General features: G+C 54.2%; 52 protein-coding genes, 4 tRNA genes, 1 rRNA gene and 1 pseudogene. 26 read left to right on the top strand and 32 right to left on the bottom strand.

Annotated elements, in window-relative coordinates; translation table 11 throughout:
• Positions 1-93: 93 nt before the first annotated feature.
• From PUZ33_RS17325 to nnr, 10 genes are all read right to left on the bottom strand, one after another.
• Positions 94-291 carry a DUF2065 domain-containing protein gene (locus tag PUZ33_RS17325; RefSeq protein ID WP_013095291.1) on the bottom strand — a complete coding sequence of 66 codons (198 nt, stop codon included), beginning with the start codon at positions 289-291 and terminating at the stop codon, positions 94-96.
• A gap of 71 nt (positions 292-362) precedes the next feature.
• On the bottom strand, positions 363-1367 hold the full coding sequence (gene hflC / locus PUZ33_RS17320; RefSeq protein WP_013095290.1) for a protease modulator HflC: 1005 nt from the start codon (positions 1365-1367) through the stop codon (positions 363-365).
• A gap of 2 nt (positions 1368-1369) precedes the next feature.
• The gene (gene hflK / locus PUZ33_RS17315; RefSeq protein WP_013095289.1) at positions 1370-2629 is read right to left on the bottom strand and encodes an FtsH protease activity modulator HflK; all 1260 of its coding nucleotides are present in this window, start codon (positions 2627-2629) and stop codon (positions 1370-1372) included.
• Between the two features lie 56 nt (positions 2630-2685).
• Complete coding sequence (gene hflX, locus PUZ33_RS17310) at positions 2686-3966, bottom strand: ribosome rescue GTPase HflX (protein WP_013095288.1); 1281 nt, start codon at positions 3964-3966, stop codon at positions 2686-2688.
• Positions 3967-4040: 74 nt separating this feature from the next.
• Positions 4041-4352 (bottom strand): RNA chaperone Hfq, encoded by a 312-nt coding sequence (gene hfq, locus PUZ33_RS17305; RefSeq protein ID WP_013095287.1) that lies wholly within the window; start codon positions 4350-4352, stop codon positions 4041-4043.
• An 85-nt stretch (positions 4353-4437) separates the two neighbouring features.
• Positions 4438-5388: a tRNA (adenosine(37)-N6)-dimethylallyltransferase MiaA gene (miaA, locus tag PUZ33_RS17300; RefSeq protein WP_020688973.1), complete on the bottom strand. Its 951-nt coding sequence runs from the start codon at positions 5386-5388 to the stop codon at positions 4438-4440.
• Positions 5381-7225, bottom strand: coding sequence for a DNA mismatch repair endonuclease MutL (mutL, locus tag PUZ33_RS17295; protein ID WP_045295644.1), 1845 nt, complete (start codon positions 7223-7225; stop codon positions 5381-5383). Before mutL ends, miaA begins: the two co-directional genes overlap by 8 nt.
• Before the next feature lie 9 nt (positions 7226-7234).
• On the bottom strand, positions 7235-8572 hold the full coding sequence (gene amiB, locus PUZ33_RS17290; RefSeq protein ID WP_023619489.1) for an N-acetylmuramoyl-L-alanine amidase AmiB: 1338 nt from the start codon (positions 8570-8572) through the stop codon (positions 7235-7237).
• Positions 8573-8588: 16 nt separating this feature from the next.
• Positions 8589-9050 carry a tRNA (adenosine(37)-N6)-threonylcarbamoyltransferase complex ATPase subunit type 1 TsaE gene (gene tsaE / locus PUZ33_RS17285; RefSeq protein WP_013095283.1) on the bottom strand — a complete coding sequence of 154 codons (462 nt, stop codon included), beginning with the start codon at positions 9048-9050 and terminating at the stop codon, positions 8589-8591.
• Positions 9043-10566 carry a bifunctional ADP-dependent NAD(P)H-hydrate dehydratase/NAD(P)H-hydrate epimerase gene (gene nnr / locus PUZ33_RS17280; protein ID WP_023619488.1) on the bottom strand — a complete coding sequence of 508 codons (1524 nt, stop codon included), beginning with the start codon at positions 10564-10566 and terminating at the stop codon, positions 9043-9045. Before nnr ends, tsaE begins: the two co-directional genes overlap by 8 nt.
• Here nnr and queG point away from each other — a divergent pair.
• A complete protein-coding gene (gene queG, locus PUZ33_RS17275) occupies positions 10565-11704 on the top strand; it encodes a tRNA epoxyqueuosine(34) reductase QueG (RefSeq protein WP_013095281.1) in 1140 nt (379 codons plus the stop codon). The two genes, nnr and queG, sit on opposite strands and share 2 nt — an antisense overlap.
• A gap of 270 nt (positions 11705-11974) precedes the next feature.
• On the opposite strand, the gene PUZ33_RS17270 is transcribed toward queG, so the two are convergent.
• The 4 genes from PUZ33_RS17270 to orn form a co-directional block, all read right to left on the bottom strand.
• Positions 11975-12050, bottom strand: a tRNA-Gly gene (locus tag PUZ33_RS17270).
• 45 nt (positions 12051-12095) lie between these two features.
• Positions 12096-12171, bottom strand: a tRNA-Gly gene (locus PUZ33_RS17265).
• A gap of 45 nt (positions 12172-12216) precedes the next feature.
• Positions 12217-12292, bottom strand: a tRNA-Gly gene (locus tag PUZ33_RS17260).
• Positions 12293-12488: 196 nt separating this feature from the next.
• Positions 12489-13034: an oligoribonuclease gene (orn, locus tag PUZ33_RS17255; protein WP_013095280.1), complete on the bottom strand. Its 546-nt coding sequence runs from the start codon at positions 13032-13034 to the stop codon at positions 12489-12491.
• Positions 13035-13141: 107 nt separating this feature from the next.
• Between orn and rsgA the strand changes: the two genes are divergently transcribed.
• The 3 genes from rsgA to mscM all read left to right on the top strand — a co-directional run bounded on the left by rsgA (position 13142) and on the right by mscM (position 18602).
• Positions 13142-14194 carry a small ribosomal subunit biogenesis GTPase RsgA gene (gene rsgA / locus PUZ33_RS17250; protein WP_013095279.1) on the top strand — a complete coding sequence of 351 codons (1053 nt, stop codon included), beginning with the start codon at positions 13142-13144 and terminating at the stop codon, positions 14192-14194.
• Between the two features lie 96 nt (positions 14195-14290).
• Positions 14291-15259, top strand: coding sequence for an archaetidylserine decarboxylase (gene asd / locus PUZ33_RS17245; protein WP_013095278.1), 969 nt, complete (start codon positions 14291-14293; stop codon positions 15257-15259).
• 19 nt (positions 15260-15278) lie between these two features.
• Positions 15279-18602, top strand: coding sequence for a miniconductance mechanosensitive channel MscM (mscM, locus tag PUZ33_RS17240; RefSeq protein WP_029883866.1), 3324 nt, complete (start codon positions 15279-15281; stop codon positions 18600-18602).
• Positions 18603-18645: 43 nt separating this feature from the next.
• Here mscM and epmA read toward each other — a convergent pair whose 3' ends face one another.
• Positions 18646-19623 carry an elongation factor P--(R)-beta-lysine ligase gene (gene epmA / locus PUZ33_RS17235; RefSeq protein WP_014830371.1) on the bottom strand — a complete coding sequence of 326 codons (978 nt, stop codon included), beginning with the start codon at positions 19621-19623 and terminating at the stop codon, positions 18646-18648.
• A 309-nt stretch (positions 19624-19932) separates the two neighbouring features.
• Here epmA and frdA point away from each other — a divergent pair, with 309 nt between their 5' ends.
• From frdA to frdD, 4 genes are read left to right on the top strand one after another with little or no spacing between them, the layout of a single operon-like run.
• Complete coding sequence (frdA, locus tag PUZ33_RS17230; protein ID WP_013095275.1) at positions 19933-21723, top strand: fumarate reductase (quinol) flavoprotein subunit; 1791 nt, start codon at positions 19933-19935, stop codon at positions 21721-21723.
• A complete protein-coding gene (gene frdB / locus PUZ33_RS17225) occupies positions 21716-22450 on the top strand; it encodes a fumarate reductase iron-sulfur protein (RefSeq protein ID WP_013095274.1) in 735 nt (244 codons plus the stop codon). The genes frdA and frdB overlap by 8 nt, the downstream gene beginning before the upstream one ends.
• Positions 22451-22460: 10 nt before the next feature.
• On the top strand, positions 22461-22856 hold the full coding sequence (gene frdC / locus PUZ33_RS17220; protein WP_013095273.1) for a fumarate reductase subunit FrdC: 396 nt from the start codon (positions 22461-22463) through the stop codon (positions 22854-22856).
• 10 nt (positions 22857-22866) lie between these two features.
• A complete protein-coding gene (gene frdD / locus PUZ33_RS17215) occupies positions 22867-23226 on the top strand; it encodes a fumarate reductase subunit FrdD (RefSeq protein WP_013095272.1) in 360 nt (119 codons plus the stop codon).
• Positions 23227-23255: 29 nt separating this feature from the next.
• Here the strand turns inward: frdD and ampR are convergent, their stop codons facing one another.
• Entirely contained in the window at positions 23256-24131 is an 876-nt protein-coding gene (ampR, locus tag PUZ33_RS17210; protein ID WP_058680759.1) for a LysR family transcriptional regulator AmpR, read from the bottom strand.
• A gap of 132 nt (positions 24132-24263) precedes the next feature.
• On the opposite strand from ampR, the gene PUZ33_RS17205 reads away from it, so the two are divergent.
• Both PUZ33_RS17205 and PUZ33_RS17200 read left to right on the top strand, forming a co-directional pair.
• A complete protein-coding gene (locus PUZ33_RS17205) occupies positions 24264-25409 on the top strand; it encodes a class C beta-lactamase CMH-20 (RefSeq protein ID WP_058680758.1) in 1146 nt (381 codons plus the stop codon).
• 107 nt (positions 25410-25516) lie between these two features.
• Positions 25517-26047 carry a lipocalin family protein gene (locus PUZ33_RS17200; RefSeq protein WP_013095269.1) on the top strand — a complete coding sequence of 177 codons (531 nt, stop codon included), beginning with the start codon at positions 25517-25519 and terminating at the stop codon, positions 26045-26047.
• Here PUZ33_RS17200 and sugE read toward each other — a convergent pair.
• On the bottom strand, positions 26044-26361 hold the full coding sequence (sugE, locus tag PUZ33_RS17195; protein WP_013095268.1) for a quaternary ammonium compound efflux SMR transporter SugE: 318 nt from the start codon (positions 26359-26361) through the stop codon (positions 26044-26046). The two genes, PUZ33_RS17200 and sugE, sit on opposite strands and share 4 nt — an antisense overlap.
• A gap of 262 nt (positions 26362-26623) precedes the next feature.
• Between sugE and PUZ33_RS17190 the strand changes: the two genes are divergently transcribed.
• A complete protein-coding gene (locus PUZ33_RS17190) occupies positions 26624-27223 on the top strand; it encodes a LuxR C-terminal-related transcriptional regulator (protein WP_058680757.1) in 600 nt (199 codons plus the stop codon).
• Positions 27224-27260: 37 nt separating this feature from the next.
• Here the strand turns inward: PUZ33_RS17190 and ecnB are convergent, their stop codons facing one another.
• The 3 genes from ecnB to efp all read right to left on the bottom strand — a co-directional run bounded on the left by ecnB (position 27261) and on the right by efp (position 28261).
• A complete protein-coding gene (ecnB, locus tag PUZ33_RS17185; RefSeq protein ID WP_003025482.1) occupies positions 27261-27407 on the bottom strand; it encodes a lipoprotein toxin entericidin B in 147 nt (48 codons plus the stop codon).
• A 108-nt stretch (positions 27408-27515) separates the two neighbouring features.
• A complete protein-coding gene (locus PUZ33_RS17180; RefSeq protein WP_013095266.1) occupies positions 27516-27647 on the bottom strand; it encodes an entericidin A/B family lipoprotein in 132 nt (43 codons plus the stop codon).
• Between the two features lie 47 nt (positions 27648-27694).
• A complete protein-coding gene (gene efp / locus PUZ33_RS17175) occupies positions 27695-28261 on the bottom strand; it encodes an elongation factor P (protein WP_014830362.1) in 567 nt (188 codons plus the stop codon).
• Between the two features lie 40 nt (positions 28262-28301).
• Between efp and epmB the strand changes: the two genes are divergently transcribed.
• Positions 28302-29330, top strand: a complete 1029-nt coding sequence (gene epmB, locus PUZ33_RS17170; protein WP_020688987.1) for an EF-P beta-lysylation protein EpmB — start codon at positions 28302-28304, stop codon at positions 29328-29330.
• Between the two features lie 47 nt (positions 29331-29377).
• Here the strand turns inward: epmB and PUZ33_RS17165 are convergent, their stop codons facing one another.
• Positions 29378-29731, bottom strand: coding sequence for a DUF4156 domain-containing protein (locus PUZ33_RS17165; protein WP_013095263.1), 354 nt, complete (start codon positions 29729-29731; stop codon positions 29378-29380).
• Between the two features lie 254 nt (positions 29732-29985).
• On the opposite strand from PUZ33_RS17165, the gene PUZ33_RS17160 reads away from it, so the two are divergent.
• Entirely contained in the window at positions 29986-30663 is a 678-nt protein-coding gene (locus PUZ33_RS17160) for a nucleoside recognition domain-containing protein (RefSeq protein WP_058683206.1), read from the top strand.
• Complete coding sequence (locus PUZ33_RS17155; RefSeq protein ID WP_023622425.1) at positions 30644-31105, top strand: YjiG family protein; 462 nt, start codon at positions 30644-30646, stop codon at positions 31103-31105. Before PUZ33_RS17160 ends, PUZ33_RS17155 begins: the two co-directional genes overlap by 20 nt.
• Before the next feature lie 86 nt (positions 31106-31191).
• Here the strand turns inward: PUZ33_RS17155 and groL are convergent, their stop codons facing one another.
• On the bottom strand, positions 31192-32838 hold the full coding sequence (groL, locus tag PUZ33_RS17150; protein WP_013095260.1) for a chaperonin GroEL: 1647 nt from the start codon (positions 32836-32838) through the stop codon (positions 31192-31194).
• Positions 32839-32877: 39 nt separating this feature from the next.
• Positions 32878-33171 carry a co-chaperone GroES gene (locus tag PUZ33_RS17145; RefSeq protein ID WP_003855929.1) on the bottom strand — a complete coding sequence of 98 codons (294 nt, stop codon included), beginning with the start codon at positions 33169-33171 and terminating at the stop codon, positions 32878-32880.
• Positions 33172-33349: 178 nt separating this feature from the next.
• On the opposite strand from PUZ33_RS17145, the gene yjeH reads away from it, so the two are divergent.
• The gene (yjeH, locus tag PUZ33_RS17140; RefSeq protein ID WP_058680770.1) at positions 33350-34570 is read left to right on the top strand and encodes an L-methionine/branched-chain amino acid transporter; all 1221 of its coding nucleotides are present in this window, start codon (positions 33350-33352) and stop codon (positions 34568-34570) included.
• A gap of 37 nt (positions 34571-34607) precedes the next feature.
• Here the strand turns inward: yjeH and PUZ33_RS17135 are convergent, their stop codons facing one another.
• Positions 34608-35072 carry an FxsA family protein gene (locus tag PUZ33_RS17135; RefSeq protein WP_013095258.1) on the bottom strand — a complete coding sequence of 155 codons (465 nt, stop codon included), beginning with the start codon at positions 35070-35072 and terminating at the stop codon, positions 34608-34610.
• Positions 35073-35407: 335 nt separating this feature from the next.
• Here PUZ33_RS17135 and aspA point away from each other — a divergent pair, with 335 nt between their 5' ends.
• From aspA to PUZ33_RS17110, 5 genes are all read left to right on the top strand, one after another.
• Complete coding sequence (gene aspA / locus PUZ33_RS17130) at positions 35408-36844, top strand: aspartate ammonia-lyase (RefSeq protein ID WP_003855923.1); 1437 nt, start codon at positions 35408-35410, stop codon at positions 36842-36844.
• Between the two features lie 116 nt (positions 36845-36960).
• A complete protein-coding gene (locus PUZ33_RS17125; RefSeq protein ID WP_013095257.1) occupies positions 36961-38262 on the top strand; it encodes an anaerobic C4-dicarboxylate transporter in 1302 nt (433 codons plus the stop codon).
• A gap of 113 nt (positions 38263-38375) precedes the next feature.
• Entirely contained in the window at positions 38376-38699 is a 324-nt protein-coding gene (cutA, locus tag PUZ33_RS17120; RefSeq protein ID WP_023622433.1) for a divalent cation tolerance protein CutA, read from the top strand.
• Positions 38675-40375 (top strand): protein-disulfide reductase DsbD, encoded by a 1701-nt coding sequence (locus PUZ33_RS17115; RefSeq protein WP_058680755.1) that lies wholly within the window; start codon positions 38675-38677, stop codon positions 40373-40375. Before cutA ends, PUZ33_RS17115 begins: the two co-directional genes overlap by 25 nt.
• Positions 40376-40423: 48 nt before the next feature.
• Positions 40424-40999, top strand: a complete 576-nt coding sequence (locus PUZ33_RS17110) for a transcriptional regulator (protein ID WP_013095254.1) — start codon at positions 40424-40426, stop codon at positions 40997-40999.
• Here the strand turns inward: PUZ33_RS17110 and PUZ33_RS17105 are convergent.
• Together PUZ33_RS17105 and PUZ33_RS17100 are read right to left on the bottom strand one after the other, a co-directional pair.
• Positions 40996-41586, bottom strand: a complete 591-nt coding sequence (locus tag PUZ33_RS17105; RefSeq protein WP_020688994.1) for a LysE family translocator — start codon at positions 41584-41586, stop codon at positions 40996-40998. The two genes, PUZ33_RS17110 and PUZ33_RS17105, sit on opposite strands and share 4 nt — an antisense overlap.
• A gap of 36 nt (positions 41587-41622) precedes the next feature.
• Positions 41623-42468: an AraC family transcriptional regulator gene (locus tag PUZ33_RS17100; RefSeq protein WP_040020545.1), complete on the bottom strand. Its 846-nt coding sequence runs from the start codon at positions 42466-42468 to the stop codon at positions 41623-41625.
• Between the two features lie 169 nt (positions 42469-42637).
• On the opposite strand from PUZ33_RS17100, the gene PUZ33_RS17095 reads away from it, so the two are divergent.
• The 3 genes and pseudogenes from PUZ33_RS17095 to PUZ33_RS17090 all read left to right on the top strand — a co-directional run bounded on the left by PUZ33_RS17095 (position 42638) and on the right by PUZ33_RS17090 (position 44497).
• Positions 42638-42713, top strand: a tRNA-Phe gene (locus PUZ33_RS17095).
• A gap of 128 nt (positions 42714-42841) precedes the next feature.
• Positions 42842-43006 (top strand): annotated as a pseudogene (locus PUZ33_RS25275) (DUF6538 domain-containing protein); the annotation flags it as partial.
• Between the two features lie 9 nt (positions 43007-43015).
• Positions 43016-44497: a site-specific integrase gene (locus tag PUZ33_RS17090; RefSeq protein ID WP_274205349.1), complete on the top strand. Its 1482-nt coding sequence runs from the start codon at positions 43016-43018 to the stop codon at positions 44495-44497.
• Positions 44498-44538: 41 nt separating this feature from the next.
• Here PUZ33_RS17090 and PUZ33_RS17085 read toward each other — a convergent pair whose 3' ends face one another.
• Both PUZ33_RS17085 and PUZ33_RS17080 read right to left on the bottom strand, forming a co-directional pair.
• Positions 44539-44796 (bottom strand): hypothetical protein, encoded by a 258-nt coding sequence (locus PUZ33_RS17085; RefSeq protein WP_047363943.1) that lies wholly within the window; start codon positions 44794-44796, stop codon positions 44539-44541.
• 250 nt (positions 44797-45046) lie between these two features.
• Positions 45047-47494 carry a phage/plasmid primase, P4 family gene (locus PUZ33_RS17080; protein WP_052953606.1) on the bottom strand — a complete coding sequence of 816 codons (2448 nt, stop codon included), beginning with the start codon at positions 47492-47494 and terminating at the stop codon, positions 45047-45049.
• 536 nt (positions 47495-48030) lie between these two features.
• On the opposite strand from PUZ33_RS17080, the gene radC reads away from it, so the two are divergent.
• The 3 genes from radC to PUZ33_RS17065 all read left to right on the top strand — a co-directional run bounded on the left by radC (position 48031) and on the right by PUZ33_RS17065 (position 49443).
• Positions 48031-48462, top strand: a complete 432-nt coding sequence (radC, locus tag PUZ33_RS17075) for a RadC family protein (protein WP_063613564.1) — start codon at positions 48031-48033, stop codon at positions 48460-48462.
• Positions 48459-48656 carry a DUF2787 family protein gene (locus PUZ33_RS17070; protein ID WP_047363938.1) on the top strand — a complete coding sequence of 66 codons (198 nt, stop codon included), beginning with the start codon at positions 48459-48461 and terminating at the stop codon, positions 48654-48656. Before radC ends, PUZ33_RS17070 begins: the two co-directional genes overlap by 4 nt.
• Positions 48657-48903: 247 nt before the next feature.
• Entirely contained in the window at positions 48904-49443 is a 540-nt protein-coding gene (locus PUZ33_RS17065; protein ID WP_038624167.1) for a recombinase family protein, read from the top strand.
• A 393-nt stretch (positions 49444-49836) separates the two neighbouring features.
• Here the strand turns inward: PUZ33_RS17065 and PUZ33_RS17060 are convergent, their stop codons facing one another.
• The 4 genes from PUZ33_RS17060 to rrf all read right to left on the bottom strand — a co-directional run.
• Entirely contained in the window at positions 49837-52968 is a 3132-nt protein-coding gene (locus PUZ33_RS17060) for a type I restriction endonuclease subunit R (protein ID WP_047363936.1), read from the bottom strand.
• 74 nt (positions 52969-53042) lie between these two features.
• Positions 53043-54353 (bottom strand): restriction endonuclease subunit S, encoded by a 1311-nt coding sequence (locus PUZ33_RS17055; RefSeq protein ID WP_047363934.1) that lies wholly within the window; start codon positions 54351-54353, stop codon positions 53043-53045.
• The gene (locus PUZ33_RS17050; RefSeq protein ID WP_047363932.1) at positions 54350-56326 is read right to left on the bottom strand and encodes a type I restriction-modification system subunit M; all 1977 of its coding nucleotides are present in this window, start codon (positions 56324-56326) and stop codon (positions 54350-54352) included. The genes PUZ33_RS17055 and PUZ33_RS17050 overlap by 4 nt, the downstream gene beginning before the upstream one ends.
• 482 nt (positions 56327-56808) lie before the next feature.
• A 5S ribosomal RNA gene (gene rrf, locus PUZ33_RS25270) occupies positions 56809-56887 on the bottom strand; the annotation flags it as partial.

Genomic DNA, 56887 nt, shown 5'->3' with positions numbered 1-56887 from the left:
TCACCGTTTGCTTAAAAATGGATTCTACCATCGCTTTTTCAGATATACAGCACTTTTTGACCCCAAAATATGCCAAAACCGATCACTTTTTGATCAGCCAATCGTTTTCCTCAACATGTAGTAGATAACAATGCCAGCAACCACAAGACCGCCGCCGAATCGGCGCAAAATATTATCCGGCAACTGGCTCAGGGTGGCGATCATGCGACGCCAGGCGCGCGGATAGAGCATCGGGCCCAGGCCTTCCAGGACTAAAACCAGCGCCAGTGCCAGCCAGATCGTTGAATTCATTTTTAATCCTTATAAAAGAAAACCACCGCTCCGTTAAGAGCGGTGGTTTGAATACTCAAACGAGACTGAGTTTATCGCGTTGCGTTAGTCGGCGTCTTCATATAACGGAAGAAATCGCTGTCCGGGCTGAGCACCATCACATCCTGGTTGCTCTGGAAGCTATTCTCGTAAGCACGCAGGCTACGGATAAAGGCGTAGAAGTCTGGATCCTGGCTAAACGCATCGGCGAACAGTTTCGCGGCTTCCGCATCACCTTCACCACGCAGGATACGGCCCTGACGCTCAGATTCCGCCAGCGTCTTGGTCACTTCGTAATCCGCGGCTGCACGCAGTTTCTCTGCCTCTTCCTGACCCTGTGAACGGTGACGACGGGCTACCGCTTCACGTTCTGCACGCATACGGTTGTAGATCGCCTCAGACACTTCTGCCGGCAGGTTGATCTGCTTAATACGCACATCCACCACTTCGATACCCAGTGCAGCCATACTGTTCGGGTTGATCACCGGTACCTTGCCATTGGTTTCAGCCTGAACACGTTCAGCCGCCTTGGCAATCGCATCGTCCGCCGCTGGCGTTTCCACTTCGTCTTCCGTACCTGCAGTACCGGAGTTCAGCGCATCGCGTACTTCCAGGGTCAGACGACCACGAGAGTCGGTCACGATGTCTTTCACATCCAGACGACCAATCTCAGAACGCAGACGGTCAGAGAATTTACGTTTCAACAGCACTTCCGCCTGAGAAACATCACCACCGCCTGTTGCCAGGAAGTAACGGCTGAAATCACTGATACGCCACTTAATGTAGGAGTCAACGATCAGGTCTTTCTTCTCTTTGGTCACGAAACGATCAGCCTGGTTATCCATGGTCTGGATACGCGCATCAAGCGTCTTCACAGACTGGATAAAAGGCACCTTGAAGTGCAGACCCGGCTCATAAATCACCGGACGCTTGTCACTGTCACGGACGACGCTGCTGAACTGGAACTTAATCCCGCGCTCGCCCTCTTTCACTACAAAGATAGAGGTATAAAGTACGACCAGTACGATGACGATGATCGCAATAACTGACTTACGCATCCTTATTCCCCCTGACGCTGGTAGTCGTTACGCTGCGCGTTAGCACGGCGTTGGTCCATAATGTCACCATCGTTCGAAGAAGGCGTGGTTGTTGCGCTGGAGCTACCGGACGATGCAGGTGGCAGACGCAGCAGGTTATTCGCACCGCTGTTGTCTTTTGCTGCCGGTGCAGAACCGCCTTTCAGCATCTGATCCAGCGGCAGTACCATCAGGTTTCCACCTTTGCTGTCGTTAACCAGCACTTTACGTGTATGGCTCAGCACTTTTTCCATGGTTTCGATATAGAGACGCTCGCGGGTAATTTCCGGAGCCGCTTTATATTCCGGCAGGATTTTCGCGAAACGTGCCACTTCACCCTGCGCTTCCAGGATGGTCTGGGTCTTATACGCGCGTGCTTCTTCAAGAATACGCTGCGCCTGACCGTTAGCACGTGGCTGAACTTCGTTGGCGTATGCTTCCGCTTCACGGATGTACTGCTGTTCGTTCTCACGCGCGGCAATCGCGTCATCAAACGCGGCTTTCACCTCTTCCGGCGGACGAGCAGCCTGGAAGTTGACGTCCAGCAGGGTGATACCCATGTTGTACGGACGAATGGTCTCTTCCAGCTCACGCTGGGTATCGCTACGAATAACGGTACGACCTTCAGTCAGAATGCGGTCCATGGTGTATTTACCGATCACGCCACGCAAGGCGCTGTCGGTCGCCTGACGCAGGCTGTCATCGGCACTGGTCACGCTAAACAGATAACGTTCTGGGTCCGTAACACGATATTGCACGTTCATCTCAACGCGCACTACGTTCTCATCAGAGGTCAGCATCACGCCGGAAGCGGCCAGCTCACGCACCGACTCCACGTTCACTGCAGTGACGTCGTCAATGAAGGTCGGTTTCCAGTTCAGGCCCGGCTCAACCAGATGGCTGAACTTACCAAAACGGGTGACCACGCCGCGCTCGGCTTCTTTAATGGTGTAGAACCCGCTGGCAGCCCAGATGATGACCACGGCAGCGGCCACAATGCCCACGATGCGACCACCCATTTGCGGGCGCGGGCCCTGGGTAGAATTGCCCCCCGAGCCAGACCCTTTTCCTCCACCAAGCCCACCAAGCTTCTTGCTTAGCTTGCGGAAGATATCATCCAGATCCGGCGGCCCCTGATCGCGACCACCTTTGTTGCCATTTCCCCCAGAGTTGCCGCCTTGATTATTGCTGCTTCCCCACGGGTCGCGGTCCTGTCCGTTATTACCGGGCTGATTCCACGCCATGTATATGCTCCATATTTGTTATGCAAGGGCGAATTATTCAGGCATCCCCTTTCCGATCAGACGATATAGTCGACCAGCGCAGGTTCTTGTTTACAGAGGCGACGCCAGTCAACGATCGGCATACGCACCTGCATCCCCACGCTGCCGTCATCCTCCATCCACTCTTTTTCTATCGCCTGAAGCTGATAAAACCGGCTGCGCAGCCTGCCTTCCTGTGGTGGCAGTCGCAGCGTGTGCTGGGCTACCTCACCGGAAAGACGTTCTGTCAAAGCCTGGAAAAGCAGTGGCACGCCAATACCGGTCTGGGCGGAAAGCCAGACCCGAATTGGTTTGTTCTCTTCATCACGATCGATACGCGGCTCAAAATCATCCAGCATGTCGATCTTGTTCATCACCAACAGCGTTGGGATCTCGTGGGCCTCGATCTCTTCGAGCACCACATTCACCGCGTCGATGTTTTCCTGCACGCGGACATCTGCAGCATCAATCACGTGCAGCAGCAGGGTCGCCTGACGCGTCTCCTGCAGGGTGGCTTTAAACGCGGCCACCAGATCATGCGGCAGGTGGCGGATAAACCCTACGGTATCCGCCAGCACGGTTTCACCCACATCCGCCACGTCGATACGACGCAACGTCGGGTCCAGGGTCGCAAACAGCTGGTCTGCGGCATAGACCTGGGCCTCGGTAATCTGGTTAAACAGGGTGGATTTACCGGCGTTGGTATACCCCACCAGCGACACCGTCGGGATGTCGGCTTTCGTACGCGCCCGACGTCCCTGCTCACGCTGTTTCTCGACTCTTTCCAGACGCGAGAGGATCTGAGTAATACGGCCGCGCAGCAAACGGCGGTCGGTTTCGAGCTGGGTTTCACCCGGACCGCGCAAACCAATCCCGCCTTTTTGTCGTTCAAGGTGGGTCCAGCCACGTACAAGACGCGTGGCCAGATGGCGCAACTGCGCCAGCTCAACCTGCAGCTTACCCTCGTGGGTACGTGCACGCTGAGCAAAAATATCTAAAATCAACCCCGTGCGATCGATAACACGGCATTCGCAAAGCGCTTCCAGGTTACGCTCCTGAGCCGGAGACAGCGCATGATCAAACAACACGACTGACGCACCGGTTGCTTTTACGGCATCCGCAATTTCTACTGCTTTACCTTCACCAACAAAATACTTTGGGTGCGGCGCTTTACGGCTACCGGTAATCACCTGCATTGCTTCGACACCGGCGGAAGAGACCAGAGATTCAAACTCCTGGAGGTCTTCCATATCTTTGTCTTGCGAAAAATAGATGTGTACCAGCACCGCCTGCTCACCGGCATCATAACGGTCAAACAAGCGTAAAACCCTCTAAAAATATCAGCGGGGAACGCAGGATCCCTGGCTCCCCGTGTGGATAACAGTGCGAAACCTTATTCGGTCTCGTCGCTGTCCTGCGCAGGAGCAGAAGAACCCTGCGCGTTGCTGCCATGATGGTAGTTACTACCAGTGCCGCCGCCAGCGTTATTGCTGTGATGAGATACCGGACGGGACGGAACAACAGTAGAAATAGCGTGCTTGTAGACCATCTGGCTGACCGTGTTTTTCAACAGGATCACGAACTGATCGAAAGACTCAATCTGACCTTGCAGCTTAATACCATTCACCAAATAAATAGAAACTGGAACACGTTCCCGACGCAATGCGTTCAGGAACGGATCTTGTAAAGATTGCCCCTTAGCCATTCTATCTTTTCCTTATATGCTTGTTTTGTACTTAGAACCTTGCGATTCTGAAAAATTGCGCACGATACGTCTCAATTGTACACATTCAGTGAGCGATATCACCAATAACCTCAATCACTTCGTTTAGCGCCTGTTGCGGTTTTTCGCTGTCTAACCAGTGAACCCCTTCCCAACCGCGCAACCAGGTGATCTGGCGCTTCGCTAACTGTCTCGTGGCGCAAACACCTCTATAAACCATTTCATCATATGAAATCTCGCCTTCAAGATATGACCACATCTGGCGGTATCCCACACAACGAACGGAAGGCATGTCCGTATGCAAATCTCCACGGGCAAATAACGCCCGCACTTCTGCTTCAAAATCTGAAGCCAACATCTGATGAAAACGCTGCTCAATTCGTTGATGGAGCAGTTCACGGCTCGCCGGGGCGATAGCGAACTGATGCACCTGATACGGCAGAGCGTCTCCTGACGTTTGCGTCAGTTCCGTTAAAGTTTTACCCGAAATGAAAAAAACTTCCAGTGCCCGGGAAAGCCTTTGCGGATCATTTGGATGGATCCGTGCTGCGGCAACCGGGTCAATCTCTGCCAGTTGCTGATGCAAAACGTCCCATCCCTGCTCTGCCGCCTGCTGTTCAATTTTTGCTCTTATTTCAGGGTCCGCCGATGGCAGAGGAGAGAGCCCCTCCAGCAACGCCTTGAAATAGAGCATGGTGCCGCCAACCAACAGCGGTATACGTCCCGCCGCCGTTATCTCGGCCATCTCGGCTAAGGCATCGCGGCGAAAATCCGCTGCGGAGTAGGCCTGCGCCGGGTCGAGAATGTCCAGCAAACGATGCGGAGCCGCGCGCAGTTCGGCTGCGTCGGGCTTCGCCGTGCCAATGTCCATTCCTCGGTAGATGAGGGCAGAATCGACACTAATCAACTCTACGGGCAAAACTTTACGTAGCTCAATGGCTAACGCCGTTTTGCCGGAGGCCGTAGGGCCCATCAAAAAAATCGCCTTAGGCAGGCTCGCCTTACTGACATCAATCATCTTTAAGGGCAGTCATCGCCGTTTGTAAATCAACAGGTTGTAATAATCCACCCGGCGGTGCTTTCACCAGATGCGGGCAAAGGCGTTCCACCTCTGCCAGCACGCTAATCGCCTGCGCCATACTCCACGGCGTATGTTCGCTGGCCAAATGGCGGGCGATCCACTGCGCGGTGTTGGCGGCATCAAACATTGTTTGTTGCGCCAGGTAGCCTATCAGTTCAGGAATCAAGTTTTGTAAATTTTGTTGGCGTAAGGGTAAAGGCACTGCGCGAATTGTCACATGCTGTGATTCCAGTACCATTTCAATCCCCATCTGCGCCAGTTGGGCCTCTGCGCGCTGCAGTACCCTTGTTTCTTCAGTGGATATTTTTAGTCGAACCGGGATCAAAAGTGGTTGCGCACAAGCCGCGTTTTCTCCTGGGGTCAGTTGCACCTGTTTTAGCCAGCGTTCAGCAACCGGCAGGGCCAGGAGCATGAGCTTGCCCTCGCGTTCGAGTAACGCCATATCCGGCGCAATAATCGTCAGTACCCGGCCAAAGCTCTGACTATGCCCTTCCAGCGAAGGCGCTTGTACCTCACTGTGCTCTTTACGCGTGACTGCGGGGGTTTCGAGCAGTTTACGGTACAACGCCCCCTGCTGCTTTTGATAGCCGGGCTGGGCGTTGGGATAGTTCGCACCGGTGGGTCGCGGCGCGCTTCCTGCCGACGAGAAACGTGGCGCTTCCGGTTCACGCGCGACAGCGGGCTCGGCAAAATGGTTACGCCCCGCCGCAACACGGTTTTCCGGTATTGGACGCGGAGCGGGCTCTTCTTTTTCCAGCGGCAGCGTGGGTTCAACCTGCTGCTGCAAAACGCTCAGCACGCCCTGATAGATGAAATCGTGCACCAGCCGCGACTGATGGAACCGAACTTCATGCTTGGCAGGATGGACGTTAACATCAACCTGATGCGGGTCGATTTCCAGATAAAGCACAAACGCAGGCTGCTGATCCGCGCCGAGCTTATCTTCACAGGCCTGACGAATGGCGTGGTTGATCAGACGGTCGCGCATCATGCGGCCGTTTACGTAGCAATACTGGATCTCCGCGAAGGCGGCGCTGCTGGCGTTCGGGTCGGCAACCCAACCGCGTAAGGCCAAATCACCGTGCTGCCATTCAATGGCCAGCGCCTGTTCCAGAAACGGCGTACCGCAGATTGCCCCCAGACGACGCTCTTTCTGCCCGCCCTCCGCTACTGCGCGGTACTGGCGCATCACCTTGCCGTTGTGGCTGAGGTTGATGGTGACATCGAAACGCGCCAGCGCGATACGGCGGATAATCTCATCGATATGACCGAATTCGGTCTTCTCGGTGCGCATAAACTTACGGCGGGCGGGAGTGTTGTAGAAAAGATCCAATACTTCGAGCGTCGTGCCAACAGGATGCGCCGCAGGTTTAATCGTGACGTCCATATCGCGCCCTTCGGCATAGGCCTGCCAGGCTTCTTGCTGTTCGGCCGTTCGGGAGGTTAGCGTTAAACGGGAAACCGAGCTGATACTGGCCAGCGCCTCGCCGCGAAACCCGAGGCTGATGATCGCTTCCAGGTCGTCCAGAGAGGCGATTTTACTGGTCGCGTGACGCGCCAGCGCCAGCGCCAGCTCCTCTTTTTTGATACCGCATCCGTTGTCCCGAATGCGAATCAGCTTTGCGCCACCACGTTCGATATCAATATCGATGCGGGTAGCTCCCGCATCGAGACTGTTTTCGACCAGCTCCTTCACCACCGACGCAGGGCGCTCCACCACCTCACCGGCGGCGATTTGGTTCGCAAGCTGCGGCGGTAGAACCTGAATCGGCATGAATTCTCCTTAGTTGGTCGCAGTCATCTCACCCGGCAGCACGGCGCTGGCCGTCTGGGCTGCACCGCCCTGCGGCGCAGACTGCAGCGGATGAGCCTCAAAATATTTACGCAGACCGTTATAAATCGCTTCGGCAATTTGCTGCTGATAGCTGTCGCTGCCCAGCAAACGCTCTTCGCTGTTATTACTGATAAAGCCCGTTTCCACGAGGATCGATGGAATGTCCGGCGAACGCAGAACCCCAAGGCTCGCATGCTCCGGACGGCGTTTATGCAATGCCCCGATGCCTTGCAGCTGATTCAGTACGTTGGTGGCGACATCATACCCGACGCGCTGAGAATGACCGAACTGTAAATCGAGCACCGCCTGGCTGAGATACGGGTCAGACTGGCTGTTGGCCAGCACATCGCCCGCCCCACCCAACAGTTCGGACTGCTTCTCATGCTCTTCAAGCCAGTTAGCCATTTCACTGTTCGCCCGACGGTTTGACAGCACCCACACCGATGCCCCCGTGGCGTTACGGTTTGGTGCGGCATCCGCATGAATGGAGACCAGGAAGTTAGCATTTTGTTTACGCGCCACGTCTGAGCGTCCCATCACGGAGATAAAGTAATCGCCGTCACGGGTCAATACGCCTTTAAACATCGGGTCATCGTTCAACAGCGTCCGAAGCTTACGGGCAATAGCGATGGTCACGTTTTTCTCGCGCGTACCACCTGGACCAATTGCACCAGGATCCTGCCCGCCATGACCGGCATCAATGGCGATAATCACTTTATCACCGCTGACCACCCGACGCGCGCTGGCCGCCGGGCGCGTCACGGTATTACTGCTGGTGACGCCGGTGATGCGATCGTTGTCGGTTTTAAACGGATTACGCGCAGGTTCAGACGGGCGCGGGGTATAAACCGGCTCTTCCACCCGTTTCGCCACAACCGGCGGCGGTGGCGGTGGCGGAGGCGCATCGGCATTGATGGTAAAGACCACCGTATAATTCGCGCCGTTTTGCTGCTTCACCGCCCGCGTTTTACCCTTTTCGGTCAGATCGACCACCAGGCGCAATGACTGACTGTCTTTTGGCGTGCCGGAACGAATACTTTTGACCAGGTTGTTACCGCTGAACTGCAAGGGCAACCCCTGGATCACACCCGTCTGTTTGATATCCAGCGCCACGCTGCGGCTGTCTGGTTGAGAAAAAGCATATTCAGGGTCGCCCATAAAACTGAACGTGATCCGGGCCTGACTCTCCCCGTTCGACACCTGAATATCCGAGAGGCTTGCCGCACCAGCCTGCGCGCACAGCAGCACTGTGGCAGCCAATAACCAACCTTTAACGCGATTTATCATCCCGTCATCCCTACGCTCAACCGGCTAAACGCGCCAGTAAGGAACTGCCTGATGAGGAAACAGCACTGATGCGCGCCTCACGCCCTTGTGCCTGGTAATCTAAGTGAATTTCGACATCCGGGTCAGGCAACACACCCGCACCTTGTTGCGGCCACTCCACCAGGCAGATGGCATCATTGGCAAAATAATCACGGATCCCCATAAATTCCAGCTCCTCAGGATCCGCAAGTCGGTATAAATCGAAGTGATACACCATGAGATTTTCAAGAGTGTACGGTTCTACCAGTGTGTAGGTTGGGCTTTTCACATTCCCGTTATGGCCTAACGCCTGCAAAAAACCCCGGCTGAAGGTGGTTTTACCCGCACCTAAATCACCATAAAGATAAATGACAGTCGCCCCCTGACAGGCCTGCGCCACGCGCTTGCCGAGTTCTAAAGTGGCTTGTTCATCAGGTAAAGGAATCGCTCGATTAGTCATTTTCTACGTCAATCACATCCGGGTTAACAACACGCCGCAGCGTGCAAAAAAGATCGGTGGCCAGCATACCGCGTGTGCCATACCGTGCAGCCAGGCTGTCAGCCGCCGCACCGTGAGCCACGCAGCCGGCACAGGCTGCATCATAAAGGGGAAGTTTCTGCCCGAGCAATGCGCCGATGATGCCTGAAAGCACATCGCCCATTCCGCCACTCGCCATGCCCGCATTTCCGGCATCAATAATGCCCAGTGCCTCATCGCTTGCGATGACGGTTCCCGCCCCTTTGAGAACGGCAACACCTCCGTAACGTTTTACCAGACGGCGAGCAGAAAGTAAGCGATCGCTTTCAATTTCTGCCACGCTGCAGTTAAGCAGCCGCGCGGCTTCGCCGGGGTGTGGCGTCAGGATGCGATTGTGACGCTTATCCGGGTTGATTGCCAGAAGGTTCAGCGCATCGGCATCCCAGAGCATCGGTTTACGAAAATTCTCGACCTTTTGCAGAGCCTGCTTACCCCAGGCCTGTTGCCCGAGTCCCGGGCCAATCACCACCACATCCGCCCACTCAAGACTCTCTTCAAGGGTCTGCGGCGTAAGCTCATGCACCATCAGCTCTGGTCGGGCCGTAATAATGGGCGGGATATTTTCACTGCGCGTCAGCACCCGGACCAGCCCCGCGCCGCTGCGCAACGCAGCTTCCCCCGTCATCCGGATTGCGCCAGCCGTACCGTGATCGCCGCCAATGATGACCAGCCTGCCGTGGTCGCCTTTGTGCGACGTTGGCCGACGCGGCGGCAACCAGTGGCTAAGTTGAGTAGCATCAAAGCGGGAAAGGTGTGTCTCCTGCCCGGCAAGCCAGCTCTCCAGCCCCAGGGCGTTATGGTGCAACGAGCCCACCACATCCCTCGCTTTCCCGGTGAGTAACCCGGGCTTCAGGGCAATAAACGTGACGGTATGCGCGGCCTGGATCACCGCTCCTGGCGTCGCACCGGTTTCCGCCATCAGACCAGAGGGAATATCCAGTGCCACCACCGGCGCGGTATGGGCATTGGCGCGCGCAATCAGAGCGGCTACGTTATCACGGGGCGCACTACGTAACCCGGTGCCCAGCAGACCATCAACAATCAGATCAACATCCTCTGGCCAGACGATATCGGATGCATGAATCACTCCGCCTGCATTCAGCCAGGCTTCCCGCGCGGCGCTGGCTTCTTCCGGCAGCGGCTTATCGCTCTCCAGCGCCAGTAACGTAACGCGGAGACCTGCCGCGACCGCCAGCCGGGCGACAACGTAACCATCGCCGCCGTTATTGCCGTGTCCGCATAAAATGAGCCAGTGGCCGGATTGCGGATACGCACTACGAGCAATGTTGAATGCCGCCTCGCCCGCCCGTTGCATGAGCTCATAAAGGGTAATGCCAAGACTGTCTGCAGCCTCTTTTTCGGCGCGTCTGAGGTCATCCGCATGCCAGATGGAATGTGGTATACTTGCGGGGTTTTTCTTCACAGTATGGTCCGTCATGTCACAGCCCCTCGATCTCAATCAGTTAGCGCAAAAAATAAAACAGTGGGGTGCTGAACTGGGCTTCCAGAAGGTGGGGATCACCGACACCGATCTCTCCGCCAGCGAGCCAAAACTGCAGGCCTGGCTGGATAAACAATACCACGGCGAAATGGAGTGGATGGCGCGTCATGGCATGATGCGGGCCCGTCCACACGAGCTGTTGCCGGGTACGTTACGCGTTATCAGCGTACGCATGAATTATCTTCCCGCCAACGCGGCTTTTGCGCGTACGTTAAAAAATCCCTCTCTCGGTTACGTTAGCCGGTATGCCCTGGGGCGTGATTACCATAAGCTTCTGCGTAACCGGCTAAAAAAACTCGGCGAAACTATTCAGCAGCACTGTGTTTCGCTGAATTTTAGACCGTTTGTCGACTCCGCGCCTGTTCTTGAGCGCCCTATCGCTGAAAAAGCCGGGCTTGGCTGGACTGGTAAGCACTCACTTATTCTGAGCCGCGACGCAGGATCGTTCTTTTTCCTTGGTGAACTGCTGATTGATTTACCACTGCCGGTAGACGGCCCGGTAGAAGAAGGTTGTGGGCGCTGCGTGGCCTGTATGACTATCTGCCCGACGGGCGCTATCGTTGAGCCCTATACGGTGGATGCCCGACGCTGCATCTCTTACCTCACCATCGAACTGGAAGGGGCGATCCCTGAAGAATTCCGACCACTTATTGGCAATCGCATCTACGGCTGCGACGACTGCCAGTTAATTTGCCCGTGGAACCGCTATTCGCAGCTCACGGACGAAGAGGATTTTAGCCCGCGTAAGGCGCTGCATGCGCCACAGCTCATTGAACTGTTCGCCTGGAGTGAAGCCTGGTTCCTGAAAGTGACGGAAGGTTCGGCCATTCGCCGTATTGGCCATCTGCGCTGGCTGCGTAATGTCGCCGTTGCGCTGGGGAATGCCCCGTGGGATGAAGCGAATATCCGGGCGCTTGAGAGCCGTAGAGGTGAGCACCCACTTCTCGATGAACACATAGAGTGGGCGATTGCGCAGCAAATCGAGAAGCGAAATGCCTGCGTGGTTGAGGTGCAACCACCGCAAAAACAACGCCTGGTGAGGGTGATAGAAAAAGGGCTTCCGCGGGATGCGTGAACTATTCACAGCCTGTGAATAAAATTACAAACTCAAGCAGCATCAGGGCTGGAGATGAGGTCAAGTGATCTCAATAACATTGAGAAATCAAATTTTCTCAAGCATATACAGTAAGTTACAGAGATACTATTCACCCTGCTAACTTTTCACACGGTTTCGGTCATACCCAAAATCTGTGGATAACTCTGTTTACAAGAGTATTTCGGAAGTAATAGAAAACGTCCCCAACGCATCTTACCGCTGTGGATATTTTTGATATCAAGAAGAATTTGGAGCGGGAAACGAGACTCGAACTCGCGACCCCGACCTTGGCAAGGTCGTGCTCTACCAACTGAGCTATTCCCGCTTGGGTGTTCTGAAGCTGTGCGTATCTTGCGATACTTTCAAATTTTGGAGCGGGAAACGAGACTCGAACTCGCGACCCCGACCTTGGCAAGGTCGTGCTCTACCAACTGAGCTATTCCCGCTTGGGTGTTCTGGTGCTGGCGTATCTTGCGATACTTTTCAAATTTTGGAGCGGGAAACGAGACTCGAACTCGCGACCCCGACCTTGGCAAGGTCGTGCTCTACCAACTGAGCTATTCCCGCAAATTTGTACTGCTTTTGTTGCTGTCGTAACGCGTATTTCTCTGTCGTTACGGGAGGCGCATTATACGAGAAATCCTTTTAGCTGCAACCCCCCTCAACGCGATTTTTTCGAAAATCAGTTCAAATGCTTATTTAATCGGCAAGCTGAACAATTTAACGACAAAAACCCGGCCACGCAAGGCGCCAGGTCTCAAAATCACAGCTTAATAAAGTTTTCGCGATAGTACGCCAGCTCCGCGACGGACTCACGGATATCGTCCATCGCCTGATGCGTACCCTGCTTTTTAAAACCATCGAGGATTTCGGGTTTCCAGCGGCGCGCCAGCTCTTTGAGGGTGCTCACGTCCAGATAACGGTAGTGGAAGTAAGACTCCAGCTCCGGCATGTACTTAAACAGGAAACGACGATCCTGGCCAATGCTATTACCGCAGATAGGGGATTTGCCCGCCGGGACCCACTGTTTCAGAAACTCAAGCGTCGCCAGCTCCGCCTCGCGGTCGCCCATCGTGCTCGCCTTCACTCGTTCAACCAGCCCGCTGCCGGTGTGGGTACGCACGTTCCACTCATCCATCAACGCCAGCTGATCGTCGGACTGGTGCACCGCAATGGTTGGCCCTTCCGCCAGAATATTCAGGTTTGCATCGGTAACCAGCGTGGCAATCTCAATAATGCGATCGCGCTCGGGATCCAGCCCGGTCATTTCAAGATCGATCCAAATCAGGTTGTTTTCATCCGCGCTCATGTTATTTTCCACCCTTCTCGCATAACCGGCTGTAGCAGGTTAACTAGTATTAATTAGAGTGTATCATAGAGGTTTTGCCCCTTACGGGCGACCAGGAGCCAGCGCGATTGAGTAAAAATAAACTCTCCAAAGGGCAGCAGCGCCGCGTGAATGCCAATCACCAGCGCCGCCTTAAAACCACTTCGGAGAAGGTCGATTACGACGACAACCTGTTTGGTGAACCGACGGAAGGCGTCGTCATCAGCCGTTTCGGTATGCATGCCGACGTGGAATCCGCCGACGGTGAGATCCACCGTTGCAACATTCGACGGACTATTCGTTCGCTGGTCACCGGCGATCGCGTTGTCTGGCGTCCAGGTAAAGAGGCGGCGGAAGGCGTAACGGTCAAAGGTATCGTTGAAGCGGTTCACGAGCGCACGTCGGTACTTACCCGTCCCGATTTCTACGACGGGGTAAAACCCATTGCCGCCAATATCAACCAGATCGTCATCGTCTCGGCGATTTTGCCCGAGCTGTCGCTCAATATTATCGACCGCTACCTTGTTGCCTGCGAAACGTTACAGGTTGAGCCAATCATTGTTCTGAACAAGATCGATCTGCTGGATGATGAAGGTATGGACTTCGTGAATGAGCAGATGGATATCTACCGCAAGATCGGTTATCGCGTACTGATGGTCTCCAGCTACACCAAAGATGGCCTGAAACCCTTAGAAGAAGCGCTGACCGGGCGCATCAGTATCTTTGCGGGTCAGTCCGGCGTGGGGAAATCCAGCCTGCTGAATAATCTTCTCGGTCTCCAGCAAGAAATTCTGACTAACGATGTCTCTGATGTCTCGGGCCTGGGCCAGCACACCACTACCGCTTCTCGTCTCTACCACTTCCCGCATGGCGGCGATGTGATTGACTCTCCGGGCGTGCGCGAATTCGGTTTGTGGCACCTTGAGCCGGAACAAATCTTCAACGGATTTGTCGAATTCCATGACTATTTAGGGGCTTGCAAATACCGGGACTGTAAACACGATAACGACCCGGGCTGTGCCATCCGCGAAGCGGTCGAGAAAGGTGAGATTGCGGAGACCCGCTTTGATAACTACCACCGCATTCTTGAGAGCATGGATCAGGTAAAAACGCGTAAAAACTTTTCTGATTCTGATAACTGACAACTAAGCTAAGCATCGCTAAAATCGTCCCCTTTTTTCAGGTTCCGGCTGATTACAGCCGGATCAGGAACGACAAAAAATGGCCTGGAGGCTACCTTGTTAAACGCATTTAAACTTTCGCTTCAATACATTCTGCCAAAACTGTGGCTCACTCGCCTGGCGGGCTGGGGCGCGAGCAAACGAGCGGGCTGGCTGACCAAACTGGTCATCGACCTTTTCGTAAAATATTACAAGGTCGACATGAAAGAGGCGCAGAAGCCAGATACCGCCAGCTATCGCACCTTCAACGAATTCTTCGTGCGCCCACTGCGCGACGAAGTCCGCCCGGTTGATACCGATCCTAACGTGCTGGTCATGCCTGCGGATGGCGTGATTAGCCAGTTGGGTAACATCGAAGACGACAAAATCCTGCAGGCAAAAGGCCACAACTACAGCCTGGAAGCGCTGCTGGCGGGTAACTACCTGATGGCGGATCTGTTCCGCAACGGCACTTTCGCCACCACCTATCTCTCTCCGCGTGACTATCACCGCGTGCACATGCCGTGCAACGGGATCCTGCGTGAAATGATCTACGTGCCGGGCGATCTGTTCTCCGTGAACCACCTGACCGCGCAAAACGTTCCCAACCTGTTCGCGCGTAACGAACGCGTCATCTGCCTGTTTGATACTGAGTTTGGCCCAATGGCGCAGATTCTGGTGGGTGCAACGATTGTCGGCAGCATCGAAACGGTCTGGGCTGGAACCATCACCCCACCACGTGAAGGCGTGATCAAACGCTGGACCTGGCCTGCCGGTGAAGAAGAAGGCGCGGTCGCTCTGCTGAAAGGCCAGGAGATGGGTCGCTTCAAGCTGGGTTCCACGGTTATCAACCTCTTTGCCCCTGGCAAAGTGAAGCTGGCTGAACAGCTCCAGAGCCTGTCAGTCACCAAACTCGGCCAGCCGCTGGCGGTCTCGACTGAACCTTTCGTGACGCCGGACGCAGAGCCTGCACCGCTCCCGGAAGAAGAGATCAAGGCCGAACTTGACGCCAGCCCGCTGGTTGACGACAAAAAAGACGAAGGCTAACAACAGAAGGAACGCTGACGTGCGCCCGATTATCGTACTACTGATGGCCTGGTGCCTCAGCATGGGGGCGTACGCAGCGACAGCCCCCGACGCAAAACAGATAACCCAGGAACTGGAGCAGGCGAAAGCGGCAAAACCCGCTCAGCCAGAGACCGTGGAGTCGCTCCAGTCTGCACTGAATGCGCTTGAGGAGCGGAAAGGCTCCCTTGAGCGCGCTCAGCAATATCAGCAGGTTATCGACAACTTCCCCAAACTCTCGCAAACGCTACGCAATCAGTTGAGCAATCTGCGCGATGAACCGCGCGATGTGCCTGCTGGCATGACCTCTGACGCGTTGAATCAGGAGATCCTGCAGGTTAGCAGTCAGCTTCTGGAAAAGAGTCGTCTGGCACAGCAGGAGCAGGAACGCGCACGTGAAATCGCCGACTCGCTGAGCCAGCTTCCGCAACAGCAAACCGATGCCCGCCGTCAGCTCAACGAGGTTGAGCGCCGCATCGGTACCCAAACGGGTAACACGCCGCAAAACCAGGCGCAAAATCTTTCTCTTCAGGCTGAATCAGCCAGACTTAAAGCACTGGTCGATGAACTGGAGCTGGCGCAGCTCTCGGCAAACAACCGCCAGGAGCTGTCGCGGATGCGCTCCGAGCTGGCGCAAAAGCAGAGCGAACAGCTCGATGCTTACCTGCAGGCTTTACGTAATCAACTTAACAGCCAGCGCCAGCGTGAAGCAGAGCGCGCGCTGGAAAGCACCGAGCTGCTGGCAGAAAACAGCGATAACCTGCCAGCGGGCATCGTTGACCAGTTTAAGGTTAACCGTGAGCTCTCTGCTGCACTGAATCAGCAGGCGCAGCGTATGGATCTGGTGGCGTCCCAGCAACGTCAGGCCACCAATCAAACCCTTCAGGTTCGCCAGGCGCTCAACACCCTGCGCGAGCAGTCTCAGTGGCTGGGCTCGTCCAACCTGCTGGGAGAAGCATTACGCGCCCAGGTTTCACGCCTGCCGGAGATGCCAAAACCGCAGCAGCTGGATACCGAGATGGCGCAGCTGCGTGTTCAACGCCTGCACTATGAAGACCTTCTCAATAAACAGCCGCAAATCCGCCAGATCCGTCAGGCCGATGGGCAGCCTCTCACCAGCGAGCAAAACCGTATTCTGGAAGCCCAGTTGCGGACCCAGCGCGAGCTGCTGAACTCCCTGTTACAGGGCGGGGATACGCTGATTCTGGAGCTGACCAAGCTGAAGGTCTCCAACAGTCAGCTGGAAGATGCGCTGAAAGAGGTGAACGAGGCAACGCACCGTTATCTCTTCTGGACCTCTGACGTGCGCCCAATGACCTTCTCATGGCCAATCGAGATCGTTCAGGATCTGCGCCGTTTGATCTCGCTAGATACCTTTAGCCAGCTTGGAAAAGCCAGCGTGATGATGCTCACCAGCAAAGAGACCATTTTCCCTCTTCTGGGCGCGTTGATTCTGGTGGGCTTTAGCATTTACTCACGCAGACACTTCACCCGCTTCCTGGAACGCTCCAGCGCCCGGGTGGGTAAGGTTACGCAGGATCACTTCTGGCTGACGCTGCGTACCGTGTTCTGGTCAATACTTGTCGCCTCGCCGCTGCCGGTCCTGTGGATGACGCTCGGTTATGGCCTGCGGGAGGCCTGGCCCTACCCGCTCGCGGTCGCCATTGGCGATGGCGTGACCGCTACCGTCCCCCTGCTGTGGGTAGTGATGATTTGCGCCACGTTTGCGCGACCGAATGGTCTGTTCATTGCTCACTTTGGCTGGCCGCGTAACCGCGTGGCGCGCGCCATGCGTTACTACCTGATGAGCATCGGGCTGATTGTGCCGCTGATTATGGCGCTGATCATGTTTGATAATCTCAATGACCGGGAGTTTTCGGGCTCGCTGGGCCGTCTCTGCTTTATGTTGATATGCGGTGCGCTGGCCATCGTCACGCTCAGCCTGAAACGGGCTGGTATACCGCTCTATCTGGATAAAACCGGCAGCGGCGACAACATGTTTAACCGCATGCTCTGGAACCTGCTGCTGTGCGCCCCCCTGGTTGCCATGCTGGCAGCGGCGGTGGGTTACCTGGCGACCTCGCAGGCACTGCTGGCGCGACTGGAAACCTCCGTTGCCATCTGGTTCCTGCTGCTGGTGATCTATCACGTCATCCGCCGGGGGATGTTGATCCAGCGACGCCGTCTGGCGTTTGACCGCGCCAAGCACCGTCGGGCAGAGATCCTCGCCCAGCGTGCGCGGGGCGAGGATGAGCCAAACCACGTCAACAGCACCGAAGGCACGATAGATGCGGACGAGGTTGAGCTGGATCTCGACGCAATCAGCACCCAGTCTCTGCGTCTGGTACGCTCCATCCTGATGCTGATTGCGCTGCTGTCGGTGATCTTCCTGTGGTCAGAAATCCACTCCGCGTTTGGTTTCCTGGAGAACATCTCGCTGTGGGATGTGACGTCCACGGTGCAGGGTGTGGAGAGCCTGGAGCCCATAACCTTAGGTGCGGTGCTGATTGCCATTCTGGTGTTGATCATCACCACGCAGCTGGTGCGTAATTTCCCGGCACTGCTGGAGCTGGCGCTGTTGCAGCACCTGGATTTAACCCCCGGTACGGGCTATGCCATTACCACCATCACCAAATACCTGATTCTGCTCTTTGGCGGGATGGTTGGATTCTCCATGATTGGTATTGAGTGGTCTAAATTGCAGTGGCTGGTTGCCGCACTGACGTTTGGTCTGGGCTTTGGCATGCAGGAGATTTTCGCTAACTTTGTGTCCGGCCTGATTATCCTGTTTGAAAAACCGATTCGTATTGGCGATACGGTGACGATCCGCGATCTGACAGGCAGCATCACCAAAATCAACACCCGCGCCACCACGATCAGCGACTGGGATCGCAAAGAGATCATCGTGCCCAACAAGGCGTTTATCACCGAGCAGTTTATCAACTGGTCGCTGTCAGACTCCGTCACGCGTGTGGTGCTGACGGTACCGGCGCCCTCGGATGCCAACAGTGAAGAGGTCACACAGATCCTCTACACCGCCGCCGAACGCTGCACGCTGGTCCTTGATAACCCGGCGCCGGAAGTGTTCCTGGTCGATCTCCAGCAAGGTATCCAGATTTTCGAATTGCGTATTTACGCCGCCGAAATGGGGCACCGTATGCCGCTGCGCCATGAGATCCACCAGCTGATTCTGGCTGGCTTCCGTGAGCACGGTATTGATATGCCGTTCCCACCGTTCCAGATGCGTCTGGAAAGCCTGGACGGACTTAAGACAGGAAAAACATTAACCTCTGCGGCGCGTAAACGCCCGGCGGGGAGTTTGTAAGCCAGCCAGTACCCCCTCTCCCATGGGAGAGGGGGTACTGCCGTCAGGCTCGATCGACGGTAAAAGCAATCACATCACCCAGCTGTTCCGCGCCCAGCGCCAGCATCACCAGACGATCCACACCCAACGCCACGCCAGAACAATCCGGCAGACCCGCTTTCAGGGCCTCCAGCAGGTTAGTATCAATAGGCTGCTGCGGCAGACCGCGCGCGGCGCGCTTGCGGTTATCCTGCTCAAAACGCTGCTGCTGTTCGCGGGCGTCGGTCAGTTCGTGGAAGCCATTCGCCAGCTCAATGCCCTTGTAATAGACCTCAAAACGCTCCGCCACGCGGTGATCTTCAGTGCTGATCTGCGCCAGAGAAGCCTGGCTTGCCGGGAAGTGGTAGACGAAAGTCGGACGATCTTTGCCAATCTGCGGTTCAACCCCAAAGGTGAAGAGCAGTTGCAGCAGCGTGTCGCGATCTTCTTCAGTATCCGCCACGTTGCTCAGATCCAGTTTTGCCGCGACTTCGCGCAGCTGGGTTTTATCCGCTGACAGTGGATCAATTTCCAGATAACGCTGGAAAGCCTGCTGATAAGAGAGCGTTTCCGCTTCTGAGCAGTCGAGAACCTGTTGCAGCAGATCGTCCACCTCGTTCATCAGGCGGTACATATCGTAATGCGGACGGTACCACTCCAGCATGGTGAATTCCGGATTATGGTGACGCCCCATCTCTTCATTACGGAAACTGCGGCACAACTGATACACCGGGCCACACCCTGCCGCCAGCAGGCGTTTCATGTGGTATTCCGGGCTGGTCATCAGCCAGAGGTTCATGCCCTGTGAATGGCCGGGGCCAACAAAACGGGTTTCAAACGGCACCAGATGAATATCCGTTACCGTAGCCTGACTCATGCACGGCGTTTCCACCTCAAGGACTCCGCGGTCGGCAAAGAAGCGGCGGATCTCCGCCATAATTGCAGCGCGTTTCAGCAGATTGGGGATGGATGCGCTCGGCTGCCAGGTGGCCGTTTCGCTCATGGGTAATTCTCCGATTTCAGACAAGGGCACGAAGTCTACTCGTTAGCACGGACAGAGACAAATTTTGCGCAATAAAAATCGCATTTCATTTAGGGCAACTATCACGTGACGAAATTCATCATTCACGATGATAAATCACCGCACAGAACAGCAAAAAAATCGAACACGTCAAATTTCCCTGCCATTCGCGCGGTTATACTTCTTTACCCATAAAGGAGCAGTGGAAACGCTTTCGCAATCGTCCTTGCGGACAGGTGGGCTACCTTTAGTTTATCGCGTTGCGAAATAACAAAAATCTGGAGGAATGTCGTGCAAACTTTTCAAGCCGATCTTGCCGTAATAGGCGCTGGCGGGGCTGGATTACGTGCTGCGATTGCTGCAGCACAGGCTAATCCCAACGCTAAAATCGCACTGATTTCAAAAGTCTATCCGATGCGCAGCCACACGGTTGCCGCAGAAGGAGGATCCGCCGCCGTTGCGCAGGATCATGACAGCTTCGAATACCATTTCCACGACACGGTTGCAGGGGGCGACTGGCTTTGCGAACAGGATGTCGTTGACTACTTTGTACACCACTGTCCAACGGAGATGACCCAGCTTGAACAGTGGGGATGCCCGTGGAGCCGCCGTCCGGACGGCAGTGTTAACGTTCGCCGCTTCGGCGGAATGAAAATCGAACGCACCTGGTTTGCCGCCGATAAGACCGGCTTCCACATGCTGCATACCCTGTTCCAGACCTCCCTTCAGTTCCCACAAATTCAGCGATTTGACGAACATTTTGTCCTCGATATTCTGGTCGATGACGGTCATGCGCGCGGTCTGGTGGCGATGAACATGATGGAAGGCACGCTCGTGCAGATCCGCGCTAACGCGGTGGTGATGGCAACGGGCGGTGCGGGCCGGGTTTACCGTTACAACACCAACGGCGGCATCGTCACCGGTGACGGTATGGGCATGGCGCTCAGCCACGGCGTGCCGCTGCGCGATATGGAATTTGTCCAGTATCACCCTACCGGCCTGCCGGGTTCCGGCATTCTGATGACGGAAGGTTGCCGCGGCGAAGGCGGTATTCTGGTCAACAAGAATGGCTACCGTTATCTGCAGGATTACGGCATGGGCCCGGAAACGCCGCTCGGTGAGCCGAAAAACAAATACATGGAACTCGGCCCGCGCGACAAAGTGTCTCAGGCCTTCTGGCATGAGTGGCGCAAAGGCAACACGATCTCCACGCCGCGTGGCGATGTGGTCTACCTCGATCTGCGTCACCTCGGCGAGAAGAAACTGCTGGAACGGCTGCCGTTCATCTGCGAGCTGGCAAAAGCCTACGTGGGTGTCGACCCGGTGAAAGAGCCGATTCCGGTACGCCCAACAGCGCACTACACCATGGGTGGGATCGAAACCGACCAGCAGTGTGAAACGCGCATCAAAGGGTTGTTCGCCGTCGGCGAATGCTCCTCTGTCGGCCTGCACGGTGCCAACCGTCTCGGGTCAAACTCGCTGGCGGAGCTGGTTGTCTTTGGCCGCATGGCGGGCGAACGCGCGATGGAGCGTGCCGCAACGGCGGGCGAAGCCAACGGCGCAGCACTGGACGCGCAGGTCGCTGACGTAGAGAAACGGCTGAAGGATCTGGTCAACCAGGAAGGCAACGAAAACTGGTCGAAAATCCGCGACGAAATGGGCATGTCGATGGAAGAGGGCTGCGGTATCTACCGTACACCAGAGCTGATGCAGAAAACTGTCGATAAGCTGGCGGAACTGCAGGAGCGTTTCAAACGCGTGCGCATCACCGACACCTCCAGCGTGTTCAACACCGACCTGCTTTATACCATCGAGCTCGGTCACGGCCTGAACGTCGCGGAATGTATGGCGCACTCTGCGCTGGCGCGCAAAGAGTCACGCGGGGCGCATCAGCGTCTTGATGAGGGCTGCACCGAGCGTGACGACGTCAATTTCCTGAAACACACCCTCGCCTGGCGCGACGCGGATGGCACCACTCGTCTGGACTACAGCGACGTGAAGATCACAACGCTGCCACCGGCTAAACGCGTTTACGGCGCAGAAGCAGAAGCCGCCGAGAAGAAGGAGAAGGCGAATGGCTGAGATGCAAACACTGAAAGTTGAAGTGGTGCGCTACAACCCGGAAGTGGACACCGCGCCACACAGCGCTTTCTATGAAGTGCCTTATGACGAGCAAACCTCTCTGCTGGATGCGCTCGGCTATATCAAGGATAACCTGGCACCGGACCTGAGCTACCGCTGGTCCTGCCGCATGGCCATCTGCGGCTCCTGCGGCATGATGGTGAACAAAGTACCGAAACTGGCCTGTAAAACCTTCCTGCGTGATTACACCAAAGGCATCAAGGTTGAAGCGCTGGGCAACTTCCCGATTGAGCGCGATCTGGTGGTCGATATGACCCACTTTATCGAAAGCCTGGAAGCCATTAAGCCGTACATCATTGGCAACCCGCGCACGCCGGATCAGGGACCGAATACCCAGACACCCGCCCAGATGGCGAAATACCATCAGTTCTCCGGGTGCATCAACTGCGGTCTTTGCTACGCCGCGTGTCCACAGTTTGGCCTGAACCCTGAGTTCATCGGCCCGGCGGCGATCACGCTGGCGCACCGCTACAACGAGGATAGCCGCGACCACGGTAAAAAAGAACGTATGCCGCAGCTTAACAGCCAGAACGGCGTCTGGAGCTGTACTTTTGTGGGCTACTGCTCCGAAGTCTGTCCGAAGCACGTCGACCCGGCCGCCGCTATTCAGCAGGGTAAAGTGGAAAGCTCGAAAGACTTTCTTATCGCCACCCTGAAACCACGCTAAGGAGTGCATGATGACGACTAAACGCAAAGCCTACGTGCGGCCGATGCCGTCCACCTGGTGGAAGAAACTGCCGTTTTATCGCTTCTATATGCTGCGTGAAGGCACTGCGGTGCCTGCGGTCTGGTTCAGCCTTGAACTGATGTATGGCGTCTTTGCCCTCAAACATGGTCCTGAAACCTGGGCCAGTTTTGTCGGGTTCCTGCAAAACCCGATCATCGTGATCCTGAACCTGATTGTGCTCGCAGCCGCCCTGCTTCATACCAAAACCTGGTTTGAACTGGCGCCAAAAGCGGCGAATATTATCGTAAAAGGCGAGAAAATGGGGCCAGAGCCGGTCATTAAAGGGCTTTGGGCAGTGACGGCAGTGGTCTCTGTGGTCATTCTGTTTGTCGCACTGTTCTGGTAAGGAGACTATTGTGATCAATCCAAATCCAAAACGTTCAGACGAGCCGGTCTTCTGGGGCCTCTTTGGCGCAGGAGGCATGTGGAGTGCCATCATTGCGCCTGTCATTATCCTGCTGGTCGGCATTATGCTGCCGCTGGGTCTGTTCCCCGGTGATGCGCTGAGCTATGAGCGCGTCCTGGCATTTGCAGGTAGTTTTATTGGTCGGGTATTCATCTTCCTGATGATTGTCCTGCCGCTGTGGTGCGGCCTGCACCGTATCCATCATGCGATGCATGATCTTAAGATCCACGTACCGAGCGGTAAATGGGTGTTCTACGGTCTGGCAACCATCCTGACCGTGGTCACACTGATTGCCGTAGTCACTATCTGACACACCAGGCCCGCCCTCCGGCGGGCCTGTTATTTCTGCATCTTCCCCACCAGCCACTGAGCAAATTCACGCATTGCCGGGGTTTGGGCGCGTGACTGCAGCCGCGTTAGCCAGTAACTGCCAAGATCAATCTGCGTCGTAAACGGCTGCACAATGCGCTCGCTGTTCAGCAGATGGGTAAACATATCGACAGGGGCGATAGCAATGCCTGTGCCTGCCTGTGCGGCCTCCAGCATAGTGACCGACGAATCAAACACCATCACCCGATGCGTGGGTGAAGGCGGGTTTTCTCCGGCGGCCTGCATCCAGGCTGTCCACTCGTCGCGCCGGTAAGAGCGCAGCAGGGTAAACTTCAGGATATCGGCAGGGGTGTGCAGCGCGGCTGCAATGTCAGGCGTGCAAAGTGGTGCCAGCGGCGCTGAACAGAGGAACGTCGCCTCCGTGCCGTGCCACGCTCCCCCACCGTAGCGAATGGTGTAATCAAGCCCCTCAGCTGCCGGATCGACGCGATTGTTGTGCGTGGAAAGCTGAAGATCGATATGCGGATAACTGCGACGGAAATCATCCAGCTGTGAGAATAACACCCCAGTGGCAAAGGTCCCCACCACGCCAATTTTCAGCTTCTCCTGCGCCCGATGGTTAGCAAAGCGATCCAGCATGCCTGCGATACGATCGAAGGAGTCATTCAGCACCGGCAGCAGATTCTCGCCTTCGGTGGTTAACATCAACCCGCGCGAAACGCGGACAAACAGCTGGCAGTTAAGGTGTTGTTCCAGTGCCTTCACGTGCTGGCTAATCGCGGAATGGGTCACATTCAGCTCAATCGCGGCATAAGTAAAACTGAGGTGCCTGGCGGCGGCTTCGAACGCCCGAAGCGAATTAAGAGGGAGATAGCTGCGTGTCATGGTCCCTTCCGTTAGAAAAATTAACAGCTAATGCTAAATTTAACCGTTTGTCAGCCTCAGTCAAATCACCCAGACTACGAACGTCTGACGGGCCCGGACATCCCCTTGACTCGCTATTACGGAAGATAACTGATGATGAAAAAATCCCTAAGCTGCGCCCTGCTGCTCAGCGTTGCCTGCTCTGCTTTTGCCGCGCCGATGTCAGAAAAACAGCTGGCTGACGTCGTGGAACGTACCGTTACGCCCCTGATGAAGGCGCAGGCCATACCCGGTATGGCCGTGGCCGTCATTTATCAGGGCCAGCCACACTATTTTACTTTCGGTAAAGCAGACGTTGCGGCGAATAAGCCCGTCACGCCGCAAACCTTATTTGAGCTGGGCTCCGTCAGTAAAACCTTCACTGGCGTGCTGGGTGGCGATGCCATTGCCCGCAAAGAGATTTCGCTGGCCGACCCGGTCACAAAATATTGGCCTGAATTGACGGGCAAGCAGTGGCAAGGCATTCGCCTGCTAGACCTGGCAACCTATACCGCAGGCGGATTGCCGTTGCAGGTACCGGATGCTGTCACCGATAACGCCTCTCTGCTGCGTTTCTACCAGTCCTGGCAGCCAAAGTGGGCCCCGGGTACCACGCGTCTGTACGCCAACACCAGCATCGGTTTGTTTGGCTCACTGGCTGTGAAACTGTCCGGCATGCGCTTCGAGCAGGCCATGGCGGAGCGGGTCTTTAAGCCCCTGAAACTCAACCATACGTGGATAAACGTTCCACACGCTGAAGAGTCGCACTACGCATGGGGTTATCGTGAGGGAAAAGCGGTCCACGTTTCGCCTGGTATGCTGGATGCAGAAGCCTATGGCGTGAAATCTAACGTCAAAGATATGGCGAGCTGGGTGATGGCCAATATGGCACCTGAGACACTCCCGCAGTCCACTCTGCAGCAGGGTATTGCGCTGGCGCAGTCTCGCTACTGGCGCGTGGGTGCCATGTATCAAGGGTTAGGCTGGGAGATGCTCAACTGGCCGGTCGATGCCAAAACCGTGGTGGATGGCAGCGATAATAAGGTTGCACTGGCGCCGTTGCCGGTCGCAGAAGTGAATCCTCCGGCTCCGCCAGTAAAAGCCTCCTGGGTGCATAAAACGGGCTCTACGGGTGGGTTTGGCAGCTACGTGGCGTTTATTCCTGAAAAGCAGATCGGTATTGTGATGCTCGCAAATAAAAGCTATCCGAACCCGGTACGGGTGGAAACGGCTTACCGTATTCTCGAGACGCTACAGTAAACCATTGCCGGGTGGCGGCTTCGCTTACCCGGCGAAACACTCCGCACAATCTTCCGCAATTTCCCTGCTGTCATCTACACTTAACAAAAAACAGTAAGGAAACTCCTATGCGCATTCTGCCTGTTATCGCCGCGGTGACAGCCGCGTTTTTAGTGGTTGCCTGCAGTTCCCCTACCCCTCCCTCCGGCGTCACTGTTGTAAGTAATTTCGACGCTCAACGTTTCCTCGGAACCTGGTATGAAATCGCCCGGCTCGACCATCGGTTTGAGCGGGGGTTAGAGAAAGTCACAGCACATTACAGTTCGATGGACGACGGGGGTATTCAGGTGATCAACCGTGGATACAATCCGGATCGGCAGATGTGGCAACAGTCGACGGGAAAAGCGTACTTTACCGGCGACCCGCGCCGGGCCGCGCTAAAAGTCTCGTTCTTTGGCCCGTTCTATGGCGGGTACAATGTCATCGCCCTCGACAGAGAGTACCGCCATGCGCTGGTCTGCGGGCCGGATCGCGACTATTTATGGATACTCTCCCGCACGCCGACCATTTCGTCAGAGATGAAACAGCAGATGCTGGACGTTGCGACCCGGCAAGGGTTTGATGTGTCAAAACTCATCTGGGTAGAACAACCGCATTAGTGGGCGCTGAGTTTCAGCCCAATAATACCGCACACAATCAACGCGAGGCTGGCGATACGCGCCAGACTCGCCGACTCTCCCAGCAGCAAAATCCCGGTAATCGCTGCGCCCACTGCACCAATGCCCGTCCAGACAGCATAGGCCGTCCCCACCGGCAAAGAGCGCATCGCCCAGGAGAGCAGCACAATACTCACAATCATGGCGGTAACGGTAATCACGCTGGGTGTCAGGCGGGTAAATCCGTGGGTGTACTTCAGACCAATTGCCCAAACCACTTCGAGCAGACCGGCGATAACAAGAATAATCCAGGACATTTCAGGCTCCTTAACTTAACTGCAAGTTGGGGCCGTCCCCGGTGAACGAAACGCTTACGGGTCGTCCCGTAAGGCATAGATTAGGTCACTTATTTTGGTTAACGAACGATTTTTTTTCAATCCCTTTGTGCTGAACCTGTTAAGGCAAGAAATAGCCTCAGTATGGCGCGTAGTTCAGGCATTTATCACTCATCCGACTTCTCTATCATGATGTGCTTTCTGATGGCAGGAAGCCAAACCACTAGCCGACTGCGAATCTATTATGTTCAAAATTCTTTTGATTGACCGATGTCACTTCACACGCGCGGGGTTTGAAGCATGGCTCAATCATTCCGGTTTGTTTCCCGGGCACTTCGTCGTGACCGGGCTGAATAATCTCATCCTCGCCAGAGAGCATATTCTGCAGTGGGATCCATCGGTGGTTATCGCCGATCTGCACGGCTTTATGCAGGACATTCATCATTTCCAGCAGCTTTCTTCCCTGCTGAACGCCAGTGAAAAAGTGCCTTTCATTTTGCTGCAGTCGGGGGAAGATAAAGAGATGGCAGGCTTTCTGTCACAATTCCCGATATGGGCTTCGCTTACCAAAAATGTCGCACTGGAGATGCTGGCGACGGTCATCAACGACGCCCTGACAACTCGCGCAAGCGTTGAGATCCCTGCGGTCGCGGCCCCTCTGCTCACTCGCCAGGAGGAGAAGGTGTTGACGCTGTGGATGGATGGCGCAAGCAATCAGAAGATTGCCACTCACCTGAGTATCAATGGAAAAACGGTCTATACCTATAAGCGAAATATCCGCATGAAATTGCATATGGATACGCGCTTTTCCCCGTTTTTATCTCTGCAGGAATCAGAAAACTGACGGTACGAAACCCGTCCGGGCCCGTACCGTTTTTAAATTACTGCTGAGCTTTTGTTGCCGCGCCGGAGATTGCGCTACCGCCTTCAGAAATGTCCTGACCAACGCCGCGCGTGGTATTACAGGCCGTTAACACTGAAGAAAGTACCAGAACTGAAAAGATCGCTGCAATTGTCTTCTTAACCATAATATCTTCCTTTTATAGCCAGAGTTGTTTTGTGTATAGCAACTTAAGAATAGACAAGATCCCGCCAGTTGACGGAAAAGGAAGCATTTTTAGGAAAATTAGACGGGATTAGCTGGCGGCGTGAGAAATGATATGGCCGAGATCCTGGATATCCTCCCCCATTCCACGTGTGGTATTACAGCCGGAAAGCAACGCGCTGGACAGCGCTAACAGAAGCAGAATTTTAACGGTGCGTTTCATCATCCCTGCCTGCAAAAATCAGGCGCAGCAACGCTGCGCCTTAACACTTACTTCACGCGAGATACGTATTCGCCGGAGCGGGTATCCACTTTGATCACTTCGCCAGTCTGTACGAACAGTGGCACTTTAACCACGGCACCGGTAGACAGTTTCGCTGGCTTACCACCTGTACCGGCGGTGTCACCTTTCAGACCTGGGTCAGTTTCAACGATTTCCAGTTCAACGAAGTTCGGTGGGGTAACCGCGATAGGCTGGCCGTTCCACAGGGTCACGATGCACTCAGCCTGATCCAGCAGCCATTTGTCGCTATCGCCAATGGCTTTAGCGTCAGCAGACAGCTGTTCGAACGTTTCGTTGTTCATGAAGTGCCAGAACTCACCGTCGTTGTACAGGTAAGTCAGGTTCATATCGACAACATCAGCGCCTTCAGCGGAGTCAGTAGACTTGAAGGTTTTTTCGACACGGGTACCGGTCAGCAGGCGGCGCAGCTTAACGCGTGCAAATGCCTGGCCTTTACCTGGTTTAACGAATTCGCTGGCTTCAACCGCATACGGTTCGCCGTCCAACATGATTTTAAGACCAGCACGAAAATCGTTGCTATAGTACGTTGCCATAAGGCCCTCTAAATTTGTTAACTGGTAGCTTAGCCACAAAATGGCGCATATTGTAACCCTAAACACCCCGTCCAGAGAAGATTGGTTATCGCAACTTGCCGATGTAATCACCAGTCCTGATGAATTACTGCGTCTTCTTGAGCTCGAACAGCATACCGATTTGCTGGCTGGCCGGGAGGCGAAGCGGCTTTTCGCCCTGCGCGTTCCCCGCGCGTTTGTTGCCCGTATGGAGAAAGGCAATCCTGACGATCCATTATTAAAACAGACGCTTACCGCACAGGAAGAGTTCATTACGGCACCGGGCTATAGCACCGATCCGCTGGAAGAGCAGAACAGCGTGGTACCCGGTTTGCTGCACAAGTATCTGAACCGTGCGCTGCTGCTGGTGAAAGGTGGCTGTGCGGTAAATTGCCGTTATTGCTTCCGTCGACACTTCCCGTATGCCGAAAATCAGGGCAATAAACGCAACTGGCAGGTCGCGCTGGACTATATCGCCGCCCATTCTGAGCTGGATGAGATCATTTTTTCCGGTGGCGATCCGCTGATGGCGAAAGATCATGAGCTGGACTGGCTGCTGACCCAGCTTGAAGCCATTCCGCATATTAAGCGCCTGCGCATACACAGCCGTCTGCCGATTGTTATTCCGGCACGTATCACTGACGGACTGGTCTCACGCCTGGAGCAGTCCCGCCTGCAGGTGCTGCTGGTGAACCATATCAATCACGCCAATGAAATTGATGATGCATTTCGTGCGGCAATGGTGCGTTTACGCAAGGCAGGCGTGACGCTTCTGAACCAGAGCGTGCTGCTGCGCGGCGTAAATGATAATGCCCGCGTGCTGGCGGACCTCAGCAATGCGCTGTTTGATGCGGGAGTGATGCCCTATTACCTGCACGTGCTGGATCGCGTTCAGGGTGCGGCCCATTTCATGGTGACGGATGAAGAAGCCCGGCAGATCGTGCGTGAACTGTTAACGCTGGTGTCAGGCTATATGGTGCCGAAGCTGGCACGTGAGATTGGCGGTGAACCGAGCAAGACGCCGCTGGATTTGCAGCTAAGACAGAGCTAGTTTCCCCTCAGCCTAACCCTCTCCCGGTGGGAGAGGGAAAAAGGCAATCAGTTCGGGCACTTATAGACCTGGCCATTCATCTGGCTGGCGGTTGGCACGAAGCTGGATAACATTCCCTGCGTCGGGCTGCTTACCCCGTAAATCACGTTGCCACCCATCGCCGCGGCCTGGTTACGCAAGGCATTGGCCGCGCCACGCATAGAGCCGCCCTCTTCGCCGTGCTGACCCGACATCCAGTTGCTTTGCTCACCGGTTGCCGTGCCTAAAAACTGGCACTCGTTACCCGGCTTATCTTCCACAAAGCGAACGCCCTGACCCGCTGCAGTCAGCTCATTGCTGGAGCTACAACCCGCCAGCAGCAATGCTGCTCCTACAATCCCTGCACAGACTTTTACGCGCATGTTATTCCTCGTTTTCAATAAGCTGGACAGTAGTTGTCCGTGTGTAAACCTTATACTAAAAAGATGACCAAAAGAAAAACCTCCGTGCGTTTCTGCGAGATATCAAGCACGAATGGTGCCTTCGCCTCCCCTAAATGAATTCTGATAATCACCCCGCGGATATCGTTTTTTTATGCTTTTTCGTTTTTAGTGACAGGCCACCGGCTTATTTTTTGCGCGTGTGGTGACAGGGAAACATAAAAACAGGAGGCAACATGAGTGAAGTATCCCCGAAACAGGGGAAAGTGACGTGGGTAGGGTATCTCGCTTTCTTTCTAACCATCATTTTCTTTTCTGGCTTTTTCGCCAAAGCCACCGAATGGTGGCGAGTCTTTGATTTCACCGTACTGAACGGCACATTTGGTCAGGTTAACGGCGAAGGCGCCGCAAGCGTCTCTTTTCGCGGCACAGGCGGTACCGGCGCAAAAGATGGCTTTCTGTTTGCGCTGGAACTGGCACCGTCTGTTATTTTGTCGCTGGGCATCATTTCAGTGACCGAAGGGCTGGGCGGGCTGCGGGCGGCACAGCAATTGATGACGCCCGTTTTGAAACCGTTGCTGGGCATTCCAGGCATTTGTTCTCTGGCGCTTATCGCCAATTTGCAAAACACCGATGCGGCTGCAGGTATGACCAAAGAGCTCGCCGATGAAGGCGTTATCAGCGACAGGGAACGAGCGATTTTCGCCACCTTTCAGACCAGCGGTAGCGCAATTATCACCAATTACTTCTCGTCCGGCGCGGCGCTGTTCACCAGCATCACCGTGCCGGTTATCACCCCGCTGGCAGTGATTCTTGTCTTTAAATTTATAGGTGCCAATTTTCTCAGAGCATGGATTGCGCATATGGAAACCCGTCAGATCAAGGAGAGAGAAGATGACCGCCGAAGTGCGTAAAAACCTGATGGATCTCTTTATCGACGGCGCTCGCCGTGGCTTTACCATCGCCACCACCAGCCTGCTGCCAAACGTCGTAATGGCCTTTGTGATCATCCAGGCGCTGAAGGTAACAGGATTGCTGGATATCGTTGGCCGCGTTTGCGAGCCGATTATGGCGCTGTGGGGGCTGCCCGGAGAAGCCGCCACCGTGTTGCTGGCGTCGGTGATGAGCATGGGCGGTGGCGTGGGCGTCTGCGCAAGCCTGGTGGTGGCAGGGTCGCTCAGCGGGCATGACGCCACCGTACTGCTTCCGGCTATCTATCTGATGGGTAATCCGGTGCAAAACACCGGCCGCTGTCTCGGTACGGCAGGGGTAAACCCTAAATACTATCCGCATATTATTGGCGTCTGCGTAATTAACGCTCTGCTCTCTATGTGGGTCATGCAACTGCTGTTCTAAAACAAAAAACCCCGGACAGCGATGCCCGGGGTTTTTTATTAAGAGGTAGCGCCCAACGCCTGATGGCTGCCGGGCGAAGGGGGCAATTACATCATGCCGCCCATTCCACCCATGCCGCCCATGCCACCAGCAGCACCTAAGTCAGGTGCGTCGCCTTTAGGCAGGTCGGTCACCATGCACTCGGTAGTGATCATCAGGCCAGCTACAGATGCCGCATACTGCAGAGCAGAACGGGTCACTTTAGTTGGATCCAGGATACCGAAGTCGATCATGTTGCCGTATTCTTCTGTTGCCGCGTTGTAACCGTAGTTACCTTCGCCCGCTTTCACGTTGTTGGTAACAACAGATGGCTCTTCACCGGCGTTGGAAACGATCTGACGCAGAGGCGCTTCCATCGCGCGCAGCGCAACTTTGATACCCACGTTCTGGTCTTCGTTCTGACCGGACAGGCCAGCCAGTTTGGCGGCAACACGCACCAGCGCAACACCACCACCAGCAACCACGCCTTCTTCTACCGCAGCACGGGTCGCGTGCAGGGCATCGTCAACGCGTGCTTTTTTCTCTTTCATTTCAACTTCGGTAGCCGCACCGACTTTGATTACCGCAACGCCGCCTGCCAGTTTCGCTACGCGCTCCTGCAGTTTTTCACGGTCGTAATCAGACGTTGCTTCTTCAATTTGCTTACGGATCTGAGCAACACGGCCCTGAATAGCGGACTCTTCACCTACGCCATCGATGATGGTGGTGGTGTCTTTGTTGATCACAACACGTTTCGCCTGGCCCAGGTCTTCCAGGGTCGCTTTTTCCAGCTCCATACCGATCTCTTCAGAGATTACAGTACCACCGGTCAGGGTAGCGATGTCCTGCAGCATAGCTTTACGACGGTCGCCGAAGCCAGGTGCTTTAACCGCAGCCACTTTCACGATGCCACGCATGGTGTTAACCACCAGGGTCGCCAGCGCTTCGCCTTCAACGTCTTCAGCGATGATAACCAGTGGCTTGCCTGCTTTCGCAACGGCTTCCAGCACTGGCAGCATTTCGCGGATGTTGGAAACTTTCTTATCTGCCAGCAGGATGAATGGGCTTTCCAGCTCAACAGCGCCAGTTTCTGGCTTGTTGATGAAGTATGGGGACAGGTAACCGCGGTCAAACTGCATACCTTCAACCACGTCCAGTTCGTCTTCCAGACCGGTACCGTCTTCAACGGTGATCACGCCTTCTTTACCGACTTTGTCCATCGCTTCAGCGATCAGTTTACCTACGGTTTCGTCGGAGTTAGCGGAGATGGTACCTACCTGAGCAATCGCTTTAGAGTCAGAGCATGGTACGGACAGCGCTTTCAGTTCTTCAACAGCGGACGCGACAGCTTTGTCGATACCACGTTTCAGATCCATTGGGTTCATGCCCGCAGCAACGGCTTTCAGACCTTCAGTGATGATTGCCTGCGCCAGTACGGTCGCGGTGGTGGTACCGTCGCCCGCAGCGTCGTTCGCTTTAGAGGCCACTTCTTTCACCATCTGCGCGCCCATGTTTTCGAACTTGTCTTCCAGCTCGATTTCACGTGCAACGGAAACACCATCTTTGGTGATGGTTGGCGCGCCGAAGGATTTATCCAGCACTACGTTACGGCCTTTCGGGCCCAGGGTGACTTTCACTGCGTCTGCCAGTACGTTTACGCCGCGGAGCATTTTTACACGAGCGTCGTTACCGAATTTTACGTCTTTAGCTGCCATGTTCTTATTTCCTCAAATTCGTACAGTTTCGTGCGTTAATTACGCTTCAACAATTGCCAGAATGTCGCTCTCGGACATGATCAACACTTCTTCATTGTCGATCTTCTCGGATTTCACGCCGTAGCCATCGTTGAAAATGACGATGTCACCAACTTTAACGTCCAGTGGCTGCACAGTTCCGTTTTCCAGGATGCGGCCCTTACCGACAGCGATGATTTCGCCACGCGTTGATTTTGCTGCTGCAGAACCCGTCAGAACGATGCCGCCAGCAGACTTGGTTTCAACTTCTTTACGTTTGACGATCACACGATCATGTAACGGACGAATACTCATTGATAGCTCTCCTTTGAGAAAGTCATTATCAGTTATGGATGACGCCGGGCCGCACACGGTTTTCCGGCTAGTGCCCTGAGAGATGGGGATAGCTTTTTACCCCTTCAAGGGGGAGTCGAAAAAAAATTTGCGAAAGTGTTACCATCGGCTCTCTTTGAATGGTGGCGGGACGATGTCAATGAGTGGACTCAAACAGGAGTTGGGGCTGGCGCAGGGGGTCGGCCTGCTCTCAACCTCCTTGTTAGGAACAGGGGTGTTTGCGGTGCCCGCACTGGCGGCGTTGGTTGCCGATAATAACAGCCTGTGGGCGTGGCCGGTGCTGATTGTGCTGGTGTTCCCGGTTGCGATCGTGTTCGCCATTCTGGGAAGGCATTTTCCCAGCGCGGGCGGCGTGGCGCACTTTGTCGGCATGGCGTTTGGCCCACGACTGGAGCGCGTCACCGGCTGGCTGTTCCTTTCCGTCATTCCGGTTGGTCTGCCTGCGGCGTTGCATATCGCAACCGGCTTTGGGCAAGCGCTCTTCGGCTGGCATGACGAAGCACTGCTGCTGGCTGAGCTGGGTACGCTGGCTATCGTCTGGTGGGTGGGCTCACGCGGGGCCAGTTCCAGCGCTAACCTGCAGACGATCGTCGCGGTGCTGATTGTCGCGCTCATCGCCGCTATCTGGTGGGCGGGAGATATTCGCGTCGAGGAGATCCCCTTCCCGGCCATCACCGATATCAATCATGCGCAGCTCTTCGCTGCGCTGTCAGTCATGTTCTGGTGTTTTGTCGGTCTGGAAGCGTTCGCCCATCTGGCGTCGGAGTTTAAGCATCCCGAGCGCGATTTTCCGCGAGCCCTGATGATTGGCCTGTTGGTCGCAGGCACGGTTTACTGGGCCTGTACTGTGCTGGTGCTGCACTTCGACGCCTTTGGCGCAGATAAAGCAGCCGCCGCTTCGCTGCCGGGTATCGTGGTGCAACTGTTTGGCGTAAAAGCGCTGTGGGTGGCCTGTGTGATTGGCTATCTGGCCTGTTTTGCCAGCCTCAATATTTACATCCAGAGCTTTGCGCGGCTGGTGTGGTCTCAGGCGCGTAATAAACCGCAGAGCCGTCTTGCGCAGTTGTCTAAACGGCAGTTGCCGTTAAATGCGCTGAATCTCGTGCTGGGAAGTTGCGTCGTGAGCACGTTGTGCATTTACGCGCTTAAGATCAATCTGGATGCGCTAATCATCTATGCCAACGGCATATTTATTATGATCTACCTGCTGTGCATGCTGGCGGGTTGTCGTCTGTTGAAGGGTCGCTATAAAGCACTGGCCGTTGTCGGGGGAGTGCTTTGCCTGCTGTTGCTGATGATGGTGGGATGGAAGAGTATGTACGCCGTCGTCATGCTGGCAGGGCTGTGGGTGGCGCTTTAGTCGCGCCCGGTAAGCGAAGCGTCACCGGGCAAAGACATTACCGATCGTCTTTATGATCCAAACGGTCGTGTTGGTCATCCTTACGCTGGTATTCCCCTTCAAACGTATCACCCGGGCCGGTGCTGAATCCGCCGCCCGGCATCCGGCTAAAGCGCAGATGCGGCAGCAGCTTCATGGTCAGGTGTTTTTGCACCGGCGGCAACAGCAGCAGCAGACCGAGGAAGTCGGTGAAGAAGCCCGGCAGGATCAGCAGCAGACCGGCAATAATCAGCGATACGCTTTTGATCATCTCGGCCGCCGGGCTCTCGCCTGCGGCCATCTTCTGCTGCATTAACAGGAAATTTTTGAAACCCTGATTACGCACCAGCGACATGCCGATGACGGAGGTGAAAATCACCAGAATCAGCGTCAGCAGGACGCCCAGCACATGGGCGACCTGGATAAAAATCGAAATCTCAATGTAAACATAGAGAAAGAAAGCAATAAACGGTATCCAGCGCACTGGCATCTCCTGTGTGGCAGGTGCCTTTTGGCCCCTGTCTGAATGTGTTCGCGACACGCGTCTGTAAGAGATGAGGACGGTTAGCTAAAATTCAATCGGTTTGCACGGATATTTTTTTTGGAAATATTAAAGCGGTGACCCATTTCACAGATTAATAATTATCATGGAATCGGGTCGATAATAAGTGATCCAGCTTACGGCAATTCGCTATCATCAGCATATGATCTCGAGCAATTGGCCGATTGAGGGAATAATCGTCGGTCAGAAAATATTCAAAACCACATAAATACTGTGTGTTTAGTACAATCCATCGGCAGCTTGAAAAGAAGGTTCACATGTTAAACAACATTCGTATCGAAGAAGACTTGTTGGGTACCAGGGAAGTTCCAGCGGATGCCTACTACGGTGTCCACACTCTGAGAGCGATTGAAAACTTCTACATCAGCAACAGCAAAATCAGCGACATTCCTGAGTTTGTCCGTGGCATGGTGATGGTGAAGAAAGCGGCAGCGCTGGCAAACAAAGAGCTGCAAACCATTCCTAAAAGCGCGGCAAATGCGATTATCGCGGCCTGCGATGAAGTGCTGAACAACGGCAAATGCATGGACCAGTTCCCGGTTGACGTCTATCAGGGCGGCGCGGGCACCTCCGTCAACATGAACACCAACGAAGTACTGGCAAATATCGGCCTGGAGCTGATGGGCCACCAGAAAGGTGAATACCAGTACCTGAACCCGAACGATCACGTCAACAAATGTCAGTCCACTAACGACGCCTACCCAACCGGCTTCCGCATCGCGGTTTATGCCTCCGTTGTGAAACTGGTCGACGCCATCAACCAGCTGGGCGACGGTTTCCAGCGCAAAGCGGTTGAGTTCCAGGACATTCTGAAAATGGGGCGTACCCAGTTGCAGGACGCGGTACCAATGACCCTCGGTCAGGAATTCCACGCGTTTAACGTGCTGCTGAATGAAGAAACCAAAAACCTGCTGCGCACCTCCGAGCTGCTTCTGGAAGTGAACCTGGGCGCCACCGCCATCGGTACACGTCTGAACACGCCGGACGGTTATCAGCAGCTGGCGGTTCAGAAACTGGCTGAAGTCTCTAACCTGCCGGTCGTACCTGCAGAAGATCTGATTGAAGCCACCTCCGACTGCGGCGCCTACGTCATGGTACACAGCGCCCTGAAACGTCTGGCGGTGAAACTGTCCAAAATCTGTAACGACCTGCGCCTGCTCTCTTCCGGCCCACGCGCTGGCCTGAACGAAATCAACCTGCCAGAACTGCAGGCCGGTTCGTCCATCATGCCAGCGAAAGTGAACCCGGTAGTGCCAGAAGTGGTGAACCAGGTTTGCTTCAAGGTTATTGGTAACGATACGACCGTAACCATGGCCTCTGAAGCCGGTCAGCTGCAGCTGAACGTCATGGAGCCCGTGATTGGCCAGGCGATGTTCGAATCTATCCACATCCTGACTAACGCCTGCTATAACCTGCTGGAAAAATGCATCAACGGCATTACCGCGAATAAAGAAGTCTGCGAAGGTTACGTGTACAACTCCATCGGGATCGTCACCTACCTTAACCCGTTCATCGGCCACCATAACGGCGACATCGTCGGTAAAATTTGCGCCGAAACCGGTAAGAGCGTGCGTGAAGTCGTACTGGAGCGCGGACTGTTGACCGAAGCCGAGCTGGACGATATCTTCTCCGCCCAGAACCTGATGCACCCGGCATATAAAGCGAAACGATACACCGATGAAAGCGAACAGTAACCGTTCAGGCTAAGCTTCCGAAAGGCACGTCACTTGTGACGTGCCTTTTTTCTTTTTAGGCGTTACCAAAATACAACAATTCAATATCAACTTGTTAATAAGCAAGGCAGGTCCTTATGTTTGGAGCAGAACTCGTCATCGTCCTGTTGGCGATTTATTTGGGAGCAAGACTCGGGGGTATCGGCATCGGTTTTGCCGGCGGTCTCGGGGTGCTCGTTCTTACCCTTATCTTTCAGATTAAACCCGGCGCAATCCCGTTTGACGTTATCGAAATCATCATGGCAGTTATTGCCGCTATCGCCGCCATGCAGGTGGCTGGCGGTATGGACTACCTGGTAAGTCTGGCGGAGCGTATGCTGCGCCGTCATCCTAAATACATTACCTTCCTTGCCCCGCTGGTGACCTGGTTCATGACCATTCTCGCCGGTACCGGTCACACTGCCTTTTCCACGCTGCCGGTGATTACCGAAGTGGCGAAAGAACAGGGTATCCGTCCCTCTCGCCCGCTCTCTATTGCGGTAGTGGCGTCCCAGATTGCGATTACCGCCTCGCCTATCTCCGCGGCAGTGGTGTTCTTCGCCGGAATCCTGGAACCCATGGGTGTGAGCTATCTGACGCTGCTGGCGATCTGTATTCCGGTAACGTTGATTGCAGTCATGATCACCGCCGTGCTGTGTAACTTCCTCGGCGCTGAACTGAAAGACGATCCGGTTTATCAGGAACGTCTGGCCAAGGGCGAAGTGAGCTTGCGCGGTAGCCAGGTCTTCAAACTGAAGCCGCATGCGAAACGCTCCGTGGTGCTGTTCCTGATCGGTATCGTGGCGGTGATGTTCTACGCGACGGCCATCAGTGACACAGTAGGCCTCATCCAGAACCCGGTTCTGCCGCGTAACGAAGCGATTGTGGTATTCATGCTAACCATCGCAACCCTGATCAGTATCACCTGTAAAATCGATACCAGCGAAGTGCTGAATGCCAGCACCTTTAAATCCGGTATGAGCGCCTGCGTGTGCGTGCTGGGTGTGGCATGGCTCGGTGATACCTTCGTAAAAGCGCACATCAGCGATATCCAGACCGTTGCGGGTGACCTGCTGCACAACTACCCATGGCTGCTGGCGGTGGTACTGTTCTTTGCCGCGACCCTGCTTTATTCTCAGGCTGCCACGACCAAGGCGCTGATGCCTGCGGCTCTGATGCTGGGCGTAACGCCACTGACGGCCATTGCCTCGTTTGCTGCCGTTTCTGCCCTGTTCGTTCTGCCCACTTATCCAACCCTGCTGGCGGCGGTTGAAATGGATGACACCGGTTCAACCCGCATCGGTAAGTATGTGTTTAACCATGCGTTCCTGATCCCGGGTGTGGTCGCGATTACACTGTGCGTGATCCTCGGCTTTATCATCGGCGGCGTCGTGCTGTAAACCATTTCGGGTTGTAAAAATAGTTAAAATCGGGCCGCTCTGCGGCCCGTTTCATTAATGACCAATCGCCTTGCGTGATATAGTGACCACTTTCGTGATGAGGAGGTCGACTTGTGAACACGCCTGATGCTGTTGTCGTATTGTGTACCGCCCCTGATGAAGCTTCCGCCCAGGATCTCGCCGCCAAAGTAATGGCCGAAAAACTGGCTGCCTGTGTGACCATCCTCCCCGGAGCGACCTCCCTTTATTACTGGGAAGGCAAACTGGAGCAGGAGTATGAAGTCCAGATGTTGCTCAAAACCAACCCGGCAAACCAGCAGGCGCTTCTTGACTGCCTCAAATCTCATCATCCTTACCAAACTCCGGAACTGCTGGTATTGCCAGTGCTCCACGGTGATAACGATTATCTCTCATGGCTCAACGTTTCCTTACGCTGATCCTGCTGCTGTGCAGCACGTCAGTCTTTGCCGGGTTGTTTGACGCGCCCGGCCGTTCGAACTTTATTCCTGCCGATCAGGCATTTGTTTTCGATTTCCAGCAAAACCAGCATGACCTCAACCTCACCTGGCAGGTGAAAGAGGGCTATTACCTGTATCGTAAGCAGGTCAGTATCACACCCGCTCAGGCAAGCGTGGGCGCGCTGCAACTGCCTGCGGGAGAATGGCACGAGGATGAGTTTTACGGCAAAAGCGAGATTTATCGCCAGCACTTAAGCGTGCCCGTAACGGTGCAACAGGCAGACAAAGGCGCTACGCTCACCGTCACTTACCAGGGCTGTGCCGATGCAGGCTTCTGCTATCCCCCAGAAACCAGGGTCGTTCCGCTTAGTGAAGTTAAAGCGTCTGCCGCCAACGTTGCTCCTCTTCCTGCAGAGGTCAAGCGTGAAGGTGAGCCTGCGTCAGACCTCCCTTTCTCCGCACTCTGGGCCTTGCTGATTGGTATCGGCATCGCCTTCACGCCATGCGTACTGCCGATGTACCCGTTGATCTCCGGGATAGTGCTGGGCGGAAAACAGCGTCTTAGCACCGCCCGCGCGCTACTGCTTGCCTTTATTTACGTGCAGGGAATGGCGTTAACCTATACGGCACTCGGCCTCGTGGTTGCGGCGGCCGGCTTACAGTTCCAGGCGGCTCTTCAGCACCCTTATGTCCTTATCGGCCTGTCGGTGGTATTTATCCTGCTGGCATTGTCGATGTTTGGCCTGTTCACCCTGCAACTGCCGTCTTCCCTGCAAACCCGCTTAACGCTGCTCAGCAACCGCCAACAGGGGGGGTCAGCGGGTGGCGTGTTTGCGATGGGAGCTATCGCCGGGCTGATTTGTTCGCCCTGCACCACTGCTCCGCTTAGCGCGATTCTGCTCTATATCGCCCAGAGCGGTAATATGTGGCTTGGCGGCGGTACATTGTACCTTTACGCGCTTGGGATGGGTCTGCCGCTGATCCTGGTCACGGTATTTGGCAACCGCCTGCTGCCGAAGAGCGGGCCGTGGATGGAGACGGTGAAAACCGCGTTTGGCTTTGTCATTCTGGCGCTGCCGGTCTTCCTGCTGGAGCGTATTGTCGGTGACGTCTGGGGGATGCGCCTGTGGGCGATGCTCGGCGTAGCGTTCTTCTCCTGGGCGTTTATCGTCAGTCTGGGGGCAAAAAGCGCGTGGATGCGTCTGGTACAAATCGTCCTGCTCGCCGCTGCGCTGGTGAGCGTGCGTCCACTTCAGGATTGGGCATTTGGCACGCCAGTGGCTCAGAACCAGGCGCATCTGAATTTCATCCAGATTAAGAACGTGGATGATCTTAACCAGGCTCTGGCGCAGGCGCGCGGCAAACCGGTGATGCTCGATCTCTACGCAGACTGGTGCGTTGCCTGCAAAGAGTTTGAAAAGTACACCTTTAGCGACCCGCAGGTGCAAGGTGCGCTAAACGGGACCGTTCTGCTTCAGGCAAACGTGACCGCCAACAATGCGCAGGATAAAGCCCTGCTGAAGCAACTTAACGTGCTCGGGCTGCCGACCATTCTGTTCTTCAATCAACAGGGTGAAGAACAGCCAGGGCAGCGTGTGACCGGGTTTATGGACGCGGCGGCTTTCAGCGCGCATTTGCGCGATCGCCAACCGTAAACAACACTTTAAACGGGACAACCGTTGGGAATAACGGAGGAGAGAACCGTGCAACGCGAAGACGTACTGGGACAAGCCCTGCAATTACTTGAGATTCAAGGGATCGCCAGCACCACGCTTGAGATGGTAGCCGACCGTATCGATTACCCTCTGGATGAGCTTACGCGCTTCTGGCCCGATAAAGAGGCGCTGCTTTATGATGCCCTGCGCTACCTCAGCCAGCAGGTTGATATCTGGCGCAGGCAGCTGATGTTGAATGAAGAGCTGACCGCCGAACAGAAGCTGCTGGCGCGCTATACCGCGCTGACGGAATGTGTAAGTAACAACCGCTATCCGGGTTGTCTGTTTATCGCAGCCTGCACGTACTACCCCGATCCAGGCCATCCGATCCATCAGCTGGCGGATCAGCAAAAACGGGCGGCGCACGACTTCACCCACGAACTGCTGACAACGCTTGAAGTGGATGATCCGGCAATGGTGGCAAAGCAGATGGAGCTGGTGCTGGAAGGCTGCCTGAGCCGTATGCTGGTAAACCGTAGCCAGGCCGATGTGGATACCGCTCACCGCCTGGCAGAGGACATCCTGCGCTTTGCCCAGTGCCGCATGGGCGGCGCGTTGACCTAAGCCAGCACCCCAGCCCAGGCTGAGACAAGCAGGCACAACGCCATCAGCCGCTGAAATCGCACCATCGCCACGGTGGTGCGAAAGAATTTATTTACCGCCTTCCCCAGCCACGCCCAGCACATCAGACACACCACCGAGATGGCCAGGAACCACAGCGCCATCAGCGCTATATCCCGCAGCGCGTGCTCGCTTGCAGGGGCAAACAGGCTGACAACCGCCAGCGCCATCATCCAGGTTTTCGGGTTTACGATCTGCAACAGGGCTGCAGCTTGCGCGGTAAACCGGGTATGAGTCTTCGCAGAGAGGTTTGCTGCAGGCGCGTTAAATAGCTGCCAGCTCATCCAGCTTAGCCATAACACCCCTGCCCAGCTCATCATCTGACGAATCAGGGGATACTGGCGAAGCACTTCCCCTGCACCGGCACCTGAAACCAGCACAATCATGCTCGCCGCCATGCATCCTCCAAGAATGGCCGGAACGGTTTTTTTGATGCCGAAGTGCTGGCTGTTGGTGAGAATGAGGATATTGGTCGGCCCTGGCGTTATCGAAGCGACAAAGGCAAACAGCAGAAAAGGTATTGTACTCACAGGTGGCTCCTTATTATCAGAGCCATCAATGTGCCGCTATTTTCTGGAAACGTCTGGAAGGTTTGTGCACAGCCGACGGTAATAGGCAGGCGATATACGGTATGCTCGCTGGAACCAGCGTCCAAGGTGGCTTTGGTCGGCAAAGCCTACCGCCGATGCCACATCCACGGGCAGCTCACCATGAGCCAGCAACTGGCGAGCTTTTGCAAGGCGTAGCTGAATAAGCCACGCGTGCGGTGCCAGGTGAAACTCGCGTTTAAAACAGCGCGTCAGCGTGAAGCGGTCGGTTCCCGTCTCACGTGCCAGATCCGACAACCCGACGTTTTCATCCATATGCGCGTAGAGGTAATCGCGTGCACGATGCGCGACGGCAGCGCTTTGCCGTTGAGACGGGAGCCGCTTACGCCAGTGGCAGTGGGCGGTGATCTGAGAGAGCAGATTATCCATCGCGCTCTGCTGAACGATTTTCATCTCCGCGTTATGCAGTGTGGCAAAGGTCTCACCGATGCTACGTACCAGCCGTGGCTCGCGCGTCAGCGTTTGAGAAAAGTGCAGTGAATAGCTGTCGGGCGTAGCGTCATATAATCCGCGCAGCGTACGTGTTAGCCATTGTTCATCCAGATAAAAGGTAAGATAGGTAAAGCCGCCTTCTACAGGTGCGTCACCATCATGGATCTCACCCGGCTCCAGTAAAAACGCATCCCCCGGTTGGCTACGATGACGCACACGGCGGCAGTGAAACTGCTGAGTACCCGAAAGGGTGATCCCTACCAGATAGCTGTCGTGCCAGTGCGGATCGTAGGCATGCCCTTCGAAGTGCGCTTTAATCGTCTCAATGCCCGTCTCTGCATGCTGACGCAGCTCAAGCCAGTCGTTCGCCATACTGCCCTCCTCTTACTATCAGCATTGCTGCAGTGAACGGGTTCTGTCTGGAAGATTTGTGCACTTTCGTCGCATAAACCGACAGATTGCCGCAAACTTAAGCAGTTGAACAGCTTTTCCCTAAATAATGTTGACGCTCGGGCAGGATTGCGGTTTAATGCGCTCCGTTGCCCGGATAGCTCAGTCGGTAGAGCAGGGGATTGAAAATCCCCGTGTCCTTGGTTCGATTCCGAGTCCGGGCACCACTCATTTATAACCCTCGCTTCGGCGGGGGTTTTGCTTTTTGAGTCAACAACTTGTTGGTTTACCAGTAGTTACCTCTTTTTAATTTCCTCCGGCCCCGCTTCCCGGTGGTACAGAAAGGTGGTACAAAATGGGCATTATGATACAGCCAACAAAAAACCGTTTCGGCGTTTACCTCGTCCGTAAGGCCGTCCCCAAACACCTGCAAGGCATCCTAAATAAACGTGAGATCAAGTTCACCCTTGATACCAAAGACGTGAGGGAGGCCAGAGAACGTGCACCCGCAAAAATCATTCAGATCGACATGATGCTTAGGCTGGCAGAAAAGCAGCTTGAAGCGGAAGAGTCCTTAACTGATGCCGATATAGAGATGATCGCTGGTGTATGGGCTTCACGTACCATGCAGAATGGCGAGCTAATCCGGGATCGATACCTCGTTGAAGATGTTCTCGATGGTAAAACAGGAATGTTCCACTCGCCGGAAAACGACATCATTCACGACTGGCTGGAAGACCGCGAACGCAAGCCCCGCTACAAGTCAGAAACATGGCAGGCAGAACGTGACGAATCCATCTGCAAACTGATGGTTGTAGAGCTGGATGAAGCTCTGGAATACACGCCCCTCATTCTCACCCCGGCCTGGCGAATCCGTCTGGCATGGCGACTGGCTGAACGGCGTAGCGATATCACCAATGCTTACCTTCTGAATCTTCGCCCCCAGCACTACGCCAGAAGCAAAGGTCTGGACGCCCTTCCCGCAGAAAGACCCGAAACTCTCACCTTCGCAGACCTGTTCGAACGCTATAAAGATCACGTTATGCGTCATGAACCACTGCGTGCAGAAAGTCGGATTATCGCCTACACAACATCGGCAAATCGCTTCATTGAGTTTATTGGGCAGAAGGCCGTAGAGGACATCACCGTTACTGACCTCGCCGACTTCCGTAACCTGCTCGAAAAGCTCCCATCCCGTCCTTCTAAGGCGGTACGGTTACTGCCACTGCACAAGCAGGTGGACGCTGAAGGTGAAAAAATCAGCCCTGTCCGTGTTGAAAATATGCTTAAAGAGCTGTCGTCGGTCTTTCGCGTCGCGGTAGAGGACGGCAAGCTAACTGAGAACCCGTTAGGCAAGCTGAAGAAACGTAAGGTCGTCGCTGGCCCGGCAGTCGTCAGGTCTTTCAGTCGCGATGAAATCAGCCGTATCTTCTCTCTGCCCGTCTTCCACGGTGAAGAAACGCCGTATGGAGCTATGGCGTACTGGATACCGATAATTCTCTACTACTGCGGTGCCCGCGTTGAGGAAATCGCCCAGCTCCGTAAGGGTGACATCGTGGAGGTGGACGGTACACCCTGCTTCAGGCTGACAATGGGTGAAGGCCAGTCGATCAAGATGGGTAACACACGCCAGTTCCCGATACATAGCCACCTGATTGAGCTGGGCTTCCTTGATTTCGTGCAGTCCAGCACCAATCAGCTCTTTGCCGATAAGTCCGAAGTGAACCGGAAATATTCATACAACTACGGTCGCTGGTGGGGGAACTACATTCGGGAACACGGCCTGACGCGGCAGGGCATCAAGCCGACCCACAGCTTCCGCCATACGCTCGTTACGCTATGCCGGGATCTGAACATTCGCGAGGAAATCCAGGACAGCATTCTCGGACATAACGAAAATTCATCTGACAGAGCGAAGGCCAGTCACGGTTATGGTGAAACAAGCGTACAGGCCCAGCGTAGCGTCATCGAGCAAATTCCAAGGCTGAATCTTCAGCGGAGCCACACTTAACTTACTTTTACCAGACAATCCGGGCATCCGTGCCCGGTAAATCAGAATGGATAAACCTGTGTTTCACGCTGAGTATGATCGGTAACGATAGCCTTGACGTCATAGCCGCTCAGGAGCCACAGGAGGTCACGCATGATGAAATCTGCCCGGTCATAGGTGAGGCCGCCCCGGTAGTCCTTCACATGCTTGTAGACGGCTTCGGTGATGGCTGCCGGGAGTTCATCCAGCTCAGTATCAATCGCACAGTTATAGCCAGTGGCACGTTTCTCGTGATCGATAATCAATCTTAGGTAATTCATAGGTATTCTCCTGTGAGTGCCGATTCGTGCCGGGGTGTCGCTGGGCGATATCACCGTCAGGGCAACGAATAAGGCGGATACGGCATCTTAGCGTGCCGATTATTAGTCTATTTTCATAAAGTCACCATGAAGGTTCATTCAGAAAGAGTTTACTAATATGCTGAATAATCGGCACTAAACTACTTCGAATTAGCCGGTATGCCCTCCCTGCCAGCGTTATGCGTCAGCAGAGAGGAACAAACAATCGGCACTACACGGTCAGCTTCACCGACTCAAACACGCGTGGCATGTCGGCAGTGAGAGCAATCCCACGGAAACCGGCCTTACTGTCACGACGAAGCTTGGTGAAGCCACGTTCAGCCATCTTTTTGTTAAAGACACGTTGGGTCATACGCCATTCATTGCCCTCGCAGGCAAACGTCTGGAATGCCTGGTAAAGTTCCGTCGCCGGGGTGTAGGCGTCAGGCTGAAGGATACAGCCGCTCAGGAACTCACCCAGCAGGTCGCTCTCTTCGCGGTAATCGTCGTTAGCCTTGACTACTGCGGCCGGGAGGGAGCGCTTGAGGCCGTGCTCCTGCCACTCTGCGACCCCCTCCAGCGCCCAGTTAAGGATGCCGGGCAGTTCAGCCAGCAAACGAGCCGGAAGCGTCGGGTCCGCCTGTTCCGCCGAGAACTGAGCCGCGAAAGGGATGAGGCACATACGACGCCACATTCCGTGTGACATATCGTGAATCGCAGGTTTATGGTTGCCGATAATCACCAGCGAGAACTGAGCGGTGAACTCAATTTCATGCTTGCCGTAGACCTGACGGGCAACCAGCGTGTCGCCCCCGGTCATCGACTTAATGAGCATGTCATCGAAGCGACCACCTTCGGGCAGCTCGTTGGCAACAACCAGACGTTTACCGGGCAGTTTGGCGAGTGACGCATTGGGACCACCAACGCTGCGGTTAGCCATCAGGACGTCACTGTTAATCTGCGTCGCGTAGCTCCCCATCAGGGCCTGAATAATCTGGATGAACGTCGATTTACCGTTGCTGCCGTGACCGTAGAAGAAAAACAGGAGTTGTTCATCGGTCCGGCCCGTCAGCATGTAGCCCACAAGACGCTTCAGAAAGGCAGCCAGCTCGGCATCACCGCAGGTAATCTCTGCAAGGAACCGCAGCCACAGAAGACTGGCCGCTTTCGGGTCATATTCCACCGGGCAGACACTGGTAATCAGGTCCTGACGGCGGTTTTCACGGTAGCGCTGCATCTTGAGGTCAATCACACCGTTTTTGACACGAACGAGCATCGGGTCGGCGTCCAGTTCCACCGTGCGAATCTCCACCTTCGGTTTGACCAGCTCGATCATCGCCTTCATGAGTCCCAGGTTATGCAGGCGATTGGCATAGGCAACCTGGTCCGCTCCACGCTTACGGATATTCTCGTCATCGGATGCGATCATTACCTGACCTTCGGCAAGCACCGCAGCGGCAGTCCGCTTGGCAAACTCCAGCACCTGCACTCCGGCCGGAACCCAGCTGTGCTCTACCCACTGGATAAACGCATCGGTTTCACGGATATACCGCAGATCGGGTCCGTAGAGACGGGCCATACGGTTGGCATTACCGGTATCGTTGAAGCTTTCAGACCCACAGGCACCAGGCAGTAGCGGCTTGATGACCTCAAACTTCGGCGTGAACACAGCGAGCAGAGCCATAAAGTCACCACCACCACGGAGATAGCTGTCAATATCACCGCCCCGCTCCGGCACGATAATGTGACGGGCATCGAATTTCTGGCGGTAACGGTCCCCAGCGTCGTCATTGTCGAAGAAGGTAATCACCTCGCGGCCCAGCGATTTGATGAACCCCACCTGTTCACTACTGATGGAGCCAATAGAAGCCAGTACCGGGCCATCATACACTTCCATCAACGCCAGTCGGTCATTCTCACCTTCGACCAGTGCGATGGCACCAGAACGTTCCAGCGAGTCCTGTCCGTACCAAAAAGCACCTGATAACCAGTACCGCTTCGGCTGCTGGAACTTAAAATTACCAGTGGGATCTTTAAAGGTGAAACGGACGCCCCTCCCATCGACGAAATGCGGGTAGACATACACCCCGGCAGGTGCAAAATCTACTAGGCGACCATTCTGGAGGCGGGCCATTCCTGTTTCCAGAATTTCCTCTTCGCTGAAACGCTCACGTAGTGCCGCTACAAGCCCGCCATCAGCATATCCGACCTTAGTCACCATCAAAGTTTTAACGTTATGACCCCGCGTTACCGTCTGATATACGAGTGCATCCATCTTACCGAGCAGATTTCGGTGATAATACTCAGCGGTTGCCGCGTTGATTTCTGCCACCCGCTCCAGATTACGGGTATCCGGCTCTGGTTCTGCCTGGACGACTGTCGCCGGAGTATATGGTTCGAACTCCATTTTTGTGATAGCGCTTGCTGCTTCCACCGGTGATGACAGGTCACAGAGTTTCATCACCAGGTCAATCACGCTGGAGTGGTCGCCGCAGGAATAGCAGTGTGCCTGATTGGTGTCGGTGTGCAGGCGGAAGCAGTTATGATGACCACAGAGCGGACAGGTGTCATCTTCAGGTATAACGCAATCAGTGCCGTAGGATTTGGTGCCGAGACCAGTGACGTTAGTGAAAACGTCAGGGATAGGGAGAGCATTAAGCTCATCAAACTTGAGCAACATTGTAATAACCAGGCTGTTTTATCGGACACAGCCAAGACCATCAGGGTGCGGAGCCCAGATCACCGTATGTGACCATCCTGTTCGGACCGCGATGAAGAGACTAACCTGGTGGAGTACGCCTTGTAAATAGCCGCCACGACAGGGGATATGGTGGATTCATCGATTTGGTTGTTATATAAAACGGATCGAAGAGTGTAACTAAATGTATCTATTCGGTGAGTAATACGCTGCCGTGCCGATTCCTGCCGGAAGGTGCCTAGTCGCTTTCCCCACTATATCAATAAAAGCTGCAAGCAGACCCCAGCGAGTGCCGATTTTTAGGCATATTAGTAAAACTATTCTGTGAAATCTCTCATGTAGACTTTATGAAAAAGACTTAAGAATCGGCACTGGAGGTCCTCCGTTTCCTCATTATCAGCACCCCGTCAGTGAAATTGCCCACAGCAGCGCCCGACAGAAATCAGCACTAATCGGCATTCAATTATCCGCAGCCCCTCAGGTACAAGAAACGTGCATACAACCCACAGGAGAAAACTATGCACGACATCATCAATGAAGCCCGCGAGCTGCTGACGGCACGGCTCTACCGCAATGAATCACTGGGGTCCCCGAGTGAAACTGAGAGCTACCTCGCCCTCCAGCTTGGCGACCGTGAGCACGAGGTCTTTGCCGTCATCTTCCTCGACTCGCAGAACCGCGTTATTCAGTACCGGGAGATGTTTCACGGCACGATATCGTCCACCAGCGTCTACCCCCGCGAGATAGCCCGCTTAGCGCTTCGTCTGAACGCCGCTGCGGTCATCTGCTCCCATAACCATCCCTCGGGCCACCCTGAGCCGTCAGCGGCTGACAGGGCCATTACCGGACGTATAAAGGACGCGATGGAACTAATTGATGTCCGTGTGCTGGATCACATTGTCGTCGGTGGTGGGCGGACCGTATCGTTCGCTGAGAGGGGCTGGCTATGAGCTGCATACTGCCGTTACAGCGTAGTTTCATCGGGATACTGGAGAAGCACCGTAAGCCGGGCGAGTGCATCCTCAACTTCCGCTCACCGGATTATTCGCCAGAAAGTGGTTACCGCCCGGTTGAAATCCGCCTGGTCGGTGACACTGGCAGCGAAACTTCACAGCTTACTATCGGACAGGCGTCTACGAGGTGAAACCATGAACTGGAAATCGTTACTCGTTGAAGCTCTGATTATGGCAATCACGACCTTTGCCACCGTGTTCTTCCGGGGAATGGCATCCCGCTATGCCTCCGACGAAGATATCTACTGTTAACCCCACACAAATAGCCCATGCCCGTGCGACAAACGGAGAACCCCCGGCAATGCTTGTCACACGGGGTTGTTTTCGGGATTTGATACGTTTCTCTTACAGGGTCTTTGAGCCTATCAGGAGGCCATCATGGCAATTATAGGATACGCCCGTGTTTCGACTACGGGGCAGTCGCTGGAGCAGCAACTGACGGCACTGACAGAGTGCGAAAAAGTTTTTCAGGAAAAAATCAGCGGCAGTAAAACGGATAGGCCACAGCTACAGGCAATGCTTGAGTTCGCCCGCTCCGGGGACGTCCTGAAAGTAACCAAGCTGGATCGACTTGCCCGGAATACCCGGCACTTGCTGGAAATCACAGATCTGCTTCATTCAAAAGGGGTAACGTTACAGATACAGAACCTTGGCATCGACACGGCCACCCCGACTGGCAAGCTGATGCTGACCATGATAGGGGCCATCGCCACGTTCGAGCGGGAGATCATGCTTGAGCGTCAGGCCGAGGGAATTGCCCTGGCGAAGGCTAAAGGTGTCTATAAAGGCCGCAAGCCAACCGCCATGGAAAAACGAGACGAGGTGCTGTACCTTCTCTCGCAAGGCATTGCCAAAGCGACTGTCGCGAAGCGGCTAGGGATTAGCGTGTCGAGTGTTCATCGTATTGCAGCCAGTTGAAAGCCCAAAAGGAGAGTCATTCTCCTTTTTTGCCAGCCGCTTTCCCACTGTAGTGCCAATCTGCCAGTCAGGGATAAACGTTGTAACCGTACAAACGTCCCAAGTGACATGCCTGTAGAAATCTATAGCCTCCCTATATAATATTTATTTAAAAAAGCCATTCGTAATATATATGGTAAGACTACCTCTATAGATGTCTTAGGATGGCGTTTGAAAGGTTACAACGTTTGAATGACCTGGAAGCCTCACCACGTAAGGGTTTCGTTGTAACTTTTCCTGTAACCTTTGGCTAAAATTTCCGTATTCCTCCTCCGTGACGTGCTCGTTTCAGTGCATTTCAGTTTGTCAAAGCAACCTTTCGTGTTAAGGGGAACCTACGGCCCCCCTGGCACACTATAATTGTCCACCCAGCCCCTTGAGCAGTATGTCCAGCAACAGGCTCTGGATACGGTTAGCCGCGTCCGGTCGGGAAAGGTAATCCAGCGACATGCCGTTCTGCGTATCCATCCGCTCAATCACAGCAGCATCGACCGCTTTCGGGAAATCACCTAACATAATGGCATCACGGGAATTGTTGCGTACCTGCTCCATTAACGGCTGGTTCTCAGCAATTTTACTCGCCATACCCTGCAACCAGTCGAGTTTGTCACCATCGGTCACTTCTGTACCGAACAAATCGTTAAGCTGTTCCAGAATATGCGAGAGGAAGTCTTTCTTTTCCTCACGGGCTTTAGCACTACCCACTGCCGATACACCTTCCAGACCATAACCCTGAGCATCTTCTTTCAGTTTCAGGTCCTGGGTGCGTTTAGCCCTGAGGCTGTAATGACTCAGGATCACAGCTGAAAGGTCTATTTCGTCTTCTTCCAGTACTTCCTGACGAAGCATCGGTAGCAGGTGACGGGCGAAGACACAGAGGCGTTCCAGCTCCTGATCATCAAATAGCGTTATCTGCGACACGAACTCGTAGAAGCGGATGTAGCTGTTCAGGTCCTTCTTGAACAAATCGAGTTCCGCTCTGGCTTCTGCGGCTTCGGTTACGCGTCGTTCAGCATTCACCTTATCGGTCTTTGAGCCACCTTCCAGCTCAATGACTTTGAGTATCTTGCGGGATTCGCGTATCGCTTCACTGACGATCTTGTAGCGTTTACTGAACCGGTCTACGGCGGGTTTGATATAGCCGGTTAAGGACTCTGGTCCACGCTTATGATCGAAATAGGCATCAGTGAATGACTCGACCTCACTCCAGGTAAAAATGCCCGTCCCTTTGAGTTTATGGAACAGGTCATATACCAGATTGGGGTCTGACACGGTTTCAAGTTTCGCCGTCTCGTAGTACTTCTGAAACTCTTCCAGTACATCCTGAGGGTCATTCACAAAATCCAGGACAAAAGTACTGTCCTTACCCGGAGAAGTGCGGTTCAGTCGGGAAAGCGTCTGAATACAGTCAACGCCAGTCAGCTTCTTATCGACATACATGGCACAGAGTTTCGGCTGGTCAAATCCCGTCTGAAACTTGTTCGCCACCAGCATGACCTGATAGTCCTGGGTATCGAATGCTTTCCGCATGTCCCGACCATTGAGATCAGGGTTCATGTTTCGCTCGTTAAAGGTCTGCCCCTCCTCTTCAATCTCACCGGAGAAGGCCACCATAGCCTGTATGGCCCCGTAACCTTGTTCTTTGACGTACTTGTCGAAGGCCAGTTTGTAACGAACGGCCTCAAGGCGGCTGCTGGTGACAACCATCGCTTTGGCCTGACCGGCCAGTAGACTCATCACATTAGAACGGAAATGCTCTACGATGATCGCGACTTTTTGCCCAATATTGTGCGGATGCAGGCGTACCCACTTAGACAAACGGGTACGGGCTTTTTTGGAATCCACCTCGCTGTCAGTTTCGGTCTGCATGGCGAGCTTATAGGCCAGTGAATAATTGGTGTAGTTCTTCAGTACATCGAGAATGAAGCCTTCTTCGATGGCCTGCCGCATGGAATACACATGGAAAGGTTTCGGCTTGTTCTCCTGACTCAGTGGCATATCCAGCTTATCAGGACGACCAAACAGCTCCAGCGTCTTAGCCTTTGGGGTTGCCGTGAAGGCAAAATAGCTGATGTTCTTACTGCCACCACGGGCCGCCAGCGTCAGGTTCATCATGTCTTCTGCTGACATTTCCTCTTCGATCTGCTCCGCCATCAGCACTTCACGTAGCTGTCTGGCCGTGCTGCCACTCTGACTGGAGTGAGCTTCATCGGCAACGACCGCAAAGCGTGAGCTTTTGAGGGTGGTGGATTCCTGAATGGCTTTCAGGACATACGGGAAGGTCTGGATGGTCACGATGATGATGGGCGTACCGTTTGCCAGGGCTTCGGCCAGTTGTGCTGACTTGCTGTCCCCTTCATCACGGTTAATACGGCTCACGACACCGGATGCATGGTCGAACTGACCAATCGTCTCCTGTAGCTGGCTGTCCAGCACGGTACGGTCTGTCACCACAATAACCGAATCAAACAGTTTATCCCCGCCCTGACTAAGCGAGGCGAGCTGATGAGTTAGCCATGCAATGGAATTTGACTTACCAGAACCTGCGGAATGCTGGATAAGGTATTTCTGACCCGGCCCTTCGAGTTGAACAGTACTAAGAAGTTTTTGCACCACAGCCCACTGATGGTAGCGGGGAAAGATCATCGTCTCTTTCTTCTGCTGCTTACCGAGTGGGTCTTCTTCAATTTTGACTTCGAGGTGCAGATAACGGGCCAGAATTCGCAGGAAGTTATCCGGTTGCAGGATTTCTTTCCACAGGTATTCAGTACCATAACCGACTTCTGGCTGGTCATTACCGGCCCCGCCTTCTGAGGTTCCTTTATTGAAGGGGAGGAAGAAGGTTGATTCCCCTGCGAGCTTGGTCGTCATCGCCACTTCGAACTGATTCACTGCGAAGTGAACCAGTGCTCCCCGACGGAAACTGAGCAGGGGCTCGACTTTACCCAAAGTCTTAAGCTGGCGATCATAGCGATATTGTTTCTTGGCGTTTTCAAGGGACTGCTTGAAACAAGATTTAAGTTCCAGTGTTGCAACCGGGATACCGTTAAGGAACAGCGTGAGATCGATACGCCCATCATAACCATGAGGACTGTAAATCAGCTCAGGTACCACACGCAGGCGGTTGACCTGATAACGCATCAGTAACTCTGGATTGAGATCATTATCTGGTTTAAAGCTCGCTACTTTCAGACGATGCCCGCGATCCTCAATTTGATTTCGTAGTAGCCACAGCGTACCACCTTCGGAACGGGTTAGCTGACGTACTGCGGCATCTAATAGATGGCGCTCAGGATTTTCACTGTACGTTTTACAGTACTTCTGCCATCCATCAGGCTGGCTCTCGTGGACAAAACCAATCAGGTCTTCCGGGTAAAGAGCTCGTTCTTTATCGTAATGGGCCGAATCACCGATTAACCATCCAGTACTGGCAAGCTCAGCAATAATATGGTCCTGAAAGGCTCGTTCACGGGCTTTGCTATCCATTAATTATCCCAACCATAGCTGCAACAAAATGATAGTACTGGCTGCTGCTAACCTGGCATGGCAATTTATCCAGCTCATGCGGCTGCCTCCTGAGTCGATGCAGTCCAGCCACGCAGGTCAATCTTGCCTGTAACAGCAGCGGAAATTAGAGCGGTGCGGCGTTCTTTGAGGAGGTGAACCTGATGTTCAGCTCTATCTATCAAAGTAGTAAATTTAGGTTTTTCTCTATTAATAAACTCTTGTATCTCAATGCGTTCTTGCAATGTCTTCGGATATGCCACGATTAAGTTACCAAGAGCTTCTGCTGTGAGTTTTGGTTGAGCAGAACCAGTAACAAAGGGGGATATGTCCAAATTTTCAATAACCGCAGCCCAGTAGCTATTTAGACCATCATTCATACGCAGTATATGTGCATGATTATTCACCCAGTACTGACCTGTAGCGACAAAAGCTATGGGCGTTGAACGCATTACAAGATTTGCACCATCTTCCCCAACTAACACATGATCAGTAGAGAACAAATAATCATCGATCGAGTCAATAATTCCTGACGCACCATAGTAGGGGTAATCACCTTGCTTTGACCCCCGTTCTTCAGCACTAAGTGGTATTCGCTTGTAATCAAGATTCTTATAAATGAACTTCAAAGACGATACCAGCCAATGCTCCGGCACTTCACCCAGCCACTCTACGCCGGAGTCCTTCATCGGAGCATCAGGGTTCAGACCTTTGGTGACCGCGTGGGAAATCACCGCCTGCCGCTTTTCTTTGAGCAGCTCGATCAGTCGCTGCTGTTGTGCAATCAGCTTGTCGATACGAGCGGTTTCATAGTCGAGGAAGGCGGCGATGGTGCGTTGTTCTTCTGCTGGAGGTAACAAGAATGGTAAGCGGCGAAAATCCTCAAATTTCATGGATTGACGCAGTCCCCCCCCCATCCCATAAAACACCTTTGTTGTATCGTACGAATGCAAAAGACGATATGCATATCGGTTATCAAGTTCATCACCACAAACCAGCTTCAAATATGCTGATGTAATGATGCCTCGCAATGTAGAGCGAGCAACACGCAGGCTACGCTTATCATTTTGCAAATCTGTGAGACGTAGGACAATGTCGCCTGGGTTAACAATTTGGTATGTATTGAATGATTCTGGTAGCAAACCAAAGTTATTTTCAACATCACGCTCTACGATATTTCCATAGCTAAGAGAGAGGACATTCGACTCTGCACCATCACTGTTTTTTATGCATTGCTCCATTACAGCAGCGAAGGCCGGCTTAGTTTGCCAATGATGTGGTATATCACCGACCCACTCAACCCCCGAATCCTTATACTCAGGATACGGATGGTATTTCCCCACTTCCACTTGTTCCATAGTACTCATGAATGCACCTCCGCCAGCAATTGCATAATCTCACGAGCAACCGCATCCAGATCAGCATCAATCTCAGCTAAATCACGAGGTGGTTGGTACTGGTAGAAGTTACGGTTAAACGGGATTTCATAGCCGACAATCCCCACCTGACCATCCAGCGGGTCCGTCTTACCGGTATCAATCCACGCGTCCGGTACATGGGGCAGTACTTCACGTTTGAAGTACTCGTGAATATCTTCCCCTAACGGCACGTTCTCGTTATCCCGCAGCTCCGGGTTCGGTTCCGCTTCACCCTTAGTCCTGCACACCTCGGCTGCATCATCCTGTTCAGCCAGATGATTCACCAGTAGCTTGAATACCGGAGCAGGTAGCTTCACATCACCTAACGCTTTGGTGACTTGCTTCTTGAACTTATCACGTGAGAGCAATTTGTCATCAGTGAAGCTCGCCAGTGCTGCCAGGATAGCCACCTGTAAAGAACCATCAAGTTTCGTCCAGGCCTTATCGGCTTGCAGGTTCGCCAGTCGTTCCGTGTCATGTGGATAGAACGCCAGTTTCAGCGGTCGTTCTACTGTAATACGCCGATAACCAAAAGCAGTACTCGGGAATATTTTGGCGATGGAGCTTTCTTCGTAGCGGCTGTACAGACTGACAATCTCTTTCAGTACTTCATCGCTCAGAAACTTACGCTTACTGCCTAAAGACTTACGCATCGGTGAATGCATATCACTGGCGTTAATCAGCAGGACTTTGCCTTTACGTTCTGCGGGTTTGTGGTTCGACAGTACCCAGACATAGGTCGCAATGCCCGTGTTGTAGAACATATCGGTTGGTAGTGCGACCAGGGCATCCAGCAAATCGTTTTCCAGAATATAGCGACGAATTTCACTCTCGCCACTCCCTGCACCACCGGTAAACAGCGGGGAGCCATTCAGGATGATACCGATACGGGAACCAGTACTGTCAGTACCGGGCTGCTGCATTTTCGAGATGAGGTGCATCAGGAACAGCAGAGAGCCATCAGATACACGTGGCAGACCTGGACCGAAGCGCCCATTAAAGCCCTGTTTATCAGCTTCATCACGCACCTGCTTCTCTACTTTCTTCCAGTCCACGCCGAATGGTGGGTTCGACAGGCAGTAGTCGAAACGGTTAAAGCGAAGCTGGTCATCGGAGAGCGTGTTACCGAGCTTGATGTTGCTGATGTCCTGCCCCTTTATCAGCATATCGGCTTTACAAATAGCATAGGACTCCGGGTTCAGCTCCTGACCGAAGGTGGCAAGACGAGCTGCCGGGTTCAGTTCATGCAGGTATTCCATCCCACAGGACAGGAAGCCGCCAGTACCCGCCGTTGGGTCATAGATGGAGCGAACAACACCGGGTTTTGCCAGGACATCATCATCACCAGAGAACACCAGAGAGGTCGTCAGACGCACAATATCACGTGGGGTAAAGTGCTCCCCGGCGGTCTCATTCGAACTTTCCGCAAAGCGACGGATCAGTTCTTCAAACACCAGGCCCATGTGGTAGTTGTCGACCGCCTCAGGTGACAGGTCTACCGTCGCAAAGGAACGGGAAACTTTATACAGCAGGTCCGCGTCTTCCAGCAGGGTAATGCTCGCTTCGAAGCTGAAATGTTCGAAGACCTCACGGGCGTCTTTCGAGAAAGCCCGCACGTAGGCGTCCAGGTTATCACCCACATGATTTTCGCCCAGTTTGCTCAGTTCCAGCGGCGAGGTGTTATAGAACGCCTGACCTGACGCATTGAGCAGTAATTTATCTCTCGCGAGATCTGGCAGCGCCTTTGTGTTTTCTACTGTTGCCAGTATCTGTGCCTTAGTAGGAGCGAGTACACACTCAAGACGACGCAGTACAGTAAATGGCAGGATGATGCGACCATACTGGGATTGCTTGAAATCACCACGCAGCAGGTCGGCAACGGACCAGATAAGGCTGGCTAAAGAAGAAATATTAGTGGTCATTAGGCTGATACCGAAAGTGTAAAATTACTGGCAAGAATACCCCGTCGCCCCTCTGGTAAACAAGGAGCCTGATCATGTGTGGGCCATACCGCGTTAAAAGTATCAAGAAGGAGCAGAAGGCATTGAGGGTGGTACAAAATAGTGGTACATTCGGAATTGAAGCATAAAGGTAACTCACTGTTATTAGGTGATTTCGTTGCTATAGAAACGAATCCTTGGTTCGATTCCGAGTCCGGGCACCACTATTTAAAAAACCCAGCCTATGGCTGGGTTTTTGCTTTTCTGCATCTATAAATCCCTTCTTCAGTATTCTTGTTTCTCTTTACCGTGGGATCGTACGATCTGCCATGCCCGGTGGCGCTGCGCTTACCGGGCCTACAGGTTTTGTAGGCCGGATAAGGCGAAGCCGCCATCCGGCATATTTTCTGGCGTGCAAAGCAAAAAACCCCGCACCTTACGGTACGGGGTTCTTCTTATTTGATGCCTGGCAGTTCCCTACTCTCACATGGGGAGACCCCACACTACCATCGGCGCTACGGCGTTTCACTTCTGAGTTCGGCA

This window comes from Enterobacter cloacae complex sp. 2022EL-00981 (genome assembly GCF_028737495.1).
GTDB lineage: Bacteria > Pseudomonadota > Gammaproteobacteria > Enterobacterales > Enterobacteriaceae > Enterobacter > Enterobacter cloacae.
The sequence above is the reverse complement of the archived record's forward strand: the minus strand, read 5'-3'. Positions and strand labels throughout refer to the sequence as shown.

What these genes read in the sequence shown, in the direction of transcription:
- PUZ33_RS17145 (WP_003855929.1), bottom strand. Translation starts at nt 33,171, where the DNA reads ATGAGTATTCGTCCGTTACATGATCGTGTGATCGTCAAACGTAAAGAA.
- queG (WP_013095281.1), top strand. Translation starts at nt 10,565, where the DNA reads ATGTCACAGCCCCTCGATCTCAATCAGTTAGCGCAAAAAATAAAACAG.
- hflC (WP_013095290.1), bottom strand. Translation starts at nt 1,367, where the DNA reads ATGCGTAAGTCAGTTATTGCGATCATCGTCATCGTACTGGTCGTACTT.
- PUZ33_RS17115 (WP_058680755.1), top strand. Translation starts at nt 38,675, where the DNA reads ATGGCTCAACGTTTCCTTACGCTGATCCTGCTGCTGTGCAGCACGTCA.
- mutL (WP_045295644.1), bottom strand. Translation starts at nt 7,225, where the DNA reads ATGCCGATTCAGGTTCTACCGCCGCAGCTTGCGAACCAAATCGCCGCC.
- PUZ33_RS17165 (WP_013095263.1), bottom strand. Translation starts at nt 29,731, where the DNA reads ATGCGCGTAAAAGTCTGTGCAGGGATTGTAGGAGCAGCATTGCTGCTG.
- PUZ33_RS17055 (WP_047363934.1), bottom strand. Translation starts at nt 54,353, where the DNA reads ATGAGTACTATGGAACAAGTGGAAGTGGGGAAATACCATCCGTATCCT.
- PUZ33_RS17325 (WP_013095291.1), bottom strand. Translation starts at nt 291, where the DNA reads ATGAATTCAACGATCTGGCTGGCACTGGCGCTGGTTTTAGTCCTGGAA.
- groL (WP_013095260.1), bottom strand. Translation starts at nt 32,838, where the DNA reads ATGGCAGCTAAAGACGTAAAATTCGGTAACGACGCTCGTGTAAAAATG.
- frdC (WP_013095273.1), top strand. Translation starts at nt 22,461, where the DNA reads ATGACGACTAAACGCAAAGCCTACGTGCGGCCGATGCCGTCCACCTGG.
- PUZ33_RS17125 (WP_013095257.1), top strand. Translation starts at nt 36,961, where the DNA reads ATGTTTGGAGCAGAACTCGTCATCGTCCTGTTGGCGATTTATTTGGGA.
- PUZ33_RS17190 (WP_058680757.1), top strand. Translation starts at nt 26,624, where the DNA reads ATGTTCAAAATTCTTTTGATTGACCGATGTCACTTCACACGCGCGGGG.
- PUZ33_RS17205 (WP_058680758.1), top strand. Translation starts at nt 24,264, where the DNA reads ATGATGAAAAAATCCCTAAGCTGCGCCCTGCTGCTCAGCGTTGCCTGC.
- PUZ33_RS17085 (WP_047363943.1), bottom strand. Translation starts at nt 44,796, where the DNA reads ATGAATTACCTAAGATTGATTATCGATCACGAGAAACGTGCCACTGGC.
- orn (WP_013095280.1), bottom strand. Translation starts at nt 13,034, where the DNA reads ATGAGCGCGGATGAAAACAACCTGATTTGGATCGATCTTGAAATGACC.
- PUZ33_RS17100 (WP_040020545.1), bottom strand. Translation starts at nt 42,468, where the DNA reads ATGGCGAACGACTGGCTTGAGCTGCGTCAGCATGCAGAGACGGGCATT.
- tsaE (WP_013095283.1), bottom strand. Translation starts at nt 9,050, where the DNA reads ATGACTAATCGAGCGATTCCTTTACCTGATGAACAAGCCACTTTAGAA.
- nnr (WP_023619488.1), bottom strand. Translation starts at nt 10,566, where the DNA reads ATGACGGACCATACTGTGAAGAAAAACCCCGCAAGTATACCACATTCC.
- efp (WP_014830362.1), bottom strand. Translation starts at nt 28,261, where the DNA reads ATGGCAACGTACTATAGCAACGATTTTCGTGCTGGTCTTAAAATCATG.
- radC (WP_063613564.1), top strand. Translation starts at nt 48,031, where the DNA reads ATGCACGACATCATCAATGAAGCCCGCGAGCTGCTGACGGCACGGCTC.
- miaA (WP_020688973.1), bottom strand. Translation starts at nt 5,388, where the DNA reads ATGATTGATGTCAGTAAGGCGAGCCTGCCTAAGGCGATTTTTTTGATG.
- hfq (WP_013095287.1), bottom strand. Translation starts at nt 4,352, where the DNA reads ATGGCTAAGGGGCAATCTTTACAAGATCCGTTCCTGAACGCATTGCGT.
- ecnB (WP_003025482.1), bottom strand. Translation starts at nt 27,407, where the DNA reads ATGGTTAAGAAGACAATTGCAGCGATCTTTTCAGTTCTGGTACTTTCT.
- sugE (WP_013095268.1), bottom strand. Translation starts at nt 26,361, where the DNA reads ATGTCCTGGATTATTCTTGTTATCGCCGGTCTGCTCGAAGTGGTTTGG.
- frdB (WP_013095274.1), top strand. Translation starts at nt 21,716, where the DNA reads ATGGCTGAGATGCAAACACTGAAAGTTGAAGTGGTGCGCTACAACCCG.
- hflK (WP_013095289.1), bottom strand. Translation starts at nt 2,629, where the DNA reads ATGGCGTGGAATCAGCCCGGTAATAACGGACAGGACCGCGACCCGTGG.
- PUZ33_RS17090 (WP_274205349.1), top strand. Translation starts at nt 43,016, where the DNA reads ATGATGCTTAGGCTGGCAGAAAAGCAGCTTGAAGCGGAAGAGTCCTTA.
- aspA (WP_003855923.1), top strand. Translation starts at nt 35,408, where the DNA reads ATGTTAAACAACATTCGTATCGAAGAAGACTTGTTGGGTACCAGGGAA.
- epmA (WP_014830371.1), bottom strand. Translation starts at nt 19,623, where the DNA reads ATGAGCGAAACGGCCACCTGGCAGCCGAGCGCATCCATCCCCAATCTG.
- PUZ33_RS17050 (WP_047363932.1), bottom strand. Translation starts at nt 56,326, where the DNA reads ATGACCACTAATATTTCTTCTTTAGCCAGCCTTATCTGGTCCGTTGCC.
- PUZ33_RS17160 (WP_058683206.1), top strand. Translation starts at nt 29,986, where the DNA reads ATGAGTGAAGTATCCCCGAAACAGGGGAAAGTGACGTGGGTAGGGTAT.
- yjeH (WP_058680770.1), top strand. Translation starts at nt 33,350, where the DNA reads ATGAGTGGACTCAAACAGGAGTTGGGGCTGGCGCAGGGGGTCGGCCTG.
- PUZ33_RS17060 (WP_047363936.1), bottom strand. Translation starts at nt 52,968, where the DNA reads ATGGATAGCAAAGCCCGTGAACGAGCCTTTCAGGACCATATTATTGCT.
- ampR (WP_058680759.1), bottom strand. Translation starts at nt 24,131, where the DNA reads ATGACACGCAGCTATCTCCCTCTTAATTCGCTTCGGGCGTTCGAAGCC.
- amiB (WP_023619489.1), bottom strand. Translation starts at nt 8,572, where the DNA reads ATGATAAATCGCGTTAAAGGTTGGTTATTGGCTGCCACAGTGCTGCTG.
- PUZ33_RS17080 (WP_052953606.1), bottom strand. Translation starts at nt 47,494, where the DNA reads ATGTTGCTCAAGTTTGATGAGCTTAATGCTCTCCCTATCCCTGACGTT.
- PUZ33_RS17065 (WP_038624167.1), top strand. Translation starts at nt 48,904, where the DNA reads ATGGCAATTATAGGATACGCCCGTGTTTCGACTACGGGGCAGTCGCTG.
- PUZ33_RS17200 (WP_013095269.1), top strand. Translation starts at nt 25,517, where the DNA reads ATGCGCATTCTGCCTGTTATCGCCGCGGTGACAGCCGCGTTTTTAGTG.
- PUZ33_RS17180 (WP_013095266.1), bottom strand. Translation starts at nt 27,647, where the DNA reads ATGAAACGCACCGTTAAAATTCTGCTTCTGTTAGCGCTGTCCAGCGCG.
- PUZ33_RS17155 (WP_023622425.1), top strand. Translation starts at nt 30,644, where the DNA reads ATGACCGCCGAAGTGCGTAAAAACCTGATGGATCTCTTTATCGACGGC.
- epmB (WP_020688987.1), top strand. Translation starts at nt 28,302, where the DNA reads ATGGCGCATATTGTAACCCTAAACACCCCGTCCAGAGAAGATTGGTTA.
- PUZ33_RS17070 (WP_047363938.1), top strand. Translation starts at nt 48,459, where the DNA reads ATGAGCTGCATACTGCCGTTACAGCGTAGTTTCATCGGGATACTGGAG.